Genomic DNA, 57,671 nt, shown 5'->3' on the forward strand with positions numbered 1-57,671 from the left:
TAGAGGTAAAAACTTTGCTCAAACTTTTCAGACTTGCGGGCCGACAATTCCATTTCGGAGTCATTGATACGGCTCTTTTGGTATTCTTTCACCGTCACGCAAGAGGTCATACTTCCCACAACCAGAGCGAAGATGAACCCATATTTCAACTGCTTTTTCATAGGATTTGGATTAATCTGATTGGCCTTCATTTTCAAATTGCCGAATTGGCAAATTGAAAAATTGCCTAACTGATTTTGATATTTTTTGAGGTAAACACACGATTTGTATCATCAATAATGACGCAGGCCATTCCTTGCATCTGGTTAATTAAATCTAACCCAACTCGGACGCCCATCACAGTTACGGGCGTGGCCATGGCATCTGCAATTTCGGCATTGGGACAAATAATCGTCACACTTTTAATCCCTGATACGGGCAAGCCCGTTTTGGGGTCAATCGTATGTGAATATTTCTTCCCCCCTATCATTACATATTTTTCGTAATTCCCCGAAGTGGCGACTGAAATGTTGCTGATGTTGAAGTACGAAAAAGGTTGTTCTTTGGCATCGGGATGAGCGATTCCAATCGTCCAAGGTTCGCCGTTGGGCTGAGTCCCCCAAGTGGTCAAGTCTCCCGACGCATTCACAATTCCGTTTTCTACACCTCGTTGCATCATCAGCCTTTTGGCCATTTCGGCGGCGTATCCTTTGCCTATACCGCCAAAACCTATACGCATTCCCTTTTCTTTCAAAAAGACGCTACCTTCTGCTTCGCCCAAAATCACATTGCGGTAATTGATCAGTCGCACCATTTGGCGGGCGGTTTTGGGGTCGGGTAAGGCCGTCATTTGGGTATCAAAATTCCACAAACTCTTGTCTATCGACCCGTACGTAATGTCAAATGCGCCTTGGGTAACCTCCGAGATTCGCAGCGACCGCTTTACTAATTCAAACACTTCTCGATCTACTTTTACGGGCGAAATTCCTGCGTTGGCGTTGATTCGATTGGTCTGGCTATTGTCGTTGAAGGTAGTAAAAAGCGCTTCAATCCGTTGAATTTCAGCTATTGCCTCATCAATTCGCGCTTGTGCCCAAGTTTCATTTTCTGATACAGCGCTGATTTCGAAACGATTGCCCATCAATCGACACACGCGTTTGTGCAAGGTTTTCAAGTAAAGACGGCGTTTATTGTTTGCTGTTGATCACGGCATCAATATCATTGATAAGCGACTGGGTACTCATTGATGCTGGGTATCCTTCCCATTCTTTCACAACTTTGCCATGGGCATCTACCAAGACAGTCAGCGGAAACTTTCCCTGAGAATTGTATTTGTCGGCCAACGATTCATTGTGGAAGGTCAGTTTTGCTTCTAACTGATTTTTTTTCAAACGGGGAAAATCTGCCCTTACCAACACCAAATGCTGAGACGCATATTGTTCAAAATCAGCGGATTCAAAAATATCTTTTTTCAACTTAATGCAAGGCCCACACCAGTCAGAACCACAGAAGTTCAATAAGATGTATTTGTGAGCTTGATTGGCTTCGTTTTGAGCCTTAGAAAAATCGTTGCCCCATTGCGGAGCGGCCAGCCACAATGTGCTGATGAGAAGTGACGTGATAAATTTCATGGTTAATGGAGGAAGAAAGTTTGATTAACTATAAACAACAAGGGTTGTACCATCGGTAGCGGTTTTGTAAACGGTAAGGCCCTTGCTACCAAAACTGTTTAAGCCCCTACCCGTAAGGTCAAAACGCGCGCCGTGGTCGGTGCAATAGTACTCTGTTTTGTTAAAAATGATTTTCTTTTTGGGTTCATGTGTACAAGTTTGGGTCGCCGCGACATACACTCCTGCGCTCGACTGCGCCACCACAATACCACTCTTAACAAGATACCCACCTACTGTTTTCAGTGCGGCGTTGGCCGTAGCAGTAAGGTCGATTGTAAGAAGCCGATTGGTAATGGTGCTGAGGTCGGTCGTTGAACCTGTTGTACTACCAGTGCTACTTCCAGTTCCTGAACCTGTCCCTGTGCTTGTACCAGTACCAGTTCCTGTCCCCGTGCTTGTGCCAGTACTCGAATTTGGGTTAACCGAGAGAGCTTCCACGTAGGTATCTTCTTCTCGAATACAGGAGGTCATCAATGCCATCAAAGCTGCCCCTTTAAACCCCATTGATTTTAAAAATTGATAGCGCGAATAGCGTTCCATGTGTTGAACTATTGGTTGGTCATTTACCCAACATTACGTACGCTTTCTGTTAAGTGTTGCTCGACATTAGAAAATAATTTTCAATTTAGAAGTTTTCAAAATAGTTGAAAATCATTTTTGTACCAAAATGATACAAAGACAAACGGCGAGCAATTGCCCGCCGTTTGTCTTATTCATTCTATCTATCTACTTTTCTTTGAAAGTAAGGTGGCTTAGTTGTTATCGCCGCCTTCTTTTACGTCGTCGTTTCTTACGCCTTTGGTTTTCTTAGGAGCAACAAAGCTCATTTTACCAATCTTGTAGCTGAATGTCAGCTTGATGTTTTGGTTATAGATATTGTTGACCATCGTTTGATTCAAAATCGGAGTCACCGAAGTTGAAGTCATTCTCATGCCACCCAAGAAGTTGTCTGTGGCAAGACCAAGGCTTCCTTTTTTATTGTTGAATTCTTTACGAACACCCAACGAGTACATGTAGAAGCTTCCTTGTGTTCCTTGAAGCGTCACTTGGTTTCCTCTCATACCGCCGTGTGCTTGCACCGCCCAGCCTTTGTTGAGCGAAAGACTTGACATAATCCGTCCGCCAATCACCACACCCGAGTTGCTGGTATTGATTGAAGTTCCATCCAAGCCCTGCACTTTGCCTTCCAAGTAGTTGTAATACACATCCACGCCGCCATTCAAAGTCCATTTTGGTGTAAGATATACGTTGGCGAAGATATTAGCGCCCACTACTTGTTGCTTCCCGATGTTTTCAAAGGTTGTAATAATTGCTCCTGCGAGGGTATCAGAAGGCGAACTCAAACGCATGATGCTGTTGTTGGTTGAGCGGCTAAACACCGAGGCATTGAGGTACGTTTTCTTGATGCTTGTACTCAACGCTAGCTCAAAATTATCGGTCAATTCTGGCTTCAAGTTCGGATTTCCGATGCTGATATTGTATGGGTTAGCGGCGTTAAAGTTGGGGTTCAACTGCTGCAAACCTGGGCGCTGAATACGGCGGTTATAGGCTGCTTTTACCGTTGTTTTTCCTTTGATATTCTTTGAAATATTGATGCTTGGCACTAAGCTACCGTAGCTAGGAATGTTGATTTTGCCAATTTGGTCTTGGGCATCAATCGTTGTATATTCATAGCGCGACCCTACTTTAAAGGTATATTTGTTGGCAGTAGAGTAAGTGTAAGACATATACCCTGCCACGATGTTTTGGTTGTAGTTCAGCAACCCTTTTGGATTACGTGCATCGGCCGCAAACTCACCCGTTGCCCCTGCCACTTGGTAGCTAAAATCGCTATTTACTTGGCGCATGATGGTTTTGGCACCAATTTCAAACATCTGATTGGCTTTGATTGGCGTTTGGTAATCGGTCTGAATCGTCGCCTCTTGGTTGACGTTCGAGTTCAAGTTCTTCTGACGGCTCAACAACGTGCTGCTTTGGCTCAAAAGGTCAGCATTGAAATTATTGGTAAGGTTACTGCGGCTGTATTGTGTCGAAATCGACCACTCTTTCCCTGGAGTTTTGAACGTACGAATGTAGTCGAGGTTCATATCCACGTTATTTGAAAGGTCGCGGGTAGTTACATCACGGAGCGTAGTAGAAGTTAATGCGTTGTTGGTAAATAAGTTACTTGTCATGTCTTGGCTACGAATCATGTTACGCGTTCCAAAGCTCACCCCCGCCGTCAATGACTGATTTTTTCCCAAATCATAATCAAATCCGAGGTTGTAACGTCCAAATAACCCATTGTCATACGCATCGGTCGATTGTTTAGTCAACAATGATACTCCGTTCTGAATCGTCGTTTGGTCCAAGGTAGTAGCGGCTTTGTTGTAAAACATCCGTCCAAATCCACCGAGCGTGATTCCCAATTTTCCTTGGCGGTAGTTACCGTTTAGGCTGAGGTTTGAGCCACGCACCCCTACCCCAGCATCGAGGTTTAGGGTAAGCCCTTGGAGGGTTGATTTTTTGGTAATGATATTGATAATACCCGCAGAACCTTCAGCATCGTACTTAGCTGAGGGAGAAGTGATTACTTCCACCGATTTAATCAAATCGGCAGGAATCATTTTCAAGGCATCCGCAATGCTACTCGCTACGATTGTTGAGGGTTTGTTGTTAATCAATACTCGAATGTTAGAGCTTCCGCGAAGCGAAACGTTTCCGTCCAAATCGACGCTCAACATCGGTACTTTTTTAAGAATATCTGCGGCATCACCCCCACGAGACGTGAGGTCTTTTTCGGCGTTATACACCATGCGGTCCACTTTTTCTTCAATCATGGCTTTCTCTCCCGTCACGACCACTTCAGCAAGGGTACGCACGTCAGGACTAAGTTTTATAACTGCAAGATCTAACTCTTGGCCTTTCGCGAGTTTGATGTTGTCAATGGTTTTGTCTTTAAAGCCAATGAACGAAATCATCAATTTATAGTCACCAGCGGCGATGCTTTTTAAGGTAAACTTCCCTTTTTCATCGGCCATGGTACCATCTACGGGCTTGCCTGTGGCTTTGTTGAAGAGTGCGATGTTTGCAAACTCCACCGCTTGTGTGGCAGCAGAATCAATCACAAAACCTGTGATGCGTGAATTGCCTTTGGGTGCGGTACTTTCTAAATTAAGGCTAGGCTGTTGTGTTTGAGTGTTACGGTTACGGCCATTGCCATCACCGCTTTGCATACCACCTGGGCCACCTGGAAATTGAGCGTGGGCGGCTGTCATGCCCAATGCTACTATGACGAGAGTGAGAATATTTTTCATCTGCTTTGTTCGTTTTGATGACACAAAACAAATAGGTAAGCAGTTCGCAAAAAAATGCAATAGACTGAGGGTAGTCAAACGACGATAAGTGGCGATTTTTGGCCGATTAGAGGCGTTTTTCAGCCTTTATTCGTCCTTCAGACACATTAGTAGAATACAATTCCGATTCTATCGGTAAAAAACGGCAATTAATAGATTAAAATGGGGTGTTTCGTGGAAAGTAGTGTGGAGTTAAGTCAAAAAATGGATTAAATAAAAAATCATCGGCTACCAACAAACAGCAACCGATGACTGGTCATTTTTCACCTATCAGAAAAAAGCAATTGCTTTTATTTTCCATTTTTATTTGCGGCTCACCGTGTACTGAATTTTTACCTGATCGTCGTCTGTATCATCTTCCAAAGTATGGTCAATAACCCATCGACCTTGTTGTTTTAAGGAAACTTTTGGGTTGCGGTCGCCTGGGAATCTGCAAAAATCATTGCCACTTCCCGAGTCATAGTCCCAGATATTATAAAAAAATTGAAAATAAGCCCCTTCGGCCTGTGAATCAGCTAATTTGTAAACTCTGCTGATGTTAGGATTATTCATCACATTTGTTTTTGCTCGTTCAGGCACGTTTATCAATGGTTGCTTATTCCCATCAATCGGAAGTATTTCCTGATTATTTTTATCAAAAAGCTTTAATGTAATTGAACCGTAAAACCCACCATCTGTGGAGGCAACAGAGTTTAAATCAAGCGTTATTTCATTGATTGAACCTACTGCATCACAAATACGCCGAGGTATATTTTCAAGTCCTGCCTGTGCCATTGCTATCGAACCATCCAAAAATCGCAATGAATATGCAATAGGTGTACCCCAAGCCGAGGGATAATTATCCCATTGTTTCATTTCGTTAAACACTTTATTCAATTCGTCCATTAAGGCGTCATACCCTCGCACTGACGCAATTCTACCAGAGGTACCGCCTGCTGCTCCCCAAGTAAATACTTTAAATGAGGTATTTTGATACTTATTCCTGTCGCTGATTTCCATATTCACTTTCGCGCTTAATGCACCGGAAGAGTATTTCACATCTGTGTTATTGGTAAAATCGTTGTAAAAATTTTCATCCTCAAATGCTACTAAAATTCTTACTCCATAAATCACTTTGTCAACATATACCAAACTGTTACTAACTGTTTTATCTTTAAAAAGAGTGGTCGTAGGTTCGGCCAATACCGAAAACCATTCGCTTTTATAATCCATCAAAAATTTACGCCTTTCCGACCCATTCCCAAAATCAAAAAGTGTGTTCAGCCCAGCTGATAAATAGGAAACATTCAATCCTAACTTCATCCTGAAATCTTCCTTGGAATATACTTCTGTAACCAAAGTACGTTCAACTGTTTTTGGATTACCCGTCGCTTTTCGATTCATCAATTCCCCCAGTGTATTTCTGATAGAATTAACAGTAGGGGTTTCTACCAAGGCGGTTGGAGAACTCACCGTTGAAGCCAATATGCTTACATTGAGTGGATTTTTTTCTTTGTTGATTTCTTTGAACTCGCCCACTTTCTGTACATCGTAAAGATCAAATACAGCGCCCGGATAAAAACGATTGATGGTTGAATTATCTACTACATCTTGATCAATACTTTCAAAATTTAAGGTTTTAAATTCAGTTCGACAATTGATAATTTTACCATTTGACTCCCTTTGTCCTTCTTCATTGACTTTGTCCGTTGTTTCCCGGTAGTTATTGGTTGCTTCTTGATTGGACTTAGAATAAAGGACAGTAGTATTATTGATAATGTGTTTATAGCTTATCGTAAGAGAAGGCGTTTGTTTTAAGCCACCGTCTGGATTGATGACTATATTAGGTTTCTCCGCTTCATAAAAATTGGGAAAACCACTTAAAAAATGATTGGCACTGGCATAGCCTTGGGTTTCTCTAAACCGAGCTTCGGGGGTAGTGGGATTGTTTAAATCATTCGCAGAAATATCTCGCCATTCAGCATGAGATTTTTTAATGAGTATAACTCCATATACTTTTCCCTGGGTATAAGTTGCTTCGTAAAAATTAGCAAAACCACCCACAAAGCCATTTCTGTAAGCATAGTCATTCACCGCTCTGAAAAACTCTTCAAAACGGGTGGGATTCCCAAGGTCTGTAGCCTTAACATCTCGCCATTCTCCTGCTTCTTTTCTGATCAGACATACTCCATATACGTGGCCAGTATTGTAGTTGGCTTCATGGAAATTTGGGAAGGCCCCTAAGAAACCATTTCGATTAGCATAGTCGTTGACGGCTCTGAATCTCGCTTGCGGAGTCGTAGGGTTCCCTAATTCAGCCACTTTTATATCACGCATTTCACCAGCGTCTTTCTTTAGAAGTATCGTCCCATATACTTTTATCGCTTTATGAGATTCGTTGCCAAGCAATGTATTGGCGCACAATAAATGGGAGCATAAACAACAGAAGATAAATAATAGGGTAGTTTTCATGTTTCTACTCAGTTTTTTAAAACATTGATTGCCTTTTTTAGGGTTATGTCAATTCTTCTCCGATGTCCCGCTTGCCCAAACTGCTTTGTCAAAAAAGTTGTAAATGACGAGATTCCCGTCGTTTTGAAGCTGTACGTAGGTTGCGTTTTTGTTGTTGGTACCTGACGCCCAGAGTGGTCTATTTGAATAGCTATAGAGTACCCAGTTACCATCCGTTTGAAAAACACACTTTTCGACAGCTTTCCCATTGGTACCCGTAGCCCAAATTGGTTTTACCTTTCCCTCAGTATTGCGATACAGTACTAAGTTGCCGTCTTTTTGCATCGTTAATTGATAACGGCGATCCAATGACCAAATGCTTTCTCCAACAGGGAGATTACCTCCTCGCCGAATTTGGTTTGAGGCTTGTGCCATCAATGGCGAACTATTTGTGTAAAAAAGACTGACCGTTAGAAATATTTTTATACAGATTGATAAATAGGGTAATCCTGTCCGAAATTTGTTTAACATTTTCATAGTCTTACATACGTGACGCCGCCGCGATTGTTTATGAATGAAATTTTAAAAAAACTCTCTGTTGCGCAGTCTTTTCAACAGTCTCCTCTTCGTTTAGATAGCAGAAAAAATGGAATGGTGATTTTACTGTACCATCCCGCTAATCCCTGCTTGATACTCTGTACCGTCTTTGCTTACTACACATGGAGAAGAATGGCTAATGGCGCGGCCAGTTTCATATTCCCACTTTTTTGCCCCAGTGGCAGCATCAAAGGCATAGAGTTTTTTGCCAATCCCTTGGTAAACCAGTCCCATTGCAACAACTGGCCCAGAAACAATCAAGTTATTGGCTTCAGGTTTAGCTTCCCATTTTTTAACCCCCGACGCCGCATCAACGGCGTAAAGCGTGCTTCCAGCACCGATATAGACCATACCGCTGGCTACAATAGGTGATGAGTAATCGGGGCCACCATCAAGGGTATTAAACTCCCACTTCTTAACTCCCGTTTTGGCATCTATGGCGTATAGTTTATCATTGTTAGTGTGGGTCAATGCGCTCGCACCCACATATACAGTCCCATTGGCAACAGTGGGAGATGAGTTCGTAATCAAGCCACTGGCAAATGTCCATTTGACGGATCCAGTCTGGGCATCAAAAGCCATGAAACCATTAAATTCCGAACCTGCATACAAAAGCCCTTCCGCCACCGCAGGTGACGACTCCGAAATTCCAATACCAGGTTGATGCCATTTCAGCGTTCCTGTTGCGGCATCCAGCGCATGAAGCCCTGATTTCCCGCCCGAACTACCCCGAATGCTGGCATAAACGATGCCGTTCACTACAGTAGGTGAGGCTTGCCAAGGATATACCTCATCGTTGCGAAATTCCCATTTCTTGGCTCCTGTGGCGGCATCAAGCGCGTATAAAAAATGTTCACCGCCATAGTACAGCATTCCATTACTCACCATTGGCGCAGCGAAAGGTTGCAACAGCGCAACCGTTGCGGGATTTGATTCCCATTTTTTTGCCCCAGTTTCGGCATCAAGGGCATAGAGTTTTTTATCCCAACTTGCAAAAAATACCACACCATTCACCACGGTCGGGGTTCCAAGAACAGCATCGCCCGTAGCAAACTGCCATTTTTTTACTCCAGTCAACGCATCTACAGCATATAGATTACCATCCATGCTACCGATGTAAACTGTCCCGTTATTGACGGGTTTCGCTACTGTCACATTCACCGTATATGCCTGCGTACTTCCATCCTCGGCCGTGACGGTGTAGGTCACGGATTTTGAAAAATCCTGCACTGCACCCGATGCGGGCGAAACCGTAGCTTTATCTGAGAGCGTAATGGTAGGCACAAGCTTAGTAATATCCGTCCCTGCTGGTACAGTGGCCGCAATGGCAGTACCACTTACGGAAGCCTCTACTGCTGGAGTGAGCGTCCCGAATGTAAATTGGGTAATGAATTTGGCGGAGCTTTTCGTCGTAGGCGTTGGGGTCGCTTTTTCCTTGCAAGACCAGACTGAAATAAGCCCAATGAGGAATAAATAGGGCATAATTGTGCGCAAGTGAAAATTTGCTTTCATTTGTTTCTGGGTGATTTTACAGTTTAAAAAAATATTGTTCAGTTGCAATCCATCAGCGTAATTCGCTGATTACTAATCTTGTTGGCAGCATCAATCGTAGCATTTTCAATAAGATAACCCTGCGAGTTGGTCTTTACGTCCGTGATTTTCTCTTTGCCGTCGGAAACCAATTTACCGTCTTGGTCAGCAAAAAATGACTCATAGGTTGTGCCTATATTACCCTCGGCAACCTGCCACGAAAAGCCCGACAACACATCAAAGGGCAAGCCGTTCTTAGTCAGTAATTGTTCTGGCGATTTTACTACTCCAACGGAATTAATGATTACTTCAAAATACTTATTACCCTGTAAGTCAGCAAAGCCGCGCTTGGTCATAATGTTGTTGGCATTGTATTCAAAATACTGTTTCCCGTCCGAATTAGGGTCGCCAGTTTCGTAGGTAAACTCGGTGATTTGGCCAGCTGCGTTGTATTTCAGATTGTTGATTCCCTTACTGCCGTCGGCATTAGTATATGTTACTTTTGAGATTTGACTGTAGTAATAGCTATACGTTTCGGTACTATAATCTTTCCCATCCAGCTTGATAGATGACTTAATGAGCAGGCCAGAAGCATCGTACGTAAAGGTATATACGAATTTTGAAATAGTACCCGAGCCCGTTCCATCAAACTCACGAGCCATTTGGGTGATTTTACCATTCGCATCGTAGGTATAGGTATGTTTGTTGCCGTTGCCTCGATCGATGACCGAAACTTTACAGGGCGGGGTTGGGGTATCTTCTTTGCAGGCAGCCACAGCAATCAGCAAAAAAGCGACAGTAAAGAGGCTTTGTAGGGTTTTCATTTAGATCATTGGGTTGACTAAAGTTTGTCATTGTTGTCTCAAACCTACATTTTCCTTCTATTTGCTTTCACTCTGAGCCTGTGAGTGATAGGTTTGAACAAGTGAGCGGCGGTATTTAGTAGGTGATTGAGTAAACGGTAATGTGTTTTTGAGTACGAATGTGTTATTTGTACCGCTTACCCCCTCAATCATGTCATTTACCTTAAATTCCATTCCGTTGGCGGCGCATTATAGAATAGAGATAGCACATTAAGCTAATATTGTACATGAGGCTTTATACGAGTGATTTACGCGATTTTTATACAAACTCTATAATGATGTATAAAAGGACTTTTTTTATTCTCTTTTTATTTCTGAAGGCTTTGGTGGGTATAGCTCAGTTTCCTCCTGTTAGAACACAAGAGGGGCAAACGTACGTCGTTCCGACTCAGTTTGACCTAAATAGATCATCCGATGAATCATACGTCAATTCTTTGCTCGATAAGGCACGAGTAATGATCAATAGCCAACAAAAGCACCCCCCTTCGGCCCGAAAAGATACCAGTATATTACAGCTTTACAATTACATATCCTCTATTTTTAGACAGTCAAAAGTAGCGCCTGATAGCTGTCTTTTTTACGCAAGAAAAACAATTGAGTATGCCAAAAATTGTAGGAATACGGAATTTGAAGTGAAAGGTTTATTTCAGCAAGCACATTATCAAAGAGATATAAAATTAAATTTGGAAGAAGCTTTACGGCTTAATTTACGAGCTTATGAAATAGTTGTAAATGCCGATCACGACCCACAAGTTCTTTGGCGAATCTGCTATAATTTAGGAGACTTATACTCAAGTGTCAAAGAATTTGAAAAATCCCTCACTTACTTTCATCAATCGGAAACACGTATCGCACTGGGAACAGGATTGAGCAAAGCCAGTACCAATGCTTATACAGTTGCCATCTGGGAGGGCATGGCCATGTTATATACCTATAAAAAACAGTATCAAACGGCCAATACCTACTTTGTGAAAATTTTAGAACACCTGCCTAAAATACCTTTTATAAGCTCCCATGCAGGTATTTACGATAATTTGGCCGTATTTTATCAGTTGCAAGGTAAATACCTGCAAGCTATTGAGTATGGTAAAAAAGCTGAAACACTTTGGTTAGACCTTAAAAAACGAGAAAATCTAACCGCCACTCAAGCGAATCTAGCCAGTTGTTTTTTTGAAATTAACGATTTGCCTCAGGCACAAACTTATGCTTCTCTAGCTTTAAAACCTCCCGCTGCCAAAAACGCCCTCAAGAAAGCCCACTACGTACTTTATCAAATTTCACAAAAACAGGCTAATTGGCAAGAAAGCTTAAAGCATTTTGAACAATATATACTATGGCGTGATTCGCTTGATGCCAAGTTCAATGCTGAAGAGCTGTATAAAGTCCAAAGTAGGTTTGATTTAGAAAAAGCTGAATTAAAAAATAAACAGTTAGAAGAACAGAGAGAACAAGAGTTATTAAAAATTCATCACCAAAATGAACTGGAAAAATTAAAAGCTTCCGCTGAACGGCAACGTTTTTTGGATCAGGCAGTCAGTGAAAAATTAGAACGGCAGATAGAAACACAAGCACTCAGAGAACAAGCTATTAAACAAAAAGCACTTGCATTTGAGGATAGATCAAAGCAAGAAAAACTTATTAATAACCTCCAGATTAAAGAATTTCAGCAGAATAAACTCATTGAAAGCCGTACAAGAAATACGCTTGAAGTTGGACTAGCTTTGAGTGCGCTATTGGGGTTAGTTTTATTTTGGTACAACCATAAACTAAGAACGAAAAACAAAGACTTAGAAGCCAAAAATGAAATTATCAGAGAGGTAACTCACAAAATCCAAGCTACCGAAATCTCGGCCTTACGGGCACAGATGAATCCGCACTTTATTTTCAACTGCCTAAATTCCATCCAATTATATACAGCACAAAGCAATACAGAGAAAGCTACCGATTACCTCAACAAATTTTCCCGATTGATTCGCCTTGTTCTGGAAAACTCCCGTTCAGAGAAAGTTTCGCTCGAAAATGAGCTAGAAACCCTTCGACTTTACATGGAAATGGAAGCCATGCGTTTTCGAGGAAAAGTAAACGCCTTCATCAATATTGCTCAAAACGTTGACAAGGATTCTATTCAAATTCCACCGTTGCTTTTACAACCTTTTGTGGAAAACGCTATCTGGCACGGACTTATGCACAAAGAAGAAGGCGGAATCATCCGTATTGAAGTAACCCAACCTCATGCGCATCTGTTGAGATTTGACATCACCGACGATGGAGTCGGGAGGGAAAAGGCCGCCGAATTTAAGAGTAAATCGGCTACTCAAAACAAATCATTCGGCATGAAAGTGACCGCCGAACGTATCGAGCTCATTAATCAACTTTATAACACGGCCACCCAAGTACAAATCATTGACCTGAAAAATAAACAGGGAGAAGCCACGGGTACAAAGGTGGTAGTAGAAATTCCAATTTAATTATGAGAGCAATTATCATTGACGACGAACCCGACGCAGTGGAACTTCTCAACATTCGACTGAATCAGAAATGCCCACAGATTGAAGTAGTCGCTACTTGCACAAGCAGTATCAAAGGAGTAGCTGCCATTATAGAGCACCGCCCCGAACTCGTTTTTTTAGACATTGAAATGCCACAAATGAACGGTTTTCAAGTATTGGAAGCCGTAGAAGGCATACCTTTTGCATTGATTTTTGTCACGGCTTATGACAAATTTGCCCTCAAGGCATTCAAATACAGCGCCATTGACTATTTACTCAAACCCATTGACTCTCATGAGTTAACAAATGCTGTAAAAAGAATTGAACGATTCCAACATACTTCTTTTGAGCAGATTGACCACTTAAAAAAACAATTTGCCAATGCACAACGCCCACTGACAGATAAAATCGCGCTGCCTTATCAAAACGGAGTAACGTTTGTAAGCATAAAAGATGTAATCTACTGCGAATCCGACGATAGTTATACAAAGTTTTTCTTAACTAATGGGCAAAACTGCTTAGTGACAAAAACCCTCAAAGAAATTCAAGAACTACTAGAAGAGCGAGGTTTCTTGCGCATTCATCGTCAATACCTTATTAATCTCGACCACATTAAAAAGTTTTACAAGGGCGAAGGTTCTTACATAATAATGACAAACAATCAATCCATTCCTGTATCTCGATTACACAAAGAGCGCCTCTCAGAGCATTTTAAGTGGCTTTAGTAAAATCCCCCCACTACACCTTCACAAAAATCTTGTGGCGGTACATGACGTACAACATCAACCACACCAACAGCAAACCGCCCAAGGCATTGAAAACCTCATGCCACGGCTCAGGGGCGTGACCGTACAACCCCGCAAATAGCAATCGGGAGGTTTCGCCAAAACTGATAAAACGGCAGGCCAAGTAAATCACCAACGAGTTCATCCCAATTACTTTGAAGAAAAACGTCCAGCCCGTATATTGTTTGACGTCGATAATCCAGTAGAAAAGCACCACCATCAAAAAGGCCATTCCGCCCGTTAAAAGAATAAATGAACTCGACCACAAGTGTTTGTTGATGGGAAAAAAGGGCGACCACGCCAACCCCGCCACTACCCCAATGACGCCCATCAGACTCAGTTGTTTCAGTTTTTGAGCGACTGAAATAGTCATATTTTGAAGAATATCTCCCGCCAAGCAGCCGAAAATCGTCAAACAAGTGGCCGATAGCTGCGTCGTCATGGCAAGTTCGTCGTAGGTCTTTTGTTTGAGACGCCCAGGCATAAAAGTACGGTCGAGCCAACCCACTAAATTCCCTTCAAACGTCAAATCGCCTGCCTGAAAACCTGGCGCGGGAATGAGCATCAGCACCGAAAAATAAAGCACTAAAATTCCCAACGCAATGTAGAGCATTTGTGTCCACGTAAAACGCATATACAACAAAGCCACCAAAAACGTAGCAATCCCAATCCGCCCCAAGACGGTTCCGTAGCGGATATGAGCAGGGTCGAAAATGTCAACGGGGGCGTTTTTGTCCAAAATCCCCAACACAAACAAAATCAACATTCGCTTGAAGACTTTTTTGGTCAGCTCGGCTTGCGATACGCCTTTGGCCAAACCACTTTTGAGGCTAAACGCCAAAGATACGCCCGCCATAAAGAGAAACAGCGGAAAAATGAAGTCATAAAACGTAAAGCCGTTCCAGTCAGGGTGGTGAAATTGCGCGGCAATCGCGTCAATAAACGCAAAACCTGTTTTGCCCCCTAACAAATACAAAAAAGCCCCTCCACCCGAAATCATGAGCATATCAAACCCACGGAGGGCATCGAGCGAAGCCAATCGGCTCGGTTGAGTAACGGTGTTCATTTTTTTCTAAATTTTTTAATGCGGTGAAAGGTTAGGAAATTGGCGTCGTGGTTGTTGTGCGCTCCTCCTACGCCATCGTCATAGGCCGTGCGCGACAAAAACACAATATGTCTGCCCTCAAAAAGCCAGTCCACGTACTGAAAGCCGTGTTTCAGGACATCTGGATGTTGAAGAACTACTTTGTGTAATCTCCAGTGAATCAGGTCTTCCGAACTAAAAAGTGCTTGGGTATTGCGGATACTGGCAGGGTTTCGTTTGGGGTTTGCCTCTTTGATTTCTTGAGGAATATAATTGGCAAGTGTCCAGTAGCGCTTGGATTTTGGGTCAAAACGAATCGTGAATTTTTTACTTCCACCTGGGAAGTTGACAAAGTCTTTGGCAGGGTCAAACGTCGCATTTTTTCCATCGGCACTGATGTGGACAAAAGCAGCCTTCTCTTCCAAGGTGCTTTTATCGTCAACGCGTAAAATATCCAGCAACTCGCCTTGCGGCGTCACGACGGCATTTCCCTCTATCCACCCTCCAAAATTCCCGCCCAAAAGCGTCGAATCATAGCGCAGGACATTGCTGTGGCTCCAGCTCGAAGCTTTCATTGGGTCGGCATCCAACGGCATCGACATCATGAACGCGCCATAGCGTTTTCCCCATTTTTTAATCGACCCCATGGCGTCCTCCATAGCGCGCCACAAGCGCCCGTTGTGTTCAATCAGCGGAACAGGAGCGCAGTGATACTCTCCTGCCAACAATAACCCGTTGTCGCCGTCGGTTGGGGTAGTCCAAGTTTGGCCATTGTCGAGCGATTTTCGAATGATGGTATTTCCGTGATGTTTACTTGTTCCTAAAAAATAGAGGTTTCCTTGATGTACAAAAAGTTTTGACCAAAACTGACCGTTGATGGTTGAAATTTGAGTCCAAGTTTTGCCTTTGTCGGTAGAGCGATAAATGCACGAAACGGGGCTTTCAAATTCTTTGGATTGGGGGCCAAACAGGTCGTGCGAGGCTAGGTAATCTCCGTTAGCAAGTCGGCAAATACTCGGCGAGCCAATGTACAAACCCGAAGACGCTGGGCTGTAAGCGACTTTACTTCCTGGAACTTGGGCAATACCCCATTGAAACAAACAAACCAGTAAAAACCAGCTCGCAACAAGCGTTTTTCTCATGTCAGACGTAGATTAGAAGGGTGCGTGCTCTTAAAAGCAACATCATCTCTACAAATACCTCTGAAATAGCGGTTTCGGCTAGTGGGGAAGCGGAAATAAATTATCCTATTTGCCTATTTTTTTGAGTAGTAATATAAAAATTTAGACTGACACTACCTCAGATAAATAACAAGTTCAGGTTGAACGCATTAAAAAAAGTAGCCTCAGCGAGGCTAAATCTTAGTAGAAAAAAAAGGGCAAAGGCCATCCCAAAGCCCCATCGGGGTGACATCTTTCATCGAACACCGGCCGCCCGATGGGGATTTGATTCATTTTTCTACTGAGAGGTAGCTCCTCTGGAGCAATCAATAGACACTCTATATTTTAATGTGTTCAACCTGTAACAAGTTAAGGCTGGACTAAACGTATAAAAAACATATCGGTCAGTGAGTTGGCATTTTTGAGCCTAGTATTGCCTATTATAGATTCACCAACATATTGTCCTGTAAGATATATATTTTTATTTTGACCAATGGCCATATTGCTAATTACATCACTATTTTTTCCTCCTCCACTTATAACCCATTCAGCAGGATAATTATTAGCATATTTAGCCACAAAAAAGTCGAAACCTCCTGCAGAAGAGATTATTTTAGGTACGAATGATTTTATGATTGCATTTCCTATAAACCCACCAGCCAAATACACCGCTCCATCATCATCAGCAGTAAGCGAAACACCACCTAGAAAATCTCCTTGTGTTTCAAAAGCCGCAACGACATTTGTTTCTGAGAATCGGGCCAAAAAAACTTGATATGTGTTTAGATTACCTATTAATTTATAGTCCCCCAAAGCCGCAGTAGCTTGAAAACGCCCTGCTACATAAATATCGTCTCGATTAGTAGCAATAACTCTAACACCTTCAACATTTCCTCGCAAGTTATTCACATTACCATGTGCCTGAAAAACAGACACAAAATCTCCGTTAGAAGAATAACGAGCTAAGTACATATTTTGATTTCCAAGTGTTTCTAAAATTTTATTCCCAATACTGAATTTTCCTACGAAAGTTCCAGTAATATAGATTTGATTCTGTGAACTGATAGCAACACCTCTACAAGAGTCAAAATTGTTTCCTTCACTACCGCCCTGACGAACCCAACGAAATGCTCCTTCTGAAGTATATGAAGCTAAAAAAAAATCACTACTTCCGACTGAAGTCAAAGTAGTATTTTCAAAAGTAGCAGAATCAAAAAAAGTACCAACAACATATAAATTATCGTTCCTGTCCAACCCAAGGTCATAAATCAACAATGAATTGGTGCTATTTATTCTTCTTACCCACAAGGGCAAGCCTTCGGATGAAAACTTAGCCACAAAACCTTCTGCTTTACCAGTTGAAGCGGAAAGCGTTTCTATTCCAAAATTTACGCTATCCCTGAAAACGCCCGCTATGAGTAATTCACCTGTAGAACTTAAACATAAACGGCTCACATTTGCTCCAATCCCTGTATTTGAAGCAACCTGTTTTACCCACAAAATTTTACCTGTCTTACTATATTTTGCCAAGAAAAGAGCAGAAGTATCTGGTGCTACAATTGATAAAGAATCAAAAATAGCGGTCAGATTAAAAATCCCTACGACATAGATATTATTGTTTTTATCAACAACAATATCTTCACCAATGTCAGAAAAAAGCCCTCCTCCCCTCCAAGCAGCCATTACTGGATTTTTTTCATCAACACCTAATGCCATCCATTTTATCCCATTATATACCCGTAAAACATTAAACGTCGTGTCAAAAATAGCATCCCCTCTCGTTGGTGATGTAAATTGATTAATTTCTTCGTATGATTTTTTGGGAAAGCTTATAGTATTTGGGGTTATAACTTGAGCGTTAAGGCTTAACGCTATAGGAATAAACAAAAGAATAGTAAAAAACAATTTCATAATAATATACTTTATTAGTTCTGCTTATGAAGATAGCATAACATCAGTACATTTCATAATAAAACAAGCGTTTTTCTCATGTCAAACGTAGATTAGAAGGGTGTGTGCTCTTACCGCCAATTATCAATCTTAAGTTGGCGAAAAAACGTTTCTTCCTCAATCTCCCGAACTTGTCCAGGTTGTAAATCTTCCAACGACAGATTTTCGATGGAGAGCCGAATCAGACGCTGGCAACGGTGATTGATGGCCGATACCATTTTTCGTATTTGGCGAAACTTCCCTTCGGTCATTGTGATGAGGAGCCAAGTATGCGGGATTCGCTCGTCAAACTCGTAGCCACTTTGAAACAAATTGGTCGGTTTCTCAACGATTTCTACTTCGCAGGGGGCTGTGACATACAGTTCTTCGGTACCGCGAATGCGAATCGCAACTCCCTCGCGGAGGCGTTGAAGGTTTTCTGGACTCACCACTTTATAGACCTGCACTAAGTAGCTACGCTTGTGGGTGGTTTCGCCTTGGAAGAGCAATCTGGTTACTTTTTTGTTGGTTGTGAGCAGCAATAACCCTTCCGAAATGCCATCGAGCCGCCCAATCGGGTGTGTTCCTATGGGAAAATCAAACGCCAACTCGTCCAGCTTGCGCGCGTCAGCAGGCCCTATAAACTGCGAAAGCATATTATAGGGCTTGTTGAGCACAAAATAGCGGTGCGAAGCCTCAGTCATCAGTTCAGTTACAGGCTTGTTAAAAATGCCATGGTGTCCACGCCATCGGCATAGTCCGAAAGCGTTGGGGCTTGGGCTTGTCCCAACGGTAGGCTGTTGGGAAACCAACCATTTTGCGAAACAATGCACTGAATTTTTTCGGATTGAGTGGCAAGATTCGCGGCAAGCTCTTCTGCCGAAGTATATGTTTCATAAAACAATACCGAAATCGGCGAAACCAACGACTCCGATTTTCGCATCATCAAGAATCCATTGTCGAAATGCGGCTCACGGTTCACCAAATACACCGATTTGTTATACTCATAATTATTGAAGTACTTGTGGTGATTGATGTACGTACTTGCCTTGGGTTCAATGGTTTCGTAGAAAGTATCAAACCGATAACCCTCTGGTACATAGACCTTGGAAACATTGCGACAACCAAGCCCAAAATACTGAAGCACATCCCGCCCAAAAGCATCGAGTTCTTCGGTCGTTTCGGTACCATTGAGCACGCCCACCGACGTCCGATTGCGGCGAATGATGTGGGGTTTCTTTGAAAAATAATATTCAAAATAACGGGCGGTGTTATCGCTACCCGTGGCAATAAAAGCGTCGGCGTCGTTGAGGCGTTCGGCTACGGTGATACGTTCTGCCAAAGTAGGGTCGATTTCCTTCAATTGTTGCATCAAAAACAACATCAACACGCGATCGTCGGCACTGAGTTTGGCCAGTAAATGATGTCCACTCAACAGAACGCACAACATATCGTGAAAACCCACGGCGGGAATATTTCCTGCCATCACAACCCCGATTTTTTGCGGCGTCACTTCTTCCGACATGGCCAAAGCGGAATACGACTGCAACCACTGCCGAAGTGTCTCTTCTTCCAAATAGGCCGAAGCAATAGACCGCAGCGATTCTGTCACAAACTCAGGCGTAAACCAGTGGTTTTGTGAATGAGCACGGTACGTGATTTCTTCAATGGCGTTTGTTTTGAGTAATTTTCCTAAGGAAACAAACGGAGCTATGCGTTTTTCGAGATTATTCATTGAACTATTTATAGGAAAAGTACAAATAAAATAAGAAATATATTTTTTGTACCCCAACCGAAACTTTAAATAAGTAAATTTGTTTTTTAATTGCGAATGCAAATATCCCAAAACTAAACGATACTCTGCAATATGGCTATCATGATTACTGACGAATGCATCAACTGTGGTGCATGTGAGCCAGAATGTCCGAATACTGCAATATACGAAGGAGGTGTAGAATGGACCTTCGCGGGAGGAACTGCCCTTGAAGAAATCGACTACGGCGACGGAACCGTTGTCAGTGCAAAAGTAAAGCAAAAACCTGTTTCAGACGAGTTTTACTATATCGTAACCGATAAGTGTACAGAATGCGTAGGTTTCCACGAAGAACCACAATGCGCCGCTGTATGTCCTGTTGATTGCTGTATTCCAGACCCTGACAACGAAGAAGAGGACGAAACGCTTCTTGCGAAAAAAGCCTGGATGCACGGCGAGTAGTCGGGCAACGACATTACATTTTGACACCAATATGCAAAAGCCGCTCCGTTCGCGAAGCGGCTTTTTTGTTTCTACGGCTTGACTAATGATTCATCGGCTAGTCTTTATGGTCGATGTTTTCAAGAATTTTAAGCGCTTCTTTTTCGGCTTCTTCGTCTTTGTCGTCAAACGTGATTACGATAAAAAAGTTGGTGCGGCTTTTGAGATCGACCACTCCCGCCAGCATTACTCGGTCACCATCTTTAAATCCTTCTACGTAATAGCCCGCAAAGTCGCCGTTTTTGAACGCTTCTTCTTCATCCACTTCTTGTAACTTGAGCTCTTTGGCAAGCTCAACCGTCGCTTCGTCCATGTCTTCTACCGCAAGTTTTTTCTGGTTCCAGATGTACATGAACAATTCCATGCCATCGCCTTTCATTTCAAACTCGTTGCTGGTATTTTTTACAATTTTAAAATCGCGCGGAACCGTGATTTCGATGTTATATTGCTCCCAATAATAGGTCTTATCGACCACGGAAGTAAAGGCAAAAAAGGAGCTGATAACTGCTAACGGAAGCAGCATTCGGAAAATGTTTTTCATACAGGTAAATTAGCTGAGGTTAATTGGTAAAGTTAGAGAAAGTTCAAGCCGTGAGTTGAACAAACGAAAGTAAATATATTCTCATTATCAACCAAATATGTATCACTTCAACATATAAAGGTATATTTTACTCCTTTTTTTCTTCCTTACCAAAATCGTTTTCTCTTTCCCCATTTAAAGCCTTCAAACCAGCCGACACTGATCAAACTTACCAAGCCAACAAAATATAACTGACTCAAATACAGCGGAGTAAGCCTGAAAAAATTTGCTAAAATTGGAACATACACCAGCCCCGCCAAAAGCACGATAGTTATCCCAATCACGCCCAGCAATAAGTTATTTTTATACTTAAAACTCTCAATCACTGAGTCATAAAAAGACCGATTGGCGAGCGTCAAAAAGATGTTTGCAATCACTAGCGTGGTAAACACCATCGTCCGAGTTTGGTCTTCAGAATACCCCTGTCGAACTGAATATTGGTAGATAAACAAAGTTCCAGCCGTAATCATCAGCCCTTGTACAATGCTAATCGACAACTCACGAAGGTTCAAAAACGTGGTCGTCATCGGGCGGGGAGGTTGGTGCATACTGCGTTTTTCGAGCGGTTCATTTTCATAAACAATCGAGCAAGTCGGCCCCATGATTAGTTCCAAAAAGATGACGTGAACGGGTGTAAAAATGGCGGGATACACCCAACCTAGCAACAGCGGCAGCGCCACGGTTAGAATAATGGGAATGTGAATGGAAATAATGTATTGAATGGCTTTTTTAAGGTTATTATAAATTTTTCGCCCTGCCGCTACAGCATCCACCATTTTACCAAAATCATCGTCCACCAGAATCAGCGAAGAGGCTTGTTTGGCAATCTCCGAGCCCCGTTTTCCCATCGCAATTCCGATGTGAGCCGCTTTGAGGGCAGGGCCATCGTTTACTCCATCGCCCGTCATTCCCACTACCTGCTGTTGGGCTTTCAACGTATTGATAATCTTCAACTTTGCTTCAGGAAACATACGGGTAAATAGCGTCGTTGCTGCGATTTTCTTCTCGGCGTCTTCGGGAGAAAGGCGTAGCAACTCCTCTCCCGTCAATGGTGGGGACGAACTCCTGAAATGCGCCTGTTTGGCGATGGCCTCCGTCGTCAGGGAATTGTCTCCCGTAATGATTTTTAGCTGAATGCCTGCGTCGTAGAACTGCTTAAACACCTTGGCGATATTATGTTTTGGCGGGTCGTAAAAACCAACTAACCCTAAAAACTCAAACGCCAACTCTTGTTGGTTTTCGGGAAACGTTTTGCCTTCAAAAGAAGACACGCCTACCCCGAGCATCCGCAGTCCATCGGCGGCAAAAGCTGCGACTTGACGGTGTACTTTTTCTTTTTCTTCGTCGCTCAACGTAGAATGACGCAGGAGTGCTTCGGGCGCTCCTTTGCAAGCAATAATTCGTTTTCCAGGCTGATTTTCAAAGACATGGGTCATCATCGGCGGCTTACCAGAAAGTGGATATTCGTGTACCAACCGAAACTCCGAGCGCTCATCTTTTTCCGTCGATTGGCGGTAAGCTTCGTGTAAAGCTTTTTCCATGGGGTCAAAGGGCGCGGGCTCACTAGCCCACATGGCCACTTCAATCAGTCGGCGAGCAGGTGCATTTTGCCACTGATTTTCACCCAAAACAGCCCCACTTTCGTTGACATACAAACGATGCAATGCCATTTTATTTTCGGTAATTGTTCCCGTTTTATCGGTACAAATCACTGTGGCCGAGCCCAATGCTTCCACGGTTTGGGTCTGCTTCACGATAATACCTTGCTGCATGAGCCGCCAAGCCCCAAGCGCCATAAACGTAGCGAAGGCCACGGGAATTTCTTCGGGTAACACTGACATTGCAATGGTCAAACCTTTGAGCAAACTGCCTAAAATATCGCGTGATTGGAAATAGTTAATCCCCCAAATCAATACAAAAATAACCGCCCCAACTGCCGCCATCCGTTTTACAAACTGGTCGATTTGAAGCTGTAAAGGTGTTTTTTCGGTTTCAATCGTTGCCAAAGAAGTGCCGATTTTTCCCAAACGAGTGTGTTGCCCCACGGCTGTTGTTTCAAACACCCCTTGCCCCGACTGCACCAATGCCCCCTGAAACACCTGATTATTTTCGGCATTTTGAAGTTCTTTGTGGACCGCAAAAGCTTCGCCCGTCAGGATGGACTCATTGACCGAAAAATCGTGAATTTGGAGCAACGTACCATCCGCAGGAATGAGTTCACCCTCCGATACCACTACCACGTCTCCGACCACAATCTCACCCGAAGGAAGCTCTACTACCTCATTGTTTCGGATAACCGTCGTAGAAGCCTGGGTGTATGATTTGAGGGCTTCTAGGGCTTTTTTACTGCGCGAATCTTGGTAAAACGAAATCGCCGACACCACCAAAATCGCCCCCAGCATAAAAAAACCTTCGGAGAGTTCATTGAGCGAAAAATAGATGACGGTACAAGCTACCAGCAAAATAAACATCGGCTCGGTAACAGTTTCTTTGAGGGCTTCCCACCAAGCACTATTGGAAGTATCTTGAAGGGCATTCGTACCATTTTCCCGCCGCGATTGCTCGACTTGGGCATCGGTAAGACCTTGGAATGGATAAGGATGTGAAGACATGAGCAAAACGATTTGTGATTTCTTTTTGTGCTTGAAAGAGGAATTGATAAGTTTGCTAAAACTACAAAATATGCGGGATTCCGCACCTGATTTCATCCACAAACTCCTTTTAATAACCCTTATGAAATACTTACTTTTACTTTTCTGCTTACCTCTTTCACTCTTCGCGCAACGTTTTACGAAAGCCGAGATAGCCCGTTATGAGCAGCAAGCCAAGCGCGTGACCATCGTTCGCGATAATTGGGGGATTCCGCACATTTACGGAAAATCCGACGCCGATGCTGTTTTCGGATTGCTCTACGCCCAGTGCGAAGATGATTTTAAGCGGGTAGAAATGAACTACATAGAAAAACTAGGCCGAACAGCGGAGCTTAAAGGCGAATCGGCACTGTACAACGACCTCCAAATCAAACTCTTGATAGATACTACCGAAGCCATTTCGGATTACAAAAAAGCTGAACCGTGGCTCAAAAAATTGCTTCAAGCTTACGCCGATGGCATTAATTATTATTTGTACAAACACCCTCAAACCAAGCCCGCCCTTCTTCAACGTTTTGAGCCTTGGTACCAGCTACTTTGGACCGACGGTAGCATTGGGGCCATCAGTACGGCCGATTTGAGCGTGGCAGAGTTAAAAAACTTTTACTCGGGCGAGGTCACGGCGGCCATCGCTCCCCCCAAAGACCCCGAACACCAAACGGGTTCAAATGGGTTTGCTTTTGGCCCATCTATCACGGCCTCGGGCAACGCCATTTTGTACATTAATCCCCACGTAACATTTTATTTTCGTCCCGAGGTACAAGTTGTAAGCGACGAAGGGCTTCACGCTTACGGTGCCGTTACTTGGGGACAGTTCTTTGTTTATCAAGGGTTTAACAAATATTGCGGTTGGATGCACACTTCTTGTAACGTGGACGTAGCTGATATTTATGCCGAAAAGGTAACCAAGAAAGGGGACGCGTTTTTTTACGAATACAATCAGCAACTCAAACCCGTTGCGGAAAAGAAAATCACTATTAAGTATTTAGACAACAACGAATTAAAATCAAAAACATTCACCACCTATTTTACCCACCACGGCCCCGTTATGGCCAAACGCGAAGGAAAATGGGTGAGTTTGCGCTCGTTTAACCGTTCCATGACCAGTCTTGTGCAAAGTTGGCAACGCACCAAAGCCAAAGGGTTTGAAGAATACAAAAAAACAATGGAGTTGAAAGGAAATACGTCTAACAACACCGTTTTTGCCGACAACAAAGGCAACATCGCCTACTGGCACGGCAACTATGTACCTATCCGTGACAACGCCTTGAATTGGTCTAAACTCATGGACGGAACGACCCCCGCTACCGAATGGAAAGGATTGCACCCCGTGAACGAAACCGTACACATTTACAACCCCACCAACGGCTGGATTCAGAACTGCAATTCGACGCCTTTTACTGTCTCAGGCCCAGCAAGTCCTAAACGAGAAAACTACCCACCGTACATGGCGCCCGACGGAGAAAACTTCCGAGGAATCAACGCAGTTCGGGTATTGAGTAACCAAAAAGGGTACACACTGGACAAAGTCATTGAGGCTGGCTACGACACCTATTTATCGGCCTTTGAGGTATTGGTTCCTGCGTTGGTAACATCGTTTGAGAAAAATGTAAAACCCAGCGATTCTCTCTATACTTCGCTGGCCGAAGCGGTGCAATTGCTGAAAAAATGGGACTACCACGTCTCCGAAAACTCAGTAGCGACCACCATCGCCATTGAATGGGCGCAAAAATTGACACCCACGATCACGCGTTTGTACATCGACCAAGGTGAGCGCGACCAAGTGGAAAATACCAAACTTTTTGCCGCTAACGCTACCTTGACTCAACTTACCACTCCCCTACTCGCTACATTGGCCGAATTGAAAACAAAGTTTGGAAAATGGCAAATGCCTTGGGGAGAAGTCAATCGTTTTCAGCGCCTTACCAATGATATTCAATCCAAACACGACGACGCCCAGCCTAGCTATCCTGTCAAGTATGCCTCGGCGTTGTGGGGAATGTTGCCATCGTACAACAGCCGCCCCTACGCAGGTACCAACAAACGCTACGGCGTCAGTGGCAACAGTTTTATCTGTGCCGTTGAGTTTGGGCCACGCATCAAAGCAAAATCGCTCTTAGCGGGAGGAAACAGCGGCGACCCTGCCTCAAAACACTTCAGCGACCAAGCCGAAATGTACACCCAAGGAAAATTCAAAGAAGTTCTATTCTACAAAGAGGACGTCCTCAAACACGCCGAACGAACGTATCACCCTGGACAGCCGTGAGGAGGGTTTCTCAAAACCCGACGCTACATCCGTACAAGGGGTTTCTCAAAACGTGAAGAGGGTTTCTCAAAACCCGACGCCACATCTGTACAAGGGGTTTTTCAAAACCCCGCTTAATTTTTAATTCAAGATTTATTAAATGGAAGGTTTTAACCCCAATTTGCTCCAAGAATTAGTAGAAATGAAAATGCCTTTCGGGAAATACAAAGGAGTAACGCTTTGCGATTTGCCTGAGCCTTACTTGGTCTGGTTTCATGCCAAAGGTTTTCCTGCGGGAAAATTAGGGATGTTGCTTTCTACCTTGTATGAAATCAAGGTCAATGGGTTGGAGCACCTGTTGAAGCCGTTGAGATAAAGACCTTCCCGAAAATTCAAAACTTTCGGGAAGGTTACTAAAGTCCTACGCAATTACTTCATAAATCATCAATGGATTTGCCTTGTTTTTAAGCGTTACTTCGCCAATAGGCTTGCATTGAAATGATTCTTTGATGTTGTCGTACGCACTTTGGCCAATCACAATTTGACCTGGCTTGGCCGCCGACTGAAAACGTTGGGCTACGTTGACGGTGTCGCCAATAACCGTATAATCCAAACGGCGCAAAGACACCGAGCCAATATTGCCCGAAATCATTTCGCCAGAATTAATACCAATCGCCACGCGCGGCATAAAGGTACTGTGATTCAACAAGTTTTCTTCGATTTCCTCGATATGGGCACGAACCGCCAAGGCTGCCTCAACGGCATGATCAAGGTGATATTCCCCTCGAAAAACCGCCATTACAGCGTCACCCATAAACTTGTCAACGTGCCCACCTTGCGCAATGATTTCTTTCACCATCACGTCAAAATATTTATTGATGAGCTTCACCACCGTATCTGCGTCCACGTTTTCGGTGATGGCTGTAAATCCGCAGATGTCGATAAACATGACAGTAGCCTCCACAAGTTCGTTGGCCATCAGCGAAGACTCAAACTCCTGCCGATTCATAAAATTCAGCACGTTTTCATCGACATACATCCTAAGGATATTGTTCTCCTTGATGGCCTGTAAGGTATCGCGCAGGTGCTTTACGTGTTGAAGCGTTTTTTCGACGGTTACTTCCAAATCGTCAAAATTGACAGGTTTACAGACAAAATCAAACGCCCCGCGATTCATGGCCGTACGAATATTGTCCATGTCGCTATAGGCCGATACCATCACCACTTTGATGAGCGGGCTCAATTCGTTGACTTTGCTCAACAGCGTCAATCCATCCATCACAGGCATGTTTATGTCGCTCAACACCAAGTCGATATTTGACTCTTTTTGAATCACTTCTATGGCTTCGGCGCCGTTGGGAGCGAAATGAAACTCGTAGGAACCCTCCCGAATTTTGCGCCTAAATTTCTGTTTAATAAGCAATTCCAAATCGCTTTCGTCGTCCACGACGAGCATTTTGGCTTTTGTCATAACGATTCGAAGAGTTTTTGTTTCAGACTGGAAAAATCTATTGGTTTATTTAAAAAATCATCGGCTCCAAACTGCTTCGCTTGGTTGTAGTTTTCTTCGTCGTTGTAAGCAGTAATCATCATAATCGTCGGTGGCGACATCGGATGTGTACTACGAATTTTTTTGAGAAGCTCGATACCGCTCATTCCTGGCATGTTAATATCCGACAAAATGAGCACAACTTCCGACAAATGGTCTTTGAGAAAGTCGAGGGCTTCTTCCCCCGAATACGCGAAGTTGAAGTTCAGTGCGCCGCTTCGGATTTCGCGCCGAAAGCGTTGTTCAAAAAGGGTTTTTATGTCGTGTTCGTCGTCAACAACTAGGATTTTCATAGGGTTGCAGCAGGTTTTGCAGGTGTAATAATACAAAAAATGTTGGAAACTAAAGTAGGAAACCCATAGTTAGAAGAGAAAGACATAAGGCCATGTCGAATAAATTTTCTGTTATATGAACAATTTTCAATACCATAATCCCGTGCGCGTCCTGTTCGGGAAAGGACAAATAGCCCAACTTCCAAAACAAATCCCTACGCAAGCCAAAGTGATGCTTACCTACGGCGGCGGAAGTATCTTCAAAAACGGGGTATATGACCAAGTAAAAGCTGCCCTCAGTGGATACACAGTGGTAGAATTTGGCGGTATCGAAGCCAATCCGACCTACGAAACCCTCATGAAAGGCGTTGAGATTGCCCGTCGAGAAGGCATTGATTTCTTGCTTTCCGTAGGTGGAGGTTCGGTGCTAGACGGCACCAAATTTATGGCCGCCGCCATTCCTTTTGAGGGAACAGACCCGTGGCAAATCGTAGCCAACCGTGCCAAATTCACCAAAGCTCTTCCCATCGGAGCCGTACTGACGCTGCCTGCAACTGGCTCAGAAATGAACTATTACGCGGTGATTAGTCGCCAAGAAACGCAGGAGAAAAAAGGCATGGGTAATCCGTTGGTCTATCCTCAGTTTTCGGTGCTTGACCCCGAAACCACTTTTTCTTTGCCACCACGCCAAATCGCCAACGGCATTGCCGATGCGTTTACGCACGTTATGGAGCAATACATGACCTACCCCGTGCGGGCCGAAATGCAAGATCGGATGTCAGAAGCGGTATTGCTCACCCTCATCGACGAAGGCCCTAAAATGTTGGCCAACCCTACTGATTATGATGCCGCAGCCAACATCATGTGGGCAGCGACCATGGCCTTGAATGGCTTATTGGCCGCAGGCGTTCCTACCGACTGGGCTACGCACCAAATCGGCCACGAACTCACGGCCTTGCACGGCATCGACCATGCTCGTACGTTGGCGGTAGTGTTGCCTCATTTGTTGGAAATTAAGAAAGATAGTAAGCACGAGAAATTGCTACAATACGGACGTAGGGTGTGGCAACTAACGGGCACTGATGAGGAAGTAGTGGCGGGCGCCATCCAAAAAACGGCCGATTTTTACGAGTCGTTGGGGATTCCTACCAAAGCTAGTTCGTATGACATCCCAACCAGTACCGTCAGCGAAGTGGTACAACGTTTTGAAGCCCGGGGCATGAACTTTGGCGAGCATGCCGATATTACGCCTCAGGTGGTGGGCGAAATTTTGGCCCTTAGTTTGGCCTAGCTTGCCTTATTGACTTTCGTAAATGCCGTAAGAAAATCCATTTGTCGGCGGCGCGAAACGACCTCTACGTCTCCGTTAGACAAGTGTATTTCTAACGAAAAGTCGATTTGGCAATAATGCGAAACTTCGTTTAAATTGATAAAGCTTCCCCGACTGACCCTAAAAAATTGTTCGCTCGCCGCAAGTCGTTGGGCGACAATTTTTAGGGTTCTTGAGAATAAGAACTTTTTGCCGTTGGTATGGATGATTTCGGTATAGTTTCGCACACTTCGTAACGCAACAATGTCATCGGAAGCAATCCATAATTTATTGGCTTGATTAGGAATTTGTAAACCGTGCATCATATTCGGAGTGGAGGTTTGGTACGATTGGTACAATTTCCAAAATCTTTGGCATACTTTACAGCACGACTTTACGAAGTAGGGATTTTTCTTTATGGATATGGAGGTTTGTTTTGTGGGGGTGGGGGCTGTTATTTCAACTAAATAAGCACATCTAATTTTTTTAGCTGTTCTGTTGGCTTTGCAGGTGCTACTGCTAGGATACACAGAGCAAAAGCTATTTTGCCAATGCATTTCAAACGGTTATTTATTTTATAAAAACTTCATTTTTCTTTGTGAAACAGCCTATATTTCTTGTGAAACAATTTTGCAATACTTCTATACGTACATTTTCTTTTTACCGTTCGATAAGTTTTTATCCTTAAAAAATAAATATCGGTTATTTTAGCAGGGCAAATGTCAGGGGCATGGCGTTTGTTATACCTATGAGTAAAATTGGATTAAGTATTCAAATGAACCATTTTGCGAAGGCACTTATCATCCTTGTAATGGTAAGTAGCGTCGGTAGTATTGCCCAATCTCCCAACGCCCACTTTCTCCCCCTACAGCCCCACAAAGTGCAATGGGCAAATGCCGTCATCAAAAATGCGCTCCAAACCAAAGACACCATTCAGCTGGCCGAAGGGTGGTATCTATATGGGAAAATCTATCAAGCGGCAGGGGATAACCTGACCGCTAAACGTTATTTCATGCGTTCACTTCGTTTCCAAGAGAAGCGAGGAGATTCGTTTGAACTCTCACGCCTATACTATCGCCTCACTGAAATCGAAAGAATGCTTTTTCATTATAAAGATGCCTATCGTTATGCGCAATTGGCACTACAAGTAGCCGAGCGTATTAACTCGAACAAGGCACTAGCATTGGCCTATAGTTCTGTGCAGTCTATTCATGAAATTGACTGGTCGGAGGGAGGAAAAAACCAAAAATATCCTTCTATCAACCACGATAGTGTGCTGTATTATTTACGTAAAAAAGAAAGGCTTCTCTTAAAGTATGGCAATCCTATGGATATACAAGTAGTCATGATTAATTTGGGAGGTGAGTTACAACGAAAAAACGACCCTAAAGCCATTAACTATTACCAAAAAGCCCTTGCAATCTGCGTCAAAGAGCAAAAACCTTCTGAAATTATCATTGCAAAATTGCAATTAGGCCAAGCTTATCTCCAATTTAAACAGCTAGATAAAGTAAAAATACTCATTCAAGAAATTGAAAAAGACGCAGCAAAACTACCTGCTAATCTCCATCTATTAGATAAAACCTTTCAAATCAATCAAAATGCAATTTATCGAGACTACTATGCCACCATCGGGGACTGGCAAAAGGCATTTGACTATACCCAACGGGTACACGCTGCCGAGCGTCAAAAATTCCTCGCCGACCGCGAAGGTGCCATAAGCCGCCTCAGCATCGAGTACGAAACCGAGAAAAAAGAAGTCGAACTCAAAGCAAAACAACGCGAACTCCAACTCAGTCAACAAAGCCAACAAAACCAACAACGGTTCGTGGGTATTTTGGCCGTATTGCTAATAGGCGCACTCACCGCCAGTATTGCTTTTTACCGAATTTCTGTCAAAAATCAGCGCCTCAGTGCGTCAAACGCATTGCTCGTTCACGAGCAAAATCACCGCGTCAAAAATAACCTCCAACTCGTTTCAAGTCTCCTGAATTTACAACTCAATCGCCTCACCGACGATGCCTCCAAAAACATCCTAGAAGAAACCCAGCTGCGGATTGAGGTTATGTCAACCCTGCAACGCACCCTTTACAGCGGTCAAACCCTCGGAGAGGTGCAAATGCACGACTTTTTGAATGAAATCATTAAAGTAGGCTTGCAAACTTTTGGCTACGAACACGTTCAAACCCAAACCCACATCGACTCTTCCTTGCACCTACCCATCGACCATGCCATGCGCATTGGGCTTATTGTCAACGAATTGCTCACAAATGCTTGCAAATACGCATTCCCCGACCACCCAAATCCCCAATGGACACTAAGTTGCCATCAAGCCAATCGCCTTTGCACACTCCAAGTTGCCGATAATGGCCCAGGGTTTATTCCCCCTCAACCCATCACCAGAAAGTCCTCTTTCGGTATGAAGTTGATTCAACTCCAAGCCGAACAACTCTACGCCAATTATTCATTTGAAATAAACAAAGGTTCTTTGTTTCAAATGACATTTAAAGTATAACTAACCCACTACCAACATACCATTCTGACGATGAAAAGTTTAAAAGTTCTTATTGTTGAAGATGACCTCACCATGGCCGAATCCATTCAGGAAACGCTCGAACAAGCTGGTCACGAAATCGTAGGAAAAGCCCGCAATTCTCGTGAAGCACTCAACGTAGTTAAACACCAAATGCCCGACCTCGCACTGCTTGATATCACATTGGAAGGGACGGCGGACACAGGCATTATGATTGCCAAACAAATGATTGCCATTAGCCCGATGCCCGTTATTTACTTGACTGCCCACGACGACCCTGGCATCGTAGCCCAAGCCCAAGAGACGCGTCCCGCAGCATATTTACTAAAACCATTTCGGCACAAAGAATTGGCGATTCAGATTGAGCTTGCCTATTACAACTACAAAGCGCAGCACGCAACGCTTGTTAATCCACACACTTCACCTTCTTTATTTTTGCCCGTTGACCAAGGAAAAGGATACATTAAGGTCAATAAAAAGGAAGTCATGTATTTGATGGCCGCAGGCTCATACGTAGAAGTGCATACCGTTAGAGATAGCAAACCCTTGGTCTTCTCGATGAATTTGGGCTACTTGTCGCAGTTTTTTATGATTCAAGGCTTTCATCGCTTGTCGCGTTCGCTGGTGGTGAACCTAGAATACATCGAACGGATTGAGAAAGGACAACTTTTTATGACCAATCGAGATACTGCGGTGCCATTTCCCGAGAACCAACACCGAGAACTTCTCCAACGCCTCGCCATCGTACGAACGCCCTAAACGTGCGTCTAAACTATTTTTCGACCAATCCTAAATTCTGCAGTTGTTTTATTGCCTCTTCAATGTTGCAATGAATCCAATTGGGGCGTATGCCTAAATTCCCCCCTTGAGGAGTGATTACAAAATTATGAGAAGTACCCAAATCCGTCACCGATTCGGTTGAACCTCGCTTTAAAGCAGGACTAAGTGAAAGTTTAATTTCTATGGATACAATTGGCTGAATACCTTCCACCAATACCAAATCCATTTCAGCACCATTAGAAGTACGATAAAAATAAGGGGAAACGCCATTTTTAAGCCTTCGAATGATTTGCTCAATCACAAATCCTTCCCAAGAAGCCCCAGCTATGGGATGTTGAAAAAGATGCGATTGCGTACGAAGGCCGTGCAGAAAGTGTAAACTACCGCTGTCTATCAAATAAAGTTTCGGGCTCTTAACAATACGTTTAGAAGCGTTTACAAACCATGGTTCAAGTCTTCTGATGATGTACGCTTGTTCGAGAATAGCAATATAACGTTGTACTGTTGTGTGAGCAATACCAAGTGAATTAGCAAGCGTAGAATAATTGAGCAAAGCACCGTGATTGTGAGCCAACATTCTCAAGAAATTGGCAAGCAAAACAGACGAAGCATTGATGCCCATCTGAGATAAATCTTGCTCAATATACGTTTTGACAAAATTTTGTTGCCAAAGGTACCAGAAATCGTCACTTGGCGCTAATAAAGCATCAGGGAATCCTCCCCTAAACCATAACGTTGACACTGAAATCTGAGTAGATTGTGCTTCTTCAATCTGCAAAGGCATAAGTTCGTGATAGGCAATACGACCTGCCAACGATTCTGAACTTTTCTGTAAAAACTGAAGGGATGCCGAACCTAAAAGAATAAATCTACCCGGTTGTCGGTCACGGTCAATAAGTCCCCGTAGCTGAGGAAAAATAGGAAGCAGTCGTTGTACTTCGTCAATAATAATAGTTTTTTCACGATTAGTATCAATAACCCATGCCGCATTTTGGCTAAGGGTTTGATAGTCATCTAGTAGTTCTAAATCAAAATATAAAAAGGGTCTCGTTAAATCACTTACTAATTGCTTCGCCAAGGTAGTTTTACCCACTTGCCGTGGCCCTAAAATACCTACAGCAGGAAAAAAACTAAGTGATTTTTGAATAACCTGTTGTAAGCTTCTTCCAATCATTATTCATGCAATTTGAATTTTAAAAGTTCAAATTACATGAATAACGACTCAAATTACAACAAATTTGTAACAAATGTGCTAAGAGTTGCTCACAACCCGCCCGAATTAGATACCTCCTTCGTCGGTATGACAAAACAATCCGTGCTGAGGGTTGCTCACAACCCACCCGAATTAGATACCTCCTTCATCGGTATGACAAAAAGCCCCAGACTACCGAGAATCTGAGGCTTTTCTTATAGATGAATATGTCTAGTTTTTAGGCTTAGAAAAGACCAAGCCAAACAACAAAATCACGACGTAACAAATGATTGGTGTCAAGTACGATTGAGCCACGTCAATGTCGGCCACTTTCCCCATGATAGGCGGAAAAACCGCACCACCAACAACTCCCATCACGATAAACGACGACGCACGTTGTTTGTGCTCGCCGAGGTTGCGAAGACCTAATCCAAAAATCGTTGGGAACATGATACTCATAAAGAAGTTGAGCATCATCAAGGCGATAAACGACGCCCAGCCCCAGGTTTGAGAGATAATCAAACACAACACAATGTTGGCCGCTGCAAAAATAGCAAGAAGGGTATTAGGCTTAATAAAACGCATCAAAAACGTACCTACCGCACGACCTGCCAACAACAACACCATGCTAAACGAGAAATAGTACCCCGCTTTTTCGTCGGTCATGTCAGGCATATATTTGACGGCGTAGTTGATAAAAAACGCCCAAGTTGCACCTTGCGCCGCTACGTTGAAAAACTGCGCGATGGCCGCCCAAATAAAATGACGATGCTCAAATAAGCCTTTTTTAGGGCCTGAACTTGCCCCTTCTTCTACCTCGGTGCTTTCTTCAGTCAATGGTGGTACTTTGATAAACGAAAACGCAATGGCGACGCTAAGTACCACCGCACCAATCACAATATACAAATACTTCACGGGTGCAAGGTCATGAACAACATCGCCCGTAGGGACGTTACGCAAAATGATAAATGACCCCAACACAGGCCCCAAAATCGCCCCTACCCCGTTGAAAGTTTGGGAAAGGTTAATGCGTTGTTCCGAGGTTTCTTCGTGACCCAAAGCCGCCGAGAACGGGTGCGCTACGGTTTCGAGTGTGGCAAGTCCGCAAGCCAAAATAAAAAGAGCTAACCGAAAGAAATCAAACGATTGGGACTCAGCAGCGGGATAAAACAGGAACGCCCCGATGGCATACAAGCCCAAGCCAAGAAGTACGCCGTTTTTGTATCCGTACTTTTTCATGAATAATCCCGCAGGAATACCCATCACAAAGTAGGCACCAAAAATCGAGAACTGAACCAAGCCAGAATCAGCGATAGAAACGTTCAAAACCGTCTGAAAACGGCGATTCAATAAGTCTCCCATCGTAATGGCAATCCCCCAAAGAAGGAAAAGACTCGTCACAAAGGCGTACGTCGGGACGTACTTGGCGGTAAGTAAAGGGGCTTTTTTCATCAATAAATTAGTAAATGAAGTTTAGGGTTATTTGTAAGGTTAGAAATTATCTTCCAATCACCTTCCCGAAAGTTTAGAACTTTCGGGAAGGTTCTAAACTTTCGGGAAGGTCTAGGACTAATGCTTAATAATCGAACGATCTAAATGCACATAACCGCCATCGACGTGAATCAGCTGACCCGTGGTGTGGCTCGATTTATTCGATAATAAGAAGGTTACCATGTTCGCGATTTCCTCTGGACTTGTCATCCGATTTTCAAACGGAATACGGCTATTGATTTCGTTGAGGGTTTCTTCTGGATTCGGCAGTGTTTTAATCCACTTTTCGTAAAGCGGCGTCCACGATTCAGCCACAATCAAGGCATTGACCCGAATCCCGTATTTCAACAATTCTACCGCCCACTCGCGCGTGAGGGCATTACGAGCGCCGTTGGCGGCGGCGTAAGCCGACGTATTTCCTTGTCCCGTTTCGGCCACTTTCGAGCTGACGTTCACAATCGGGCCTTTGGTTTTAATCAAATACGGAAGGGCGTGTTGCGCCAACAAATAATAATGCACGACATTTTTGTGCAACGAAGCCATAAATGCTTCATAGTTACCTTTTTCAAGCCCTACACCGTCGTTGACGCCTGCGTTGTTGACCAAACCATCAATCCGACCGAAGCGCTCTACCGTCAACCGAATTGCTTTTTCGCATTCGGCAGGGTCGGTAAGTTCAGCTTCTACGCCGTAGGCCATGCCGCCCAAGGCTTCTATTTTTTCGATAACAACTTGGTTATCAGCCGCACTTCTCCCCACAATCACAGGAATGGCCTCTTCTACGGCTAAGGTGCGCGCAATGGCTTCGCCAATTCCTTTGGCACCGCCTGAAACGATAATGACTTTTTCTCGAAGATGTAAGTTCACAGATAAAAGAGAAGGTTAGTGAAATGGTTATGTTTTAGATTTAATAAGTACTGTACGACCTGAATCTCATGCAATACTACTAAAAACTATTAAAAATCGCTTCCTTTCTTCCGTTACCAAATGCTTACCCGAACGCTATCAGGACGATACATTTTATCGGTCGGCTTCATGTTAAACGCTTTGTAAAACTCAGGCATGTTCGACAACGGCCCGTTGACCCGAAAATGCTCAGGCGAGTGAGGATCCACCGAAATGCGGGTGCGCAACGTTTCGTCACGGTTCTTAATCCGCCATACTTGCGCAAATCCCAAGAAAAAGCGCTGTTCGGGCGTAAATCCATCTATCTTCTCATTGCTTTGTCCTTGTTTGGTACGTTTAAACGCTTCAAAGGCAATCGAAAGCCCCCCGATGTCGGCAATGTTTTCTCCCAACGTAAGCTCCCCGTTGACGTGGACGTTGTTCAACACCGTGTAGTTGTTGTATTGCTTCACCACCACCAGCGCTTTGCGTTTGAAACGGTCGGCATCCGCTGGCTTCCACCAATTTTTGAGCATTCCCATGTAGTTATATTGGCTTCCTTGGTCGTCAAAACCGTGGGTCATTTCGTGACCAATCACCGCCCCAATGGCACCATAATTGATGGCATCGTCGGCATCGTTATCAAAGAATGGGAATTGTAAAATGCCCGCTGGGAACACAATTTCGTTGAACGTTGGGTTGTAGTACGCATTTACCGTAGGCGCTGTCATCCCCCACTCCGTTTTGTCCACGGGCTTTCCGACCTTGGCAAAATCGCGCTTCAACGCCGACGCCCGTATCGACTGCCCGTTGGCGTAATAATTATCCGCCACAATTTCCACGTCCGCATAATCTTTCCACGTATCGGGGTACCCAATTTTTTTGAGGTACAAGTTCAATTTCTTCAACGCTTCGGTTTTGGTCGAATCGCTCATCCAATCCAAACGCTTGATACGGTCGGCATACACCACTTGGAGGTTGTTTACCAGCTCATCCATGCGCGTTTTGGCCGCAGGTGGGAAGTATTTTTTTACAAAAATCTGCCCCAACAAATCGCCCAAACCGCCATCAACAGCATTCGTAATTTGTTTCCAACGGGCTTCTTGCACTTGCTGGCCATTGAGGGTTTTTCCGTAAAACTCAAATTGAGCATCCCGAAAGCCTTTACTCAACGACGAAGCTGCTCTTGTCAAAATGTAAAAGCGAATTTTGTCTTTGATAACCTCCATCGACTGTTTTCCCAACAACTGGTCAAGGCCACGGTAATAGTCGGGCTGGCCGATGATAACCGTATCCGTTTTCACGCCCATTTTTTGTACCAACTTCACCCAATCAATGCCTGGCGTCACATTTGCGAGGTCTTTGGTAGCAAACTTGTTATAATTTTTTTCGGGGTTTCGCAATTCCACAGGGCTGCGGTGCGACTTAGCAATTTCGGTTTCGAGTTGGAGAATACCTTCGGCTTTTTTCTGTGCCGTGGCCGCATCGGTTCCGCTCAAGGTAAAAAGTGTCGTCACGTATTTTTTGAAAGCATCACGTACTTTCTTAGTTTCGGCATCCGTGCGGAAATAGTAATCTTTTTCGGGTAGCGTCAACCCAGTTTGGGCAAACTGTAAAGCATTGTAGTCTGGGTTTTTCTCGTCGCTGCCTACATAAAGGCTAAACCACACACTGCCTGGGTCGGACGGAAAGCTGGCGGCGTAGTCGATGACGTCTTGTTTGCTCTTCAATCCATCGACTTTGGCCAAATCGGCTTTAATCGGCTCGTAGCCCTTCTTCTCAATCGTGACAGTATCCATGCCCGATTTATACAAGTCACCGATTTTTTGTTCCAAGCTCCCTTTCGTATGCGAGCCCTTGGCCGTTTCTTCCAAAATGGTATGAAGCTTGGCTAAGTTATCTTCATACAAGGTATAAAACGACCCCCATCCCGTTTGGTCGGCAGGGATTTTGGTATTTTTCATCCAGCCACCGTTGGCGTATTGAAAAAAGTCATCGGTGGGTTTGGCGGTTGAATCCATGCCCGTTACGTCAAAAAACGACGTTCGCTTCGGCTGGTCTGACTCCGACTTGCAGCTCACCAAAAAAGCACCTATGGCCATTGCCGACAGGATTTTCAAGGAATTGTTCATAGGAAAGGTTGTTTATTTCGAGTTACAAAAATGAAACATTAGCGAGATTTCAGAAAGGGTTGGACTTTTAGGTAAGTCAACGAACGCCACAGCCATTCGACAGGACCATAACGGAAGCGCCCAAGCCACCATTGACTAAACGAAATTTGGGCTAAAAACACCATAATTCCAATCAAATATCCGACGGCTGGCGATACCTTCCCCAACAAATTGAACCCAAAACCGAAGAAAATAAACCAGCCTAAAAGGGTTTGGGTAAGGTAACTCGTCAGCGCCATTTTACCGATGGCCGCCAGTGACGAAAGCACTTTGCTCCAACTTTTTTTGGACAATAAAAAGCTTACACCTGCCACATAAAACAGCACCATGCAGGCATTCATCAGGTCGTAAAGCATCGACAGCAACGCAGATAACCACATCGGAATCGTTTTGTTAAAAATGCCGCTCAGTTGCAAACCCACGCCAATCAGAAGCAATACCCCTACCACCGAAATACTGTAAATGAGCAACTTCCGAAAGAAAACACGGTGCTCGTCAAATTGCTGAAGGAGTTGCTTGCGCGCAAACCAAAAGCCCAACAAAAAGAAGCCAAAAGTGATGTAAAGGCGTCCGCTGAGGACTTGGAATTTCATCTTTTTGGGAAACGCAGCCCAGTTATCTTCCAAAAATGGAAAATACTCCCCCGCTCGAATCAAGTTTAGGTAACGTTTGTTGCCTGGTTCGTCAAAAATTGTTCCCCACAACGCCCCCGTGTCTATGTGTTGCCAAGTCATGTACGCATCCTGAAGGCGTGCAGGCACATTGATAATCAAGCCAATAGCAACCCACAACAAAATCTTTTCAGGGACATTGACAAAAAGTAAAAGTCCGAAACCTACCATGGCATAAATGCTAAGAATATCGCCCCGCCAGTGCAAGTGATGCAGTAGTCCAATGCCACCTAACAGGGTAATTCGCCACGCAAAACGAGCTAAAAACGCCGCTTTACGGTCGCTGGTTCGGAGGAGCATGAGTCCAAAACTCACCCCAAATAAAAACGAGAAAAAGGCAAAGAACTTCCCCGTCACCAAGATTCCATCAAACGTCCAAATAATTTGAGAGAGCACGTCCGATTGGTACGGTTTGCTCACTTCCTCTGGCAACGACCAGCCACCGTGCCATCCGATGTAGTGTGCTAAAATGATACCTAAAAGGGCAAAGCCTCGAAGCCCGTCGATAAGCGGGACACGCGAAGTGAGGGTAGTGTTCATCTGTTTTTTAAAAGGCTGTATAATTTTGTAAAAAAGAAGCAACGGTATGATTGTTACTCTATGATTAACACATAGTTCATTTAGGTTTTTCACATAGAAAACATAGCGATACCCCTCACTCATTTTTACCCTTATTTTTACCTATTTTACTCCCATTTTTGCGAGGTTTGTCCGAATCACCCTGTAGAAACAACACAGGCAGAATAGCTTTGTATCCGTTATCAAAACAGCTATTTTTACCTCGTATGATTATTTCATCACCCAACAGACCCCTCCTTTCCGCCATGGAACTCAGAGCCATTCACCTCGGCTTCGCCGAACTCATTTCAGAAACGCAACGGTTTATCAACCAACATTGGGTAAAAATAGGTATTCTCAACCTCATCGCGGCTTTTGGGCGATTGGCCCAAGGGGGTGGTTTTGGGGCTATTTCTCCTTGGCTTTTTTCCCTCATTGATGTCCTTGTCGTCGTCGCTCGTTTCGGATTGATTATCCTTGTTTTAGGGCAAGGCTCTTGGCAAGCAGGTGTTAAACAAATTGTTCTTTTCCCAAAACGTATGACTACCGAAGGGGGGCTTCTTTGGAAACAACTCAAAATGAACGTCTTCTGGAATAAAATTGCATTTTCGGTCAACTTCATCGTCTTCATGATTATTGGCACCGTTACCAATTTGAGCATCCAGCTTTTTACGCACCTGTTCTTCTTCAACTGGCTCAAATCGCATCAATTTATAGCTGCTAAAACCACCACTTGGGGGGTTATTCAGTTTTTAGGAAACCTTAGCATTACGCCTTTCACGGTGGTTTTTATGGTATTGGTAGCCATCTTTTTGGTACGTAAACCTGAACAACGATGAGCACTGTACTTACTCCCGACCAACAATTAGGGACACCCTCTAAAGTAGTGACTTATCCTGCCGAAGGGCTAAAATACCTTCAATTGGAGACATTATCGGGCAACGTTGAATTGATTGGCCACGACGAAAATACCATTCGGGTTGAGGTTTTTGCCTCGGTACGCAGCTTGTTGTCGCTTTTTTTGTACCAAGAACCCGTCACCGAATTCCCCTCCGACATCAACCCTTTGGTGATGAGCATCGTGGGTGAATCGTTGAAAATCACGGCGCGTCCCAATTACTTTAACCCTTACAATTGGGTTCATTTTCACCGCACATCATTTCGGATATTTTTACCTCCCTCGTTGCATTCGTTTATCAAAACGTACGGCGGACACGTTCGGCTCCAGCACCTTTCGGGAAACCACAAGTTTGATACCTGGGGTGGGCATCTGCTTTTGTTTCATTCGCAAGGCAACTACCTTGGCAAAACAATGGGCGGCAATATCGAAGTAGCTCATTGTCAAGGCAATATTGAACTGAGTACGTTTGGTGGAAAAGTCACCGTTAGCGACAATGAAGGATCTATCCGCACCGACACCAAAGGCGGTAATGTGATTATTCATAACCACAAAGGCAAAATCAATGGAAGTACGTGGGGGGGCAATATCGAAGCCACCAATATCACAGGCGACTTAGAATGTAGCACCTCGGGCGGTAATGTTCGTCTTAGGCACCTCAACGGCAACATAGGTGCCAGCACCCGTGGGGGAAATATCACGGCCGAAGTAACATCGATTCACCAATATTCGTGGTTTGACACCTCAGGCGGAAACATCAAAGTGGCACTTCCGCTTCACCAAGGGCTGGATTTGGAAGTGGTCGCGGGTCGCGTAAGACACCCTCGTTTTCAAGACTTTAACGGCTATTCGTCCCGAAGTAATTTAAGAGGCAAACTCAACGGTGGCGGCCCTAACGTTACCATTCGGAGTTTTGGAGGGCGGGTTACGCTATCGCAGTACCAATCAGGAACGCCAGCCCCTGCGCCTTATTCGTATGTTCCTACTGACTATCCGCGTCACCCGTTTACTGAACCCAATACGCCCACGCCTCCATCACCCACCACGTCAGCGCCTCCTCCCGCAGTTTCCAACAACCACGAGCGAACACCTTCGCCTTTTTCGCTTGAAGGAATGCTGATTGCATTTTTGTTTTGTTTGTTTTTGGGATATGGACTGAGTGGGGTTGTGTATTTTTCACTAGAGTTTTTTCGTGCACACAACATTTTATCCACAGGTATCTTTTTTTCCAATATCGCCAATAGCCTCGGGGCTTGGTTGGCGTTGCAAATTTTCATTCATTTTCTCGACAACAAAGTACATTTCCCTTGGGCTAAATACCTCACGGTGATTGGACTTACCTTTCTTTTTGTTTTTTCGTTCCAAATCGTCATTGGCATTTTTTATTGGAGCAAAATCCCCGTTGCATCTTGGCCCAGCAACCCTAAGTCAACCACTATTTTTTATTTATTTTTACCCCAAATCGTGAGTTGTTCTTACTTGTTTTATTGGCAACGAACGCGGCAGATTACCCGTAAAATTTCGGAACAAGAATACCAATTGCTCAACCTAGAAAAATTAAAAACCAAGGCCCAACTCAACGCCCTCGAAGCACGTATCAACCCGCATTTCCTGTATAATTCGCTCAACAGCATTGCGGGGCTTGTTCACCAAGACCCCGACAAAGCCGAAGAAATGACGATTCAATTGTCGAAGCTATTTCGTTATACCACGGGGCGCACTGAGGCGTATAGCCATAGTATTTCTGAGGAATTGGAAGTAGTAAAATCGTATTTGGCGATTGAACAAATGCGGTTTGGGAATCGGCTTCAGTTTAAGGTCGAAGTACAACCGTCGTTGTTGGACGTAAAAATTCCGCGTTTTTTGCTACAACCACTGGTCGAAAACGCCATCAAACACGGCATTTCGCAGTTGCTTGACCACGGAATTATCGAAATTTGCATCGAACGCACCTCCAGCCATATTCTGTTTACGATTCACGACAATGGCCCTGCCTTCAAAGAAGAAATAGCCAGCGGATATGGGTTACGAAGTATTCGAGAAAAACTTCAATTGGTATATGGAGACAAGGCCACTTTACAAATTCAAGACAGCGACCACAAAGCGGTAATCATCAGCCTTCCGCGCGACCACGAGTGGACTGACTGGAAATAAACCATCGCCTCTAACGACTTTTAGCTATGTTTACTACCCTTCTTATCGACGACGAGCCCATTGCCTTAGGGCGTCTCAAACGTTTATTGACGCAGTTTGATGACCTCATTGAGGTGGTTGACGAAGCCCTCAATGGCCTCGAAGGCATTCAAAAAATTGAAACGCTACGCCCCAATTTACTTTTTTTGGACATCGAAATGCCCCAAATGACGGGTTTTGAGATGTTATCACGGCTGTCGTATATGCCTATGGTCGTTTTTGTGACAGCCTACGACCAGTACGCCATCAAAGCCTTTGAAGAAAACTCCATTGATTATTTGCTCAAGCCCGTTGAAAAAGAGCGTTTGGCCAAAACGATGGACAAACTCCGAAACCTGCGTCCTGAACAAGAACAAACGCTCAGTCAAGAAAGCCTCAGGCAACTCATCGGAAGCATGGTACCGAAGAAAGAAATGCACTCTATTTCGGTCAAAAGTGGTGATAAAATCTTGTTTGTACCGCTGTCGGACATTAGCTTTTTTCAGGCAGAAGATAAATACGTGCTGCTCAATACAGTCGATAATAAACAGTATTTGATGAATTATACGATTACGAGTTTAGAAGAAAAATTACCCTCAAATTTTGTAAGGGTAAGCCGCTCAACGATTGTCAACAGCACCAAAATCAGGGAGATGGAGCGGTATTTTACGGGCAAATACATGATTGTGATGCTTGACCAAAAACAAACCAAAATCGAGTCAGGCAGTACTTACCAAGAAAACGTAAAGCGCCTGATGGAATTTTAGAAATATCGACAAAATCAATCATTCCGTCGAGTGATAGGGGCGATTTGTACATTTTACTAGGTAAATTAAGGGCTTCAATCCGCTTTTACAGTAGGACGAAAGCCCTTTTTTGTCGTAATAAACTTACAAAAGGGGTTGTAGCGTCAAAAAGCCGTTTGCTCTCATTTTTAGGGGCTTTCGGTAGGATACCTAAACACCATTTTTGCATAACACTTACATTTGTTTACTTGTTAATACCTCACTAAACGAACTACAGAGCTCTCTAAATCTTATTTTGAATGAATTATTCCAAACCCACGCATTCTTTTTACATAAGTTTGTCGACAGTATTGGTTTGTTTGTCGCTGTCTGCTTGTAAAGAAAAAAAGGGAAAAGAAGGAGGTGGCGGTCGCGAAGAGAAAAAAGACAAACCTACCCTTGTAGATGTCATGGTAGCTGCTCCTCAGCCCCTCACCAGTGTAGTTGAAGTCAACGGAACGATTATTCCGAGCGAATCGACCGAGCTACGCCCCGAAGTAAGCGGACGATTGACCTATCTCAACGTTCCTGAAGGAAAAACAGTCACCCAAGGAGCTGTCTTAGCCCGCATCAACAGCGCCGACCTCGAAGCCCAAATGCAACGAACCAAAGTGCAGTTGGACAACGCTGTGCGCACCGAAGAACGTTTCAAAAAACTTCTTGACGTAAACGGCATCAACCAAAGCGACTACGACGCCGCTTTGAATACCGTCAACACCCTCAAGGCTGACCTGGCTTATACCCAAACGTTGATTGACAAGACGGTACTCCGTGCGCCATTTACGGGCACGATTGGTCTTCGTCAAATCAGCCCAGGTTCGTACGTAACCCCTACTTCCATCATTGCGACGATTCAACAGTTGGGTAAAAAGAAAATTGATTTTACCCTTCCCGAAGAATACAGCGAATTGGTTCGGATTGGTTCGACAGTGAAAGTTCGCGTGGACGGACGTGATTCGGTTTTGAGCCGAGCAACCGTGATTGCCCTTGAGCCGCAAGCCAACCGACTCACCCGTAGCTTGGTCGTGCGCGCACTCATGGACGATTCTCGCGCCAATCCTGGGGCTTTTGCCAAGGTAATTATTGGCAATGGCAACAACAAAAAAGCCATTATGATTCCGACCAATGCCATTATTCCCGACGACCGCAACAACCAAGTTATTCTGGTCAAAAACGGAAAAGCTGCGTTTGTCAACGTACAAACAGGAGTCCGTAGTTCTAACAACGTAGAAATTACCCAAGGTCTTAACGTGGGCGACTCTGTCGTTGTAACAGGGGTATTGTTTGCTAAACCTGACGCCGTTCTCAAAGTAAGAAAAGCAAAGAAATGAACATTTCAGAACTATCCATAAACCGCCCCGTGCTTGCCACAGTGATGAACTTGGCAATCATTATTTTCGGAGTAGTGGGGCTTTCGTTTTTGGCGGTGAGGGACTATCCCGCCATCGACCCGCCATTGATTTCGGTGAGCACCTCTTATACGGGTGCTAACCCCGACATCATTGAGAGCCAAATCACCGAACCCCTTGAAAAACAAGTCAATGGGATTCAGGGTATCCGCACCATTACTTCTTCTAGCTCGCAAGGAAACAGCCAAATCAGCGTAGAGTTCAACCTCGGCGTTGACCTCGAAGCGGCAGCCAGCGACGTGCGCGACAAGGTGAGTCAAGCCTTGCGTAGTCTTCCGCAAGACATCAACGCGCCACCAGTGGTATCGAAAGCCGATGCCAACGGCGACTTTATTATGATTTTGGCCATTCAGAGTGAAAGTAAAAGTTTGCTCGAATTGAGCGACTACGCCGAAAACGTCCTCCAACAACAGCTTCAAACCGTTGACGAGGTAAGTGCCATCAACATTTTTGGGCAGAAAAGCTACGCCATGCGTATTTGGCTTAACCCCGACAAAATGAGTGCTTACAACGTTGCCTTCTCCGATATTCGTTCGGCACTGAACAACGAAAACATTGAGCTACCTCCTGGAAAAATCTACGGTAACAATACCGACTTGACCATCCGAGTTTTGGGTCGTATGACCACCGAGAAGCAGTTTCAAGATCTTATTATTCGTGAAGATGCGACGGGAATCGTGCGATTGAGCGATGTCGCCAAAGTAGAACTAGGCCCAGAACAGCTCGAACAAAGCTGGAAATACAACGGCTTACACGCGGTGGGCTTGGCCATCATTCCCCAACCTGGTGCCAACAACATCAAAATTGCGGACGAAATCTACAAACGCGTTGCGCAAATTCAGAAGAGTAGCAAAAGCGACGTCCAAATCAAAGTATTAAGTGACAACACCAAAAACATTCGTAACTCGCTCGCCGAAGTAGAAGAAACGCTCATCATTTCGTTTATCTTGGTGGTTATCGTTATCTTCCTTTTCTTCCGCGATTGGCTTATTGCGATTCGTCCATTGATTGATATTCCGATTTCGCTCGTGGCTACGTTTTTCATTATGTACCTGGCGGGTTTTTCGGTCAATATCCTTACCATGTTGGCGATTGTATTGGCCACAGGTCTGGTAGTCGATGACGGTATTGTGGTCACCGAAAACATATTTAAGAAACTCGAACAAGGTTTGCCGATTCGGAAAGCGGCCATTGAAGGAAGTAAAGAAATCTTCTTTGCCGTTATTTCAACTTCCATCACACTGGCGATTGTGTTCTTGCCCGTTATTTTCTTGGAAGGATTTATTGGTAGTCTTTTCCGAGAGTTTGGGGTAACATTGGCCGCCGCCGTACTCGTCTCCGCCTTTGTATCGCTTACCATTACGCCCGTCTTGAACGTCTATCTTTCGCGCAAAAACGCGGGTCATGGTTGGTTTTATCGAAAAACCGAACCTTTCTTCCGTGGTATGGAAGATGGATACCAAGCTATGCTTACAGGCTTCTTGAAAGTCCGCTGGATAGCGTGGGTCATCGTGTTGGCCTGTGGGGGGATTATTTGGTACTGCATGGGGGCATTAAAGAGCGAATTAGCGCCATTGGAAGACCGTAGTAGCATTCGCTTTAACGTGACTGCTCCCGAAGGAACAAGTTACAGTGCCATGTCCGCAATCGCCGATGATTTAGGCAAATTCTTATATGATTCGATTCCTGAACGCGACTTTATCTTTGTGCGTACGCCAGGCGGAGGCCCTGGCGGAGGTGGCTCTACCAACAGCGCAGCACCTCGTTTGGCCTTGGTAGAACCCACCGAGCGAACCCGTAGCCAAAGCGATATTGTGAACGATTTGCAGAAAAAGCTCAGTCGCTTTAACCAAGCACGGGTGTTTGCCGTTCAAGAACAAACCATTTCGGTAGGTTTTGGCTCACGCGGTAGTTTGCCAGTACAGTTTATTCTCCAAAATCAAAACCTAGACAGTCTTCGTGCTATTATCCCGAAATTTTTGGAAGCCGCTCGTTCGGACAAAACTTTTGCCAACGTCGATGTCAACTTGAAGTTTAACCGTCCTGAGTTGAAACTTTCCGTTGACCGAATGAAAATCAGAGACTTAGGACTCACAACTCAAGACGTAGTAGCGACCATTCAGGCGGCGTTTAGTGGTGGCCGATTGGCTTATTTTATCCAAAATGGTTATCAGTATTCCGTCATTGCCCAAGTAGAGCGCACCGACCGTAACAAGCCCGAAGACATCGGTCGCTTGTACGTACGCAACTCGCGCGGCGAAAATATTCCATTAAGCTCCGTAATTCGTTGGGAAGAAAGTACAACTCCTACCACAATTTATCACTATAATCGTTACAAGGCGGCCACCATTTCGGCTTCGTTGGCGGAAGGTTACACCATCGGCGACGGTATCAAAGCCATGGAAAGTATTTCCAACAAACTCCTCGACGAAAGCTACCAAACGGCATTATCAGGCCCCTCGCGTGACTTCTCAGAAAGTTCGTCGAACATCCTTTTTGCCTTTATGTTGGCCTTGGTGCTTATCTATTTGGTATTGGCGGCTCAGTTTGAGAGCTTTATTGATCCATTCACCATCATGATTACGGTACCGTTGGCGTTGGCGGGAGCGTTGTTGAGCTTGTGGGCCTTTGACCAAACCCTCAACATTTTCTCCCAAATCGGAATGATCATGTTGATTGGTCTAGTGACTAAAAACGGAATCTTGATTGTGGAATTTGCCAACCAACGGCGCGAACATGGCCTCAAGAAAGTAGAAGCCGTGATCGACGCTTCAACGCAACGTTTGCGTCCAATCTTGATGACCAGCCTTGCAACTTCTTTGGGGGCTTTGCCAATTGCGTTGAGCTTAGGAGCTGCCAGTACCAGCCGTATTCCGCTCGGAATTGTGGTTGTATGCGGCATCATGTTCTCCCTTGTTCTTACATTGTTTGTCGTTCCAGCGGTATATACGTTTGTTTCGGGAAAACACAAAAACGCCGATAACGTAGAAGAAAAGACAGTGGAAGTTAGCAATGCCTAACTTCCACCATTTTATCTACAATTAACAAATAATGATTAACTGTGCTTTGGCACGTAATCTCATCACAATGAGGAAATTTTTGATAGTATTGGGTTTGACCATTTCTGGTCAAATCGCCTTTTCTCAAAACTTGACCCTGAACGATGCCATCGGCATTGCGCTCAAAAACAACCTCGATATTGAGGTGTTGAAAAACAACGTTCAGGTAGCCCATATCAACAACGACAAAAGTATCGCTGGGGCCTTGCCTACGGTAACGGCCACCATCAACGACAACGAGCAATACACCAACGTCAATCAGAAGCTCAACACGGGGGTGGAAATTAAGCGAAACGGCGCGGCGGCCAATCAGCTGAACTCCAACATTACTGGAAGTGTTTTGCTCTACAACGGCAACCGCGTTAAATCGACAAAAAAACGCCTTGAACAGCTCGAACTCCAAAGCAAGCAGTTGCTCAACGCCCAAGTTCAAAACACGATTGCGGGCGTAATGGCGGGTTATTATGACGTCATTCGTCAGCAAGCGTACATCCGCACCATCGACCAGTCGATTGACGTGGCAGAGCGCCGCCTGGAGTTGGTAAAAGTGCAACAAAACGTAGGATTGGCCAACAACGCGGACTTGTTTCAATCTCAGCTTGATTTGAACGCTTTGCTTCAAACCAAGCAGTCGCAACAACTGACTGTGACCCAAGCCAAAACCGATTTATTGCTTTTGTTAAACCTTCGTCCTGACACGCTTATCGCCATTCAAGACACGATTTTGGTCGATAAGAGCCTTCAAATGGACGATATTTTGCGCAACGCCAACCGCAACGCCGACGTGATGGCGGCTGATAATCAAATCAAAATTGCGGAATGGGCAGCCAAAGAAGTTCAAGCACAACGCTACCCCACCCTGCGGGCAAACATGGGTTTCAACTACAACCGCAACCAACAAACTGCTGGGCAGCTACTCCTCAACCAAAGTAGTGGGCCGTTTTTGGGCGTAGGATTAACCATTCCTATTTACAACGGAGGTATCTTCAAACGCCAAGAACAAATCGCAGCCATCAATACCAAAAATGCGGGTTTGCGCAAAGAGATTCTTCAACGGACATTGAGCAACAACGTCGTGAAAGCATACCAAACCTATACGATGAATTTGCAACAATTGGAAGAACAAAAGAAAAATGTAGAGCTCTCAAAACAACTGCTTGATTTGACGCTACAACGTTATCAGCTTCGCCAAGCAACCATCGTAGAAGTACGTCAAGCGCAGCAGAGTTTTGAAAACATTGGGTATGCGTTTGTCAATTACAGTTTTGCCGCCAAAGCTGCCGAAATCGAATTGCTTCGTTTAGCCAATAACTTAAAATAAAATGCGTGGTTGGGGTTTCTCAAAACCCCAACACACTACCATTACCCCATTTGAAACTTACGTTGGCTGTCATAAGCCAACCCTACCCCAACACTGTCGAGTTTGTTTCCATCTGCTACTTCGGCATGGGAAAACAGGTTTTTAAAAGCAAGTTGAACTGCGGGAATCTCGGTAGAACCTCCCGTCAAAATAATCAACTCAATATCCTGAAGCTTCACTCCTGCTTCTTGTACACAGGCCGTTGCGGCCACGGTCACTTGCTCAATTTCTTCCGCAATGGCTTCTTCAAAAGTTTTTTTGGAAGTTTCTACAGTACATCCTTCCGCCAAAAAATCAAGCGTTGAACAATTGACATCGTGGTAAGTCAAAGCAATCTTGGCTTCTTCTACCGCGCCTAACAACACGTGCCCACTTTCTTGGTCGATGACATTCAACAGCCGTGAAAGTCGGTCAGGGTCGTGCGATTGACCCAAATACTGGTAAATCTGCATCCGATTTTTGGGCGTATAGAGCGAGTTTACTTTGCTCCACTCGGCCAAGTCGTAGTAATACTTGAGCGGTACGGGCAAATGCTTATCGCCGTACGTACTACGAAAACCCAATTCGGGCATAAACGAAGTCAAACTCAAGTCTTTGTCAAAATCATTTCCACCAATCCGCACTCCTGTGTTGGCTAAAATATCGTTAGCGCGGTTGGTTCTATTCAAAAAATGCTGGGAAAGACGAATCACCGTAAAATCAGACGTACCCCCGCCAATGTCCACCACCAACGCCAGTTTTTCGCCCAATACGTTTATTTCGTGGGCAAAAGCCGCCGCAATGGGTTCAAACTGAAACTCAATGTGTTTGAATCCTACTTGTTGCGCAATTTTCCGTAACTCTTCTTGGGCATTTTTGTCGCCGACAGGGTCGTTATCAATAAAATGAACAGGCCGCCCCATCACCACACTCTCGATTTCTTGCCCCGCTTCCAGTTCGGCTTTGTCTTTGAGGTTTTTGACAAACTGACCAATGATTCGACTAAAATACATCGGACTGCCGTTGACGAGCGTTCCTTGTTTCATAATCGTCGTTCCCAATATCCGCTTCAAACTGCGCATAAAACGGCCTTTGTTCCGTCCCAAAAATAGCTGCACCGCGTCGCGTCCGTAATGGGGCGTGTTGTCGATGCGTTCAAAGAATATTGCGCTAGGAATGGTGGTGTTTGTCCCTTCGACGGGCACCAACGTAAGTTGGTTATCTCGGTAAAATGCAATGGTAGAGTTTGACGTTCCGAAATCAACGCCGCATGAAATTTCCGACATTTGTGCTTGTTATTGTTCTCCAAAAACTTCTTTTGCCAACGCACTATCCAACCCGTATAAATCACGGCGGAAGTTGAGTTGACCCGTATTATCCACCCAAGTTGTAAAATAGACAATATACACTGGAAGCGAAGGACGAACGGTTATCCATTTCTCGTTTTGTGTTTTCCAAACGGCATTTAGCTTATCTTCGTTCCATTCTGGGACATTTTTTAACACATGCAATGCCAATTTTTCAGGTTCTGACACCCGAATACACCCGTGGCTAAACGCCCGTGAAGTCTCTCCAAAGAGGCTTTTGGAGGGTGTATCGTGCAAATAAATGCTGTAACTATTGGGGAATAAAAACTTAACTTTCCCCAAAGAATTTCCCTTACCAGGTTTTTGTCGAATAGTATATGGAATGTTTTTAGTATAAGAGCTCCACTTGACCGAGTACGGATTCACCACTTTGTTGCCCGACACCACTTCCATGTTGTTTCGTTCCAAATACCCTGGATTACGTTTCAGTTTAGGCAAAATCTCGTTGTTGATGATATTGTTGGTCACCACCCAATACGGATTCAGCACCACGTACGAGAGATTTCCTTTAAAAATGCTTGTCTTAGTCGCTTCTTTTCCCACCACAACTTTGCACATCCACGATTGAGCGCCATTTTCAAACACGTGTAAGCGATACTCAGGAATGTTCACCAGCAACATATTCGGTTCGAGTTCATCGGGCACCCAACGGAGGCGTTCCATGTTGAGCATCATTTGGCGGATGCGTTCTTCCACGGGTCGGTTCATTTCCAGCAACGTCTTTTCGTCCAATTTACCAGTTTCCGAAAGGCCCATTCGGTGCTGGAAGCGTTTTAAAGCTACGGCTACCGAGTCATCAAATACCTTGGTCGAATCCAGCGTTTTGAGGTCACCCCACAAGTGAAGGTTTTGTTTCAATACCAAAACCGTCGAATCTTCATCGCCTTTTTTGGGCGCTTTTCCTGCGAACGTCAGCGTAGGCCACCCGCCCTGCTGCTGGAAAAGTCGGTACTGGCTTAGTTTTTCTTTCAACAACGTATAATAACGATTGACAGGCTCGCGTATGGGCTGTCCTTTGGCCATCACGAGCGTGTCTAACAACGCTTGGAAATTTTTCTTTTTACGGGGAATAAACCACTCCAAATCCAACAAATCTTTGACAGTACCCGCGTATGCTTTATCGGCGTACTGAAAAAACGCCGTCGTCAGAAGCAATTCGAGGGTTTGTACTTCTACCTTATTGGCCAAAAACTTCGTCCCTTGGGTTTCGGCCTCGTTCACCAATCGGTCGATTTCGGCATTGTACAGACTGCTATCCGCAAAATCGCTGATGTAGCTTTGCCGTAAGTTATTGAAGTTGTTGGCGGCGTTGGCAAGGCGGTTTTCGCTAAACCACGCATACTGATACCTCCGCCGCTGATAAAACGAACGCACATCCGATTGTAGGCTATCGGCCAACGAACGCGACGCAAAAAACGACGCCAACACGGTGCTATCAAGCACCAAAGTGGTATAATCTTGTTTAGAATAGACCGTTGAGTCGGGTGCAAATGCTTGTTTAACGGGTTCTTTTTTGCGAAATTGGTAATAGACAGCGCCCCCAATCAGGAGCAATACGCCAACGGCAATGGCGATATAACGTTCGTTTTTGTTCATAGGAGGCATAGGATTCCAGAAATAGTGTCGGAAGAAAACACAAAAAAGTCGTTCCACCTAGTAGCAGAACGACTTTTTTGATGTCTCGTTTGGTATTTGTCAAGTTTTGATGTCAAAATAAAAAACCTCCCCAAAGCATCCCATCAAATATCCGATTAGGATAACGCCCCACAACGTAGTTTTGGTTAATTCCAAGCGTACTGGATAAGTCTGTTAAATTTTTAAAATCAGATTCCGTAGCTGTTTCCTTTACTTCAATGGCTTGAGACTGGTTCAAAACAAAATCAATCTCACGTCCAGTTTTAAGTTGGAAGTAGCTCATTTCATGCGTGCCCTGTAACTGATTAAAAACGGCATTTTCAAACTTAGAACCACTGCCCAACTCGGCAACTGATGCGGCGATGCCGTTGTCCAAAAAATAAAGTTTACGGGCTTTAACAATGGCGCGATCAGGACTGTAAGTGGCGACAGGTATGGTTTTAATAAGATAAGATTGCTCCAATAAGGCCAGATAGTTCTCAACCGTTGGCCGAGAAATTTGTATCAAACTGGTAAGCTTACTGATGTCCAGGCGCGTCCCGATTCTCACGGCTAATAGTTTGATGAGTTTGTAGATTTCAGTACTCTTACGGATGTCAGCCAGCGCCGCAATATCGTAATTAATATATGAACTCAGGATGTCCTTGATTAACTCTCGTTTGTCGGCTTCGCTTGAGGCAAGTACCACTTCGGGAAAGCCACCAAATTGGATGTAAGATTCATAAAATGCTTTAAGGCGTTCGTATTCAGCGTTGACAAAACGTATGTCGGCGAAATCAATCGTGGGCGTAAAAGGAATTTCGTTGAACGTTAGCCATTCGCCAAATGTCAGTGGATACACTTCAAAAATCTTTTTTCGGCCTGCGAGTGACTCGGTAAAGGCGTTTTTGAGGTAGTAGGAGCTTGAGCCCGTTAACAGAAATTTGAAGCCGTAGGTATCGTATAAATATTTTACAACGCTGGGTAAGTTAGGAACCATCTGAATCTCATCAATGGCGATGAGTAAGGGTTCATTGACATCAAACCCTCTTTGGGTAAGTGTGTAGGCGATTGTTTCGTAGTTTTTTTCAGAAAATAGTTCTCGGTTGTCAATCCGCTCAAGGTCAAAATAAATCTGTTGGCGAATGGTCGAGTGGGTCATCAACTGCTTCACAAGTGTTGTTTTTCCCGTTCTTCTCATTCCCGTAAGAACAGTAACTTGCTTTTTGGACAAATGCTCCAAAAGGTCTTTTAGAATAGCTCTTTGGTAAAACATAATACTATTTTTAAAGTATAAATCAAAAATAGTATTATGTTTTTAAAATTAAAAGCTTTTACTTCACCCGCCCACTGGGACGAACATTTTTCCCTTCGCGTTTGGTGAGGTCATCGCCCAAGTCCTCGCGGGCTTCGTCGGCTACTTTTTGAAGCTCGGTCACAATCTCAGGATAAAGCTCTTTTACGTCGTAGCGCTCCGATGGGTCGCGGCGGAGGTCGTACAAAGCCAACGGAAACGGATGATTTTCGGGGGCTTTGCCTGGGAAACCGTCGTTGCCTGGCTGTTGTCCTTCGTAAGTGCGTCCTTCGTGTGGCAGTACTAGTTTCCAGTCATCGCGGCGCACGGCTTCTAGGTTATTGCGACGATAATAGTAGTAAAAATACTTCCGAGGCGTGGCGTCCATGTTTCCTTTGAGTAGTGGTAAAATATCCACTCCATCAATTTTTTTCGCAGGGAGTTTTGCCCCGCAGATGTTGGCGATGGTAGGCAGCAAATCAATGGTCGAAGTAAGTTTGTTACAAACGACTCCTTCGGGCGTGACACCTTTCCAGCGAACGATGCAAGGTACGCGTTGGCCTCCCTCAAAACTATTGCCTTTCCCTTCGCGCAAGCCACCCGATGATCCTGCGTGGTTTCCGTAATTGAGCCAAGGGCCATTGTCGCTTGTAAAAATCACCATTGTATTTTTATCCAACCCATTTTCTTTCAAGGCTTTCATGATTTCACCCACCGACCAATCGATTTCGAGCAATACGTCGCCGTAAGTTCCTTGGTTACTTTTGCCCTTAAACTTCGCCGACGCCGCAATCGGTACGTGGGGCATCGAATGCGGCAAATAGACGAAAAACGGCCCTTTTTTGTGTTTTTTAATAAAATTAACCGCTCGTTCGGTATAGATCCCCGTCAATTTGGCTTGGTCGTCGAGGGTTTTTATTTCTTGAATCGTGTCGTTGTTGCTCAACAAAGGCAAATACGGGAAGCTCTTTTTGCGGTTGTCAGACTCGTTGGTAATCGGTTTGCCATCATAATGCACGGGCCACATATCGTTGGAGTAAGGCAAACCAACGTATTCATCAAAGCCTTGTTTCGTTGGTAAAAACTCAGGTTTATCACCCAAATGCCATTTTCCAAACATCCCCGTGGCGTAGCCTTTTTCTTTTAACAACTCAGCGATGGTGGTTTCGTCGGGGTTTAATCCTACTTTGGCATTGGGAAACAACGCCCCCGAAATGCCGACACGGTTGGGATAACAACCCGTCATCAACGCTGCCCGCGAAGCACTACAAACCGCTTGGGCTGCCAAAAAATTGGTAAAGCGCACTCCTTCTCCCGCCAGTTTGTCGAGCTGAGGCGTACGGTATTGCAGCGCCCCATAACAACTCAAATCACCGTAGCCCAAATCATCCATAAAAATCAAAATGATGTTGGGGGGAGTTGCTTTGGGGGCTTGCTCGGTTGAAAAAATGGTAAAAGCCGAAATGCCGACGAAGGCACACATTGCAAAAAAAACAATTGAAAGCTTTCTCATAGTTTGTAATAGTTAGGAAGCTATTTAAACATTGAACGGTAACCAACCACAAAGAACGTTAAGAATAGCACAATGCCCACAAAGTAATCTTATGCTACCTCTATTCAGGTTGAACGCATTAAAATATAAAGTGACTATTGATTGCTCCAGAGGAGCTAAATCTTCGTAGAAAAATGAATCAAATCCCCCCAAAAGCCCCATCGGGGTGGCCGACGTTCGGTGAAAGATGTCACCCCGATGGGGCTTTGGGATGGCCTTTACCCCTTTTTTTCTACTAAGATTTAGCCTCGCTGAGGCTACTTTTTCAAATGCGTTCAACCTGATTTCTATTGTGGACTTTGTGATAAAAATGAATAGAAGATAACCAGGAAACAGAGAGCCGATTTTTGAATTTCGCGCTAAGAAGCAGAGATTACAACTTTACGAACCTACTTCTTCACTTCAAATTTTGGATCAACAAACTCCCATTCGTGAACGTGCGCGGGGCGGTGTTCGCGCTGTACGATTTCGTCAAACTCCTTGGCCAACTCGGGGTGAGCAGCAGCCACGTTGTTCTGTTCGCCAATATCTGATTTTAAGTTATAAATCTCCCATGCGCCGTTGCGGTTTGCTTTTACGTTTCGTTTTACACCCTTCCAATCCCCTTTCCGAATCGCCAGCTGCCCGCCATTTTCGGGATATTCAAAATACAAATAGGGATGTTGGACCTGGGTGGATTTTCCCAAAAGAGTGGGCAAAAACGAAACTCCGTCGGTTGGAAGGGCGGGTTTTGTTCCCAACAAATCGGCACAAGTGGCCAGCACGTCGTACTGCGTCGAAACATGGTCAGTGACTTGTCCAGGCTTGATTTTTCCTTTCCAATACGCAATCATTGGCACTCGGATGCCGCCCTCATATACGTCCATTTTTAACCCACGAAACGGCCCCGCACTTTCAAAAAACGCCGCGTCCACGTGCTTCACAAACGTCGCCCCGTTGTCGCTCGAAAACATAATGATGGTGTTGTCTTCGATACCGAGTTTTTTTACCAACTCCCAAATCTGCCCTACTTGCTTGTCCAAATACGAAATCATGGCCGCGTAGGTCGAGTACGGATAACGCGTAGAGGCATAGCCCGACTGACCACGGTAGGGTTTTTCGTCAAACTTCCCGATGTATTCTTTGACCGCTTCTTCGGGGGCTTGCAGCGACAAGTGAGGCAAGGTATAAGGCAAATAAAGGAAGAAAGGACGGCTTTTGTTATCCGTGATAAAGCCCGTTGCTTCCTCCGTCATTTTGTCGATGGCGTAGTCTTTGCCTACGTAATATTCGTAGTTTTCGTCTCCCTCGGGCATGGGGCGGTGGACTTTGATGTAGGGGTTATTTAGCGCCACTTTTTCCCCATTTTTCCACAAGTGGGTAGGGTAAAAATTGTGCGATTGTTTTTGGCAAAGCAACCCATAGAAGAAGTCAAAACCTTGTTGGTTAGGATTTCCTGTGGTATTGGCCATGCCCATTCCCCATTTTCCAACCGCGCCCGTTTTGTAGCCCGATTTTTGGAACAAATGCCCAATGGTAAATGCTCCTTCGTTCAACGGCATTTGTCCACCCTCTTTATCGTCCTCAAAACCACCAAGTTCATAATTTCCGCGAATGTACGTATGGCCTGTATGGCGACCTGTCATCAATCCACAACGCGAAGGCGCACACACGGGCGCCGACGAATAATGCTGCGTAAAGCGCATTCCGCCCGCTGCTAGTCGGTCGAGGTTAGGGGTTTTGATTTTCTTTTGTCCATAAGCACCTACTTCACCGTAGCCAAGGTCGTCGGCAAAGATATAGATGACGTTGGGTTTTGAGGTCGATTTTTGGGCCAATGCCATTGTTCCCCAACAAAGGAAAAGCAACAAAACAATTCGTTTCATATTCTGCTTCGGTTGATTAAACCAGCGGTAGGAACGCACTTGACGTCCTACCGCTGCTTGTTTGTTTTAAAATAGAAATGGAGTTGGATACTACTGATGTGTCAGGTCAAATTACCAGCCCGAATTTTGGATAAGCTCAGGATTGAGTTCGCGTTCTTTCTGAGGAATAGGCCAGAGGTAGTGTTTAGCAGGATCAAAAACGCGGGTAAACGACGCAATCTGAATGGTTTTCAAATCGGCACCGTCTGCGTACGTCATTCCGTAAACATCGCCTACCATTACTTTTTCGGCGATTTTCCAGCGGCGAATGTCGAACAAACGTAATCCTTCAAACGCTAACTCTAGTAAACGTTCTTTACGGACAGCGTCGCGCAACTGTGCTTGCGATAGCCCCGTCGCCAAGGCAGGCAACTTCACATCGGCGCGCTGACGAATCTGATTAATGGCGTCGTAAACCGTGGCATCTATTTGATTAAGTTCAATTTTCGCTTCGGCGTACGTAAGCAGCACCTCGGCATACCGCAACAAAACGATGTTGATTCCGCAGTTTCCACCCGTGGTTAAGTCTTCTTTGTTGATGTATTTTTTCAACACAAAACCCGTCGAAGTGGCTAAATAAGTATTGCCAATGGCATCGGCCGTTCCGCTTGTTGGACGAGGATCAAATTTCTTCCCATCGGGCAAATCGTCGCCTTGTACAAAAATCGAGGCCCTCAAACGCGGGTCGCGGTTGGCATACGGATTTTTAGGGTCAAAACCGCTGGTAGGGTCGGTAATGTCCTTGCCGTTGGCCATCGGGTAAGCATCCACCAGCGCTTTGGTAGGCACGTAGGTGTTGTTGGCCGTACGTTGGCTATACGGCCCCATGCTGGCAAATACGTTGTTGGAATACGTATCTTTGATAAACTGTTTGTCCAAAATCACTTCCGAATTGTTTTCGGCTGCGTACGAGAAAAGGTTGGCATAACTCGAATACAACGCATACGTTTTTGAGTCAATCACCGATTTGGCCGCATCGGCCGCTTCTTGGTAACGTCCCGCCCAGAGTGCAGCCCGTGCTTTCAAAGCCAAAGCCGCTCCTTTGGTGACGCGCCCTTTGTCGGTTTGGGTGGCGGGTAAATCGTTGGCAGCTTCAGTAAGTTCTTTGAGCACAAAATCCCAAATTTGGGCCGAGGATGTCCGCTTGAGCATCCGTCCTTCTTCAATACCAATGGTCGTCGTTACCAAAGGTACATCTCCAAAAAGCCCCACAAGCTTGGTGTATTGATACGCTCTAAGCGTACGTGCTTCTCCTTTGAGACGGGCAATAAGGGCGGTATTGGTCG

General features: G+C 44.5%; 44 protein-coding genes (2 of these 44 cut by a window edge). 14 read left to right on the forward strand and 30 right to left on the reverse strand.

The window, feature by feature from the left end:
• The 9 genes from K339_RS0101400 to K339_RS0101440 all read right to left on the reverse strand — a co-directional run.
• Positions 1-161 carry the 5' portion of a DUF4266 domain-containing protein gene (locus tag K339_RS0101400; protein ID WP_037298928.1) on the reverse strand. The gene continues 61 nt to the left of window position 1, outside the view, so 161 of the gene's 222 nt are visible here — the first part of the coding sequence; its start codon is at positions 159-161; its stop codon lies beyond the left edge, outside the window.
• Between the two features lie 65 nt (positions 162-226).
• Positions 227-1,153 carry an FAD:protein FMN transferase gene (locus K339_RS0101405; RefSeq protein WP_028522002.1) on the reverse strand — a complete coding sequence of 309 codons (927 nt, stop codon included), beginning with the start codon at positions 1,151-1,153 and terminating at the stop codon, positions 227-229.
• A 13-nt stretch (positions 1,154-1,166) separates the two neighbouring features.
• Positions 1,167-1,610 (reverse strand): thioredoxin family protein, encoded by a 444-nt coding sequence (locus K339_RS0101410; RefSeq protein ID WP_028522003.1) that lies wholly within the window; start codon positions 1,608-1,610, stop codon positions 1,167-1,169.
• 24 nt (positions 1,611-1,634) lie between these two features.
• Positions 1,635-2,189, reverse strand: a complete 555-nt coding sequence (locus K339_RS0101415; protein ID WP_229598676.1) for a Rieske (2Fe-2S) protein — start codon at positions 2,187-2,189, stop codon at positions 1,635-1,637.
• 212 nt (positions 2,190-2,401) lie between these two features.
• Positions 2,402-4,945 carry a TonB-dependent receptor gene (locus K339_RS0101420; RefSeq protein ID WP_028522005.1) on the reverse strand — a complete coding sequence of 848 codons (2,544 nt, stop codon included), beginning with the start codon at positions 4,943-4,945 and terminating at the stop codon, positions 2,402-2,404.
• Between the two features lie 342 nt (positions 4,946-5,287).
• A complete protein-coding gene (locus K339_RS0101425; protein ID WP_084332069.1) occupies positions 5,288-7,435 on the reverse strand; it encodes a thiol-activated cytolysin family protein in 2,148 nt (715 codons plus the stop codon).
• 48 nt (positions 7,436-7,483) lie between these two features.
• Positions 7,484-7,849, reverse strand: a complete 366-nt coding sequence (locus tag K339_RS32300; RefSeq protein ID WP_037298828.1) for a hypothetical protein — start codon at positions 7,847-7,849, stop codon at positions 7,484-7,486.
• Between the two features lie 225 nt (positions 7,850-8,074).
• A complete protein-coding gene (locus K339_RS32305; protein ID WP_051397728.1) occupies positions 8,075-9,523 on the reverse strand; it encodes an outer membrane protein assembly factor BamB family protein in 1,449 nt (482 codons plus the stop codon).
• Between the two features lie 38 nt (positions 9,524-9,561).
• Positions 9,562-10,365 (reverse strand): DUF4595 domain-containing protein, encoded by an 804-nt coding sequence (locus tag K339_RS0101440; RefSeq protein ID WP_028522007.1) that lies wholly within the window; start codon positions 10,363-10,365, stop codon positions 9,562-9,564.
• A 266-nt stretch (positions 10,366-10,631) separates the two neighbouring features.
• Here K339_RS0101440 and K339_RS35665 point away from each other — a divergent pair, with 266 nt between their 5' ends.
• Positions 10,632-12,872, forward strand: coding sequence for a tetratricopeptide repeat-containing sensor histidine kinase (locus K339_RS35665; RefSeq protein ID WP_084332071.1), 2,241 nt, complete (start codon positions 10,632-10,634; stop codon positions 12,870-12,872).
• A gap of 2 nt (positions 12,873-12,874) precedes the next feature.
• Positions 12,875-13,618: a LytR/AlgR family response regulator transcription factor gene (locus K339_RS0101450; protein WP_028522008.1), complete on the forward strand. Its 744-nt coding sequence runs from the start codon at positions 12,875-12,877 to the stop codon at positions 13,616-13,618.
• Between the two features lie 13 nt (positions 13,619-13,631).
• Here the strand turns inward: K339_RS0101450 and K339_RS0101455 are convergent, their stop codons facing one another.
• The 5 genes from K339_RS0101455 to K339_RS0101475 all read right to left on the reverse strand — a co-directional run bounded on the left by K339_RS0101455 (position 13,632) and on the right by K339_RS0101475 (position 19,586).
• Entirely contained in the window at positions 13,632-14,744 is a 1,113-nt protein-coding gene (locus tag K339_RS0101455) for an acyltransferase family protein (protein ID WP_028522009.1), read from the reverse strand.
• Positions 14,741-15,904, reverse strand: coding sequence for a sialidase family protein (locus K339_RS0101460; RefSeq protein WP_028522010.1), 1,164 nt, complete (start codon positions 15,902-15,904; stop codon positions 14,741-14,743). The genes K339_RS0101455 and K339_RS0101460 overlap by 4 nt, the downstream gene beginning before the upstream one ends.
• A gap of 387 nt (positions 15,905-16,291) precedes the next feature.
• Positions 16,292-17,833, reverse strand: coding sequence for an NHL repeat-containing protein (locus K339_RS0101465; protein WP_028522011.1), 1,542 nt, complete (start codon positions 17,831-17,833; stop codon positions 16,292-16,294).
• 110 nt (positions 17,834-17,943) lie between these two features.
• Positions 17,944-18,555, reverse strand: coding sequence for a pseudouridine synthase (locus K339_RS0101470; protein WP_028522012.1), 612 nt, complete (start codon positions 18,553-18,555; stop codon positions 17,944-17,946).
• A gap of 8 nt (positions 18,556-18,563) precedes the next feature.
• Positions 18,564-19,586, reverse strand: a complete 1,023-nt coding sequence (locus tag K339_RS0101475) for an acyl-CoA reductase (protein WP_028522013.1) — start codon at positions 19,584-19,586, stop codon at positions 18,564-18,566.
• A gap of 132 nt (positions 19,587-19,718) precedes the next feature.
• On the opposite strand from K339_RS0101475, the gene K339_RS0101480 reads away from it, so the two are divergent.
• Positions 19,719-20,066: a 4Fe-4S dicluster domain-containing protein gene (locus K339_RS0101480; RefSeq protein ID WP_028522014.1), complete on the forward strand. Its 348-nt coding sequence runs from the start codon at positions 19,719-19,721 to the stop codon at positions 20,064-20,066.
• Between the two features lie 97 nt (positions 20,067-20,163).
• Here the strand turns inward: K339_RS0101480 and K339_RS0101485 are convergent, their stop codons facing one another.
• Together K339_RS0101485 and K339_RS0101490 are read right to left on the reverse strand one after the other, a co-directional pair.
• A complete protein-coding gene (locus K339_RS0101485) occupies positions 20,164-20,646 on the reverse strand; it encodes a hypothetical protein (RefSeq protein ID WP_028522015.1) in 483 nt (160 codons plus the stop codon).
• A 146-nt stretch (positions 20,647-20,792) separates the two neighbouring features.
• Positions 20,793-23,297: a cation-translocating P-type ATPase gene (locus K339_RS0101490; RefSeq protein ID WP_028522016.1), complete on the reverse strand. Its 2,505-nt coding sequence runs from the start codon at positions 23,295-23,297 to the stop codon at positions 20,793-20,795.
• 121 nt (positions 23,298-23,418) lie between these two features.
• Here K339_RS0101490 and K339_RS0101495 point away from each other — a divergent pair, with 121 nt between their 5' ends.
• On the forward strand, positions 23,419-25,602 hold the full coding sequence (locus tag K339_RS0101495; RefSeq protein ID WP_028522017.1) for a penicillin acylase family protein: 2,184 nt from the start codon (positions 23,419-23,421) through the stop codon (positions 25,600-25,602).
• 139 nt (positions 25,603-25,741) lie between these two features.
• Positions 25,742-25,957, forward strand: a complete 216-nt coding sequence (locus K339_RS0101500) for a DUF3820 family protein (RefSeq protein ID WP_028522018.1) — start codon at positions 25,742-25,744, stop codon at positions 25,955-25,957.
• Between the two features lie 45 nt (positions 25,958-26,002).
• Here the strand turns inward: K339_RS0101500 and K339_RS0101505 are convergent, their stop codons facing one another.
• Entirely contained in the window at positions 26,003-27,052 is a 1,050-nt protein-coding gene (locus K339_RS0101505) for an adenylate/guanylate cyclase domain-containing protein (protein WP_037298836.1), read from the reverse strand.
• Positions 27,049-27,423, reverse strand: a complete 375-nt coding sequence (locus K339_RS0101510) for a response regulator (RefSeq protein WP_028522020.1) — start codon at positions 27,421-27,423, stop codon at positions 27,049-27,051. Before K339_RS0101510 ends, K339_RS0101505 begins: the two co-directional genes overlap by 4 nt.
• 115 nt (positions 27,424-27,538) lie before the next feature.
• On the opposite strand from K339_RS0101510, the gene K339_RS0101515 reads away from it, so the two are divergent.
• Positions 27,539-28,693 carry an iron-containing alcohol dehydrogenase gene (locus tag K339_RS0101515; RefSeq protein ID WP_028522021.1) on the forward strand — a complete coding sequence of 385 codons (1,155 nt, stop codon included), beginning with the start codon at positions 27,539-27,541 and terminating at the stop codon, positions 28,691-28,693.
• Here the strand turns inward: K339_RS0101515 and K339_RS37430 are convergent.
• On the reverse strand, positions 28,690-29,037 hold the full coding sequence (locus tag K339_RS37430) for a LytTR family DNA-binding domain-containing protein (RefSeq protein ID WP_037298839.1): 348 nt from the start codon (positions 29,035-29,037) through the stop codon (positions 28,690-28,692). The two genes, K339_RS0101515 and K339_RS37430, sit on opposite strands and share 4 nt — an antisense overlap.
• 422 nt (positions 29,038-29,459) lie before the next feature.
• On the opposite strand from K339_RS37430, the gene K339_RS0101525 reads away from it, so the two are divergent.
• Both K339_RS0101525 and K339_RS0101530 read left to right on the forward strand, forming a co-directional pair.
• Positions 29,460-31,226, forward strand: coding sequence for a histidine kinase dimerization/phosphoacceptor domain -containing protein (locus K339_RS0101525; RefSeq protein WP_169731801.1), 1,767 nt, complete (start codon positions 29,460-29,462; stop codon positions 31,224-31,226).
• A 30-nt stretch (positions 31,227-31,256) separates the two neighbouring features.
• On the forward strand, positions 31,257-32,003 hold the full coding sequence (locus K339_RS0101530) for a LytR/AlgR family response regulator transcription factor (protein WP_028522024.1): 747 nt from the start codon (positions 31,257-31,259) through the stop codon (positions 32,001-32,003).
• 13 nt (positions 32,004-32,016) lie between these two features.
• Here the strand turns inward: K339_RS0101530 and K339_RS0101535 are convergent, their stop codons facing one another.
• The 5 genes from K339_RS0101535 to K339_RS0101555 all read right to left on the reverse strand — a co-directional run bounded on the left by K339_RS0101535 (position 32,017) and on the right by K339_RS0101555 (position 38,974).
• Complete coding sequence (locus tag K339_RS0101535) at positions 32,017-33,198, reverse strand: ATP-binding protein (protein ID WP_028522025.1); 1,182 nt, start codon at positions 33,196-33,198, stop codon at positions 32,017-32,019.
• A gap of 249 nt (positions 33,199-33,447) precedes the next feature.
• Entirely contained in the window at positions 33,448-34,668 is a 1,221-nt protein-coding gene (fucP, locus tag K339_RS0101540; RefSeq protein WP_028522026.1) for an L-fucose:H+ symporter permease, read from the reverse strand.
• A 117-nt stretch (positions 34,669-34,785) separates the two neighbouring features.
• The gene (locus K339_RS0101545) at positions 34,786-35,574 is read right to left on the reverse strand and encodes an L-fucose dehydrogenase (protein ID WP_028522027.1); all 789 of its coding nucleotides are present in this window, start codon (positions 35,572-35,574) and stop codon (positions 34,786-34,788) included.
• A gap of 113 nt (positions 35,575-35,687) precedes the next feature.
• On the reverse strand, positions 35,688-37,724 hold the full coding sequence (locus tag K339_RS0101550) for a M13 family metallopeptidase (RefSeq protein WP_028522028.1): 2,037 nt from the start codon (positions 37,722-37,724) through the stop codon (positions 35,688-35,690).
• Positions 37,725-37,762: 38 nt separating this feature from the next.
• Entirely contained in the window at positions 37,763-38,974 is a 1,212-nt protein-coding gene (locus tag K339_RS0101555) for a DUF418 domain-containing protein (protein ID WP_028522029.1), read from the reverse strand.
• Between the two features lie 284 nt (positions 38,975-39,258).
• Here K339_RS0101555 and K339_RS0101565 point away from each other — a divergent pair, with 284 nt between their 5' ends.
• The 6 genes from K339_RS0101565 to K339_RS0101590 all read left to right on the forward strand — a co-directional run bounded on the left by K339_RS0101565 (position 39,259) and on the right by K339_RS0101590 (position 48,636).
• Entirely contained in the window at positions 39,259-39,831 is a 573-nt protein-coding gene (locus tag K339_RS0101565; protein WP_028522031.1) for a hypothetical protein, read from the forward strand.
• Entirely contained in the window at positions 39,828-42,044 is a 2,217-nt protein-coding gene (locus tag K339_RS35670; protein WP_051397730.1) for a histidine kinase, read from the forward strand. Before K339_RS0101565 ends, K339_RS35670 begins: the two co-directional genes overlap by 4 nt.
• Positions 42,045-42,070: 26 nt before the next feature.
• Positions 42,071-42,829 (forward strand): LytR/AlgR family response regulator transcription factor, encoded by a 759-nt coding sequence (locus K339_RS0101575; protein WP_028522032.1) that lies wholly within the window; start codon positions 42,071-42,073, stop codon positions 42,827-42,829.
• Positions 42,830-43,107: 278 nt separating this feature from the next.
• A complete protein-coding gene (locus K339_RS0101580) occupies positions 43,108-44,178 on the forward strand; it encodes an efflux RND transporter periplasmic adaptor subunit (protein ID WP_028522033.1) in 1,071 nt (356 codons plus the stop codon).
• Entirely contained in the window at positions 44,175-47,276 is a 3,102-nt protein-coding gene (locus K339_RS0101585) for an efflux RND transporter permease subunit (RefSeq protein ID WP_028522034.1), read from the forward strand. Before K339_RS0101580 ends, K339_RS0101585 begins: the two co-directional genes overlap by 4 nt.
• A 67-nt stretch (positions 47,277-47,343) precedes the next feature.
• The gene (locus K339_RS0101590) at positions 47,344-48,636 is read left to right on the forward strand and encodes a TolC family protein (protein WP_028522035.1); all 1,293 of its coding nucleotides are present in this window, start codon (positions 47,344-47,346) and stop codon (positions 48,634-48,636) included.
• A gap of 41 nt (positions 48,637-48,677) precedes the next feature.
• Here K339_RS0101590 and K339_RS0101595 read toward each other — a convergent pair whose 3' ends face one another.
• From K339_RS0101595 to K339_RS0101625, 6 genes are all read right to left on the reverse strand, one after another.
• On the reverse strand, positions 48,678-49,940 hold the full coding sequence (locus tag K339_RS0101595; protein WP_028522036.1) for an Hsp70 family protein: 1,263 nt from the start codon (positions 49,938-49,940) through the stop codon (positions 48,678-48,680).
• A gap of 9 nt (positions 49,941-49,949) precedes the next feature.
• Entirely contained in the window at positions 49,950-51,617 is a 1,668-nt protein-coding gene (locus K339_RS0101600) for a L,D-transpeptidase family protein (RefSeq protein ID WP_028522037.1), read from the reverse strand.
• Positions 51,618-51,729: 112 nt separating this feature from the next.
• Complete coding sequence (locus K339_RS0101605) at positions 51,730-52,911, reverse strand: ATP-binding protein (protein ID WP_028522038.1); 1,182 nt, start codon at positions 52,909-52,911, stop codon at positions 51,730-51,732.
• 58 nt (positions 52,912-52,969) lie between these two features.
• Positions 52,970-54,412 (reverse strand): sulfatase family protein, encoded by a 1,443-nt coding sequence (locus K339_RS0101610; RefSeq protein ID WP_051397731.1) that lies wholly within the window; start codon positions 54,410-54,412, stop codon positions 52,970-52,972.
• Positions 54,413-54,870: 458 nt separating this feature from the next.
• Positions 54,871-56,346 carry an arylsulfatase gene (locus K339_RS0101620; RefSeq protein ID WP_037298844.1) on the reverse strand — a complete coding sequence of 492 codons (1,476 nt, stop codon included), beginning with the start codon at positions 56,344-56,346 and terminating at the stop codon, positions 54,871-54,873.
• 111 nt (positions 56,347-56,457) lie between these two features.
• Positions 56,458-57,671: the 3' portion of a RagB/SusD family nutrient uptake outer membrane protein gene (locus tag K339_RS0101625; RefSeq protein WP_028522042.1), read on the reverse strand. It continues 358 nt past the right edge of the window; the window shows 1,214 of its 1,572 coding nt (coding positions 359-1,572); its start codon lies off the right edge, out of view — the gene reads right to left on this strand; the stop codon is at positions 56,458-56,460.

Origin of the sequence: Runella limosa DSM 17973 (genome assembly GCF_000482465.1) — a bacterium.
In the GTDB taxonomy this organism is placed as follows: Bacteria; Bacteroidota; Bacteroidia; order Cytophagales; family Spirosomataceae; genus Runella; species Runella limosa.

Bases quoted from the DNA above. Each gene is read 5' to 3' on its own strand.
- K339_RS0101410 (WP_028522003.1), bottom strand. From the start codon at position 1,610: ATGAAATTTATCACGTCACTTCTCATCAGCACATTGTGGCTGGCCGCT.
- K339_RS0101415 (WP_229598676.1), bottom strand. From the start codon at position 2,189: ATGGAACGCTATTCGCGCTATCAATTTTTAAAATCAATGGGGTTTAAA.
- K339_RS0101420 (WP_028522005.1), bottom strand. From the start codon at position 4,945: ATGAAAAATATTCTCACTCTCGTCATAGTAGCATTGGGCATGACAGCC.
- K339_RS0101425 (WP_084332069.1), bottom strand. From the start codon at position 7,435: ATGAAAACTACCCTATTATTTATCTTCTGTTGTTTATGCTCCCATTTA.
- K339_RS32300 (WP_037298828.1), bottom strand. From the start codon at position 7,849: ATGGCACAAGCCTCAAACCAAATTCGGCGAGGAGGTAATCTCCCTGTT.
- K339_RS32305 (WP_051397728.1), bottom strand. From the start codon at position 9,523: ATGAAAGCAAATTTTCACTTGCGCACAATTATGCCCTATTTATTCCTC.
- K339_RS0101440 (WP_028522007.1), bottom strand. From the start codon at position 10,365: ATGAAAACCCTACAAAGCCTCTTTACTGTCGCTTTTTTGCTGATTGCT.
- K339_RS35665 (WP_084332071.1), top strand. From the start codon at position 10,632: ATGAGGCTTTATACGAGTGATTTACGCGATTTTTATACAAACTCTATA.
- K339_RS0101450 (WP_028522008.1), top strand. From the start codon at position 12,875: ATGAGAGCAATTATCATTGACGACGAACCCGACGCAGTGGAACTTCTC.
- K339_RS0101455 (WP_028522009.1), bottom strand. From the start codon at position 14,744: ATGAACACCGTTACTCAACCGAGCCGATTGGCTTCGCTCGATGCCCTC.
- K339_RS0101460 (WP_028522010.1), bottom strand. From the start codon at position 15,904: ATGAGAAAAACGCTTGTTGCGAGCTGGTTTTTACTGGTTTGTTTGTTT.
- K339_RS0101465 (WP_028522011.1), bottom strand. From the start codon at position 17,833: ATGAAATTGTTTTTTACTATTCTTTTGTTTATTCCTATAGCGTTAAGC.
- K339_RS0101470 (WP_028522012.1), bottom strand. From the start codon at position 18,555: ATGACTGAGGCTTCGCACCGCTATTTTGTGCTCAACAAGCCCTATAAT.
- K339_RS0101475 (WP_028522013.1), bottom strand. From the start codon at position 19,586: ATGAATAATCTCGAAAAACGCATAGCTCCGTTTGTTTCCTTAGGAAAA.
- K339_RS0101480 (WP_028522014.1), top strand. From the start codon at position 19,719: ATGGCTATCATGATTACTGACGAATGCATCAACTGTGGTGCATGTGAG.
- K339_RS0101485 (WP_028522015.1), bottom strand. From the start codon at position 20,646: ATGAAAAACATTTTCCGAATGCTGCTTCCGTTAGCAGTTATCAGCTCC.
- K339_RS0101490 (WP_028522016.1), bottom strand. From the start codon at position 23,297: ATGTCTTCACATCCTTATCCATTCCAAGGTCTTACCGATGCCCAAGTC.
- K339_RS0101495 (WP_028522017.1), top strand. From the start codon at position 23,419: ATGAAATACTTACTTTTACTTTTCTGCTTACCTCTTTCACTCTTCGCG.
- K339_RS0101500 (WP_028522018.1), top strand. From the start codon at position 25,742: ATGGAAGGTTTTAACCCCAATTTGCTCCAAGAATTAGTAGAAATGAAA.
- K339_RS0101505 (WP_037298836.1), bottom strand. From the start codon at position 27,052: ATGACAAAAGCCAAAATGCTCGTCGTGGACGACGAAAGCGATTTGGAA.
- K339_RS0101510 (WP_028522020.1), bottom strand. From the start codon at position 27,423: ATGAAAATCCTAGTTGTTGACGACGAACACGACATAAAAACCCTTTTT.
- K339_RS0101515 (WP_028522021.1), top strand. From the start codon at position 27,539: ATGAACAATTTTCAATACCATAATCCCGTGCGCGTCCTGTTCGGGAAA.
- K339_RS37430 (WP_037298839.1), bottom strand. From the start codon at position 29,037: ATGATGCACGGTTTACAAATTCCTAATCAAGCCAATAAATTATGGATT.
- K339_RS0101525 (WP_169731801.1), top strand. From the start codon at position 29,460: ATGAGTAAAATTGGATTAAGTATTCAAATGAACCATTTTGCGAAGGCA.
- K339_RS0101530 (WP_028522024.1), top strand. From the start codon at position 31,257: ATGAAAAGTTTAAAAGTTCTTATTGTTGAAGATGACCTCACCATGGCC.
- K339_RS0101535 (WP_028522025.1), bottom strand. From the start codon at position 33,198: ATGATTGGAAGAAGCTTACAACAGGTTATTCAAAAATCACTTAGTTTT.
- fucP (WP_028522026.1), bottom strand. From the start codon at position 34,668: ATGAAAAAAGCCCCTTTACTTACCGCCAAGTACGTCCCGACGTACGCC.
- K339_RS0101550 (WP_028522028.1), bottom strand. From the start codon at position 37,724: ATGAACAATTCCTTGAAAATCCTGTCGGCAATGGCCATAGGTGCTTTT.
- K339_RS0101555 (WP_028522029.1), bottom strand. From the start codon at position 38,974: ATGAACACTACCCTCACTTCGCGTGTCCCGCTTATCGACGGGCTTCGA.
- K339_RS0101565 (WP_028522031.1), top strand. From the start codon at position 39,259: ATGGAACTCAGAGCCATTCACCTCGGCTTCGCCGAACTCATTTCAGAA.
- K339_RS35670 (WP_051397730.1), top strand. From the start codon at position 39,828: ATGAGCACTGTACTTACTCCCGACCAACAATTAGGGACACCCTCTAAA.
- K339_RS0101575 (WP_028522032.1), top strand. From the start codon at position 42,071: ATGTTTACTACCCTTCTTATCGACGACGAGCCCATTGCCTTAGGGCGT.
- K339_RS0101580 (WP_028522033.1), top strand. From the start codon at position 43,108: ATGAATTATTCCAAACCCACGCATTCTTTTTACATAAGTTTGTCGACA.
- K339_RS0101585 (WP_028522034.1), top strand. From the start codon at position 44,175: ATGAACATTTCAGAACTATCCATAAACCGCCCCGTGCTTGCCACAGTG.
- K339_RS0101590 (WP_028522035.1), top strand. From the start codon at position 47,344: ATGAGGAAATTTTTGATAGTATTGGGTTTGACCATTTCTGGTCAAATC.
- K339_RS0101595 (WP_028522036.1), bottom strand. From the start codon at position 49,940: ATGTCGGAAATTTCATGCGGCGTTGATTTCGGAACGTCAAACTCTACC.
- K339_RS0101600 (WP_028522037.1), bottom strand. From the start codon at position 51,617: ATGAACAAAAACGAACGTTATATCGCCATTGCCGTTGGCGTATTGCTC.
- K339_RS0101605 (WP_028522038.1), bottom strand. From the start codon at position 52,911: ATGTTTTACCAAAGAGCTATTCTAAAAGACCTTTTGGAGCATTTGTCC.
- K339_RS0101610 (WP_051397731.1), bottom strand. From the start codon at position 54,412: ATGTGTGCCTTCGTCGGCATTTCGGCTTTTACCATTTTTTCAACCGAG.
- K339_RS0101620 (WP_037298844.1), bottom strand. From the start codon at position 56,346: ATGAAACGAATTGTTTTGTTGCTTTTCCTTTGTTGGGGAACAATGGCA.